Origin of the sequence: Nostoc sp. LEGE 12447, from assembly GCF_015206985.1 — a bacterium.
Taxonomy (GTDB): Bacteria; Cyanobacteriota; Cyanobacteriia; order Cyanobacteriales; family Nostocaceae; genus Nostoc.
The window spans coordinates 173,015-230,685 of the sequence record NZ_JADEXT010000005.1; the positions used below are offsets into that span (position 1 = coordinate 173,015).

The 57,671-nt window shown below is 40.9% G+C and carries 46 protein-coding genes, 2 pseudogenes and 1 riboswitch (1 of these 49 cut by a window edge); of the genes and pseudogenes, 29 read left to right on the plus strand and 19 right to left on the minus strand.

Going from position 1 to position 57,671, the window contains the following annotated elements:
* The 16 genes from scyC to IQ274_RS09075 form a co-directional block, all read left to right on the plus strand.
* Positions 1-602 carry the 3' portion of a scytonemin biosynthesis cyclase/decarboxylase ScyC gene (gene scyC, locus IQ274_RS09000; RefSeq protein WP_194142034.1) on the plus strand. The gene continues 370 nt to the left of window position 1, outside the view, so the window shows 602 of its 972 coding nt (coding positions 371-972); its start codon lies beyond the left edge, outside the window; its stop codon occupies positions 600-602.
* 49 nt (positions 603-651) lie between these two features.
* On the plus strand, positions 652-1,902 hold the full coding sequence (locus IQ274_RS09005; RefSeq protein ID WP_194142077.1) for a ScyD/ScyE family protein: 1,251 nt from the start codon (positions 652-654) through the stop codon (positions 1,900-1,902).
* A gap of 133 nt (positions 1,903-2,035) precedes the next feature.
* Complete coding sequence (locus IQ274_RS09010) at positions 2,036-3,421, plus strand: ScyD/ScyE family protein (RefSeq protein WP_194142035.1); 1,386 nt, start codon at positions 2,036-2,038, stop codon at positions 3,419-3,421.
* Between the two features lie 178 nt (positions 3,422-3,599).
* Positions 3,600-4,799 (plus strand): scytonemin biosynthesis PEP-CTERM protein ScyF, encoded by a 1,200-nt coding sequence (gene scyF / locus IQ274_RS09015; RefSeq protein ID WP_194142036.1) that lies wholly within the window; start codon positions 3,600-3,602, stop codon positions 4,797-4,799.
* Between the two features lie 416 nt (positions 4,800-5,215).
* Positions 5,216-6,502: a glycosyltransferase family 4 protein gene (locus tag IQ274_RS09020; RefSeq protein WP_194142037.1), complete on the plus strand. Its 1,287-nt coding sequence runs from the start codon at positions 5,216-5,218 to the stop codon at positions 6,500-6,502.
* A gap of 18 nt (positions 6,503-6,520) precedes the next feature.
* Entirely contained in the window at positions 6,521-7,588 is a 1,068-nt protein-coding gene (gene tyrA, locus IQ274_RS09025; RefSeq protein WP_194142038.1) for a bifunctional chorismate mutase/prephenate dehydrogenase, read from the plus strand.
* Between the two features lie 132 nt (positions 7,589-7,720).
* Entirely contained in the window at positions 7,721-8,365 is a 645-nt protein-coding gene (locus tag IQ274_RS09030) for a DsbA family oxidoreductase (protein WP_163931898.1), read from the plus strand.
* Positions 8,362-9,546, plus strand: a complete 1,185-nt coding sequence (locus IQ274_RS09035) for a 3-dehydroquinate synthase (RefSeq protein WP_163931895.1) — start codon at positions 8,362-8,364, stop codon at positions 9,544-9,546. The genes IQ274_RS09030 and IQ274_RS09035 overlap by 4 nt, the downstream gene beginning before the upstream one ends.
* 508 nt (positions 9,547-10,054) lie before the next feature.
* A complete protein-coding gene (locus tag IQ274_RS09040) occupies positions 10,055-12,259 on the plus strand; it encodes an anthranilate synthase (protein WP_194142039.1) in 2,205 nt (734 codons plus the stop codon).
* 71 nt (positions 12,260-12,330) lie between these two features.
* Complete coding sequence (gene trpC / locus IQ274_RS09045; protein WP_194142040.1) at positions 12,331-13,158, plus strand: indole-3-glycerol phosphate synthase TrpC; 828 nt, start codon at positions 12,331-12,333, stop codon at positions 13,156-13,158.
* An 81-nt stretch (positions 13,159-13,239) separates the two neighbouring features.
* Positions 13,240-13,587, plus strand: a complete 348-nt coding sequence (locus tag IQ274_RS09050) for a hypothetical protein (protein WP_194142041.1) — start codon at positions 13,240-13,242, stop codon at positions 13,585-13,587.
* A 48-nt stretch (positions 13,588-13,635) separates the two neighbouring features.
* Positions 13,636-14,451, plus strand: a complete 816-nt coding sequence (gene trpA, locus IQ274_RS09055; protein ID WP_194142042.1) for a tryptophan synthase subunit alpha — start codon at positions 13,636-13,638, stop codon at positions 14,449-14,451.
* Positions 14,452-14,616: 165 nt separating this feature from the next.
* The gene (trpB, locus tag IQ274_RS09060; protein ID WP_194142043.1) at positions 14,617-15,846 is read left to right on the plus strand and encodes a tryptophan synthase subunit beta; all 1,230 of its coding nucleotides are present in this window, start codon (positions 14,617-14,619) and stop codon (positions 15,844-15,846) included.
* 220 nt (positions 15,847-16,066) lie between these two features.
* Positions 16,067-17,158, plus strand: a complete 1,092-nt coding sequence (gene trpD, locus IQ274_RS09065; protein WP_194142044.1) for an anthranilate phosphoribosyltransferase — start codon at positions 16,067-16,069, stop codon at positions 17,156-17,158.
* 402 nt (positions 17,159-17,560) lie between these two features.
* Positions 17,561-18,661: a 3-deoxy-7-phosphoheptulonate synthase gene (gene aroF / locus IQ274_RS09070; protein ID WP_194142045.1), complete on the plus strand. Its 1,101-nt coding sequence runs from the start codon at positions 17,561-17,563 to the stop codon at positions 18,659-18,661.
* 265 nt (positions 18,662-18,926) lie between these two features.
* Positions 18,927-19,889 (plus strand): general stress protein, encoded by a 963-nt coding sequence (locus IQ274_RS09075; protein ID WP_194142046.1) that lies wholly within the window; start codon positions 18,927-18,929, stop codon positions 19,887-19,889.
* Between the two features lie 252 nt (positions 19,890-20,141).
* Here the strand turns inward: IQ274_RS09075 and IQ274_RS09080 are convergent, their stop codons facing one another.
* Both IQ274_RS09080 and IQ274_RS09085 read right to left on the minus strand, forming a co-directional pair.
* Complete coding sequence (locus IQ274_RS09080) at positions 20,142-20,342, minus strand: heavy-metal-associated domain-containing protein (protein WP_194142047.1); 201 nt, start codon at positions 20,340-20,342, stop codon at positions 20,142-20,144.
* Between the two features lie 246 nt (positions 20,343-20,588).
* Positions 20,589-21,401, minus strand: a complete 813-nt coding sequence (locus IQ274_RS09085; protein ID WP_163931868.1) for an SDR family NAD(P)-dependent oxidoreductase — start codon at positions 21,399-21,401, stop codon at positions 20,589-20,591.
* A 207-nt stretch (positions 21,402-21,608) separates the two neighbouring features.
* On the opposite strand from IQ274_RS09085, the gene IQ274_RS09090 reads away from it, so the two are divergent.
* Positions 21,609-22,577, plus strand: a complete 969-nt coding sequence (locus IQ274_RS09090) for a threo-3-hydroxy-L-aspartate ammonia-lyase (protein ID WP_194142078.1) — start codon at positions 21,609-21,611, stop codon at positions 22,575-22,577.
* Between the two features lie 59 nt (positions 22,578-22,636).
* On the opposite strand, the gene IQ274_RS09095 is transcribed toward IQ274_RS09090, so the two are convergent.
* A complete protein-coding gene (locus IQ274_RS09095; RefSeq protein WP_163931863.1) occupies positions 22,637-23,008 on the minus strand; it encodes a DMT family transporter in 372 nt (123 codons plus the stop codon).
* Between the two features lie 577 nt (positions 23,009-23,585).
* Here IQ274_RS09095 and IQ274_RS09100 point away from each other — a divergent pair.
* Positions 23,586-24,356 (plus strand): GNAT family N-acetyltransferase, encoded by a 771-nt coding sequence (locus IQ274_RS09100; RefSeq protein WP_163939522.1) that lies wholly within the window; start codon positions 23,586-23,588, stop codon positions 24,354-24,356.
* A gap of 336 nt (positions 24,357-24,692) precedes the next feature.
* On the opposite strand, the gene IQ274_RS09105 is transcribed toward IQ274_RS09100, so the two are convergent.
* Both IQ274_RS09105 and IQ274_RS09110 read right to left on the minus strand, forming a co-directional pair.
* Entirely contained in the window at positions 24,693-26,834 is a 2,142-nt protein-coding gene (locus IQ274_RS09105; RefSeq protein WP_194142048.1) for a serine/threonine-protein kinase, read from the minus strand.
* A 99-nt stretch (positions 26,835-26,933) separates the two neighbouring features.
* The gene (locus tag IQ274_RS09110; RefSeq protein WP_194142049.1) at positions 26,934-28,628 is read right to left on the minus strand and encodes a serine/threonine-protein kinase; all 1,695 of its coding nucleotides are present in this window, start codon (positions 28,626-28,628) and stop codon (positions 26,934-26,936) included.
* Positions 28,629-28,839: 211 nt separating this feature from the next.
* On the opposite strand from IQ274_RS09110, the pseudogene IQ274_RS09115 reads away from it, so the two are divergent.
* Positions 28,840-30,353 (plus strand): annotated as a pseudogene (locus IQ274_RS09115) (phenylacetate--CoA ligase family protein).
* A gap of 68 nt (positions 30,354-30,421) precedes the next feature.
* Here the strand turns inward: IQ274_RS09115 and IQ274_RS09120 are convergent.
* A complete protein-coding gene (locus IQ274_RS09120) occupies positions 30,422-32,146 on the minus strand; it encodes a chloride channel protein (protein WP_194142050.1) in 1,725 nt (574 codons plus the stop codon).
* Positions 32,147-32,215: 69 nt separating this feature from the next.
* Positions 32,216-32,755, minus strand: coding sequence for a hypothetical protein (locus tag IQ274_RS09125; protein ID WP_194142051.1), 540 nt, complete (start codon positions 32,753-32,755; stop codon positions 32,216-32,218).
* Positions 32,756-32,826: 71 nt separating this feature from the next.
* Positions 32,827-32,902, minus strand: a riboswitch (Fluoride riboswitch).
* Positions 32,903-33,111: 209 nt separating this feature from the next.
* Between IQ274_RS09125 and IQ274_RS09130 the strand changes: the two genes are divergently transcribed.
* The 3 genes from IQ274_RS09130 to IQ274_RS09140 all read left to right on the plus strand — a co-directional run bounded on the left by IQ274_RS09130 (position 33,112) and on the right by IQ274_RS09140 (position 34,687).
* Positions 33,112-33,342 (plus strand): hypothetical protein, encoded by a 231-nt coding sequence (locus IQ274_RS09130; protein ID WP_194142079.1) that lies wholly within the window; start codon positions 33,112-33,114, stop codon positions 33,340-33,342.
* Between the two features lie 367 nt (positions 33,343-33,709).
* Positions 33,710-34,084 carry a group I truncated hemoglobin gene (locus tag IQ274_RS09135; RefSeq protein ID WP_194142052.1) on the plus strand — a complete coding sequence of 125 codons (375 nt, stop codon included), beginning with the start codon at positions 33,710-33,712 and terminating at the stop codon, positions 34,082-34,084.
* A 222-nt stretch (positions 34,085-34,306) separates the two neighbouring features.
* Positions 34,307-34,687, plus strand: coding sequence for a DUF6632 domain-containing protein (locus IQ274_RS09140; protein ID WP_163929054.1), 381 nt, complete (start codon positions 34,307-34,309; stop codon positions 34,685-34,687).
* A gap of 54 nt (positions 34,688-34,741) precedes the next feature.
* On the opposite strand, the pseudogene IQ274_RS09145 reads toward IQ274_RS09140, so the two are convergent.
* Positions 34,742-35,329 (minus strand): annotated as a pseudogene (locus IQ274_RS09145) (Uma2 family endonuclease).
* Positions 35,330-35,482: 153 nt separating this feature from the next.
* Here IQ274_RS09145 and fni point away from each other — a divergent pair.
* Together fni and sppA are read left to right on the plus strand one after the other, a co-directional pair.
* Complete coding sequence (fni, locus tag IQ274_RS09150; protein WP_194142053.1) at positions 35,483-36,532, plus strand: type 2 isopentenyl-diphosphate Delta-isomerase; 1,050 nt, start codon at positions 35,483-35,485, stop codon at positions 36,530-36,532.
* 55 nt (positions 36,533-36,587) lie between these two features.
* The gene (gene sppA, locus IQ274_RS09155) at positions 36,588-38,423 is read left to right on the plus strand and encodes a signal peptide peptidase SppA (RefSeq protein ID WP_194142054.1); all 1,836 of its coding nucleotides are present in this window, start codon (positions 36,588-36,590) and stop codon (positions 38,421-38,423) included.
* A gap of 83 nt (positions 38,424-38,506) precedes the next feature.
* On the opposite strand, the gene IQ274_RS09160 is transcribed toward sppA, so the two are convergent.
* The gene (locus IQ274_RS09160) at positions 38,507-39,610 is read right to left on the minus strand and encodes an aromatic ring-hydroxylating oxygenase subunit alpha (protein WP_163929050.1); all 1,104 of its coding nucleotides are present in this window, start codon (positions 39,608-39,610) and stop codon (positions 38,507-38,509) included.
* A 19-nt stretch (positions 39,611-39,629) separates the two neighbouring features.
* A complete protein-coding gene (locus IQ274_RS09165; protein ID WP_194142055.1) occupies positions 39,630-40,361 on the minus strand; it encodes a DUF3865 domain-containing protein in 732 nt (243 codons plus the stop codon).
* A gap of 460 nt (positions 40,362-40,821) precedes the next feature.
* On the opposite strand from IQ274_RS09165, the gene IQ274_RS09170 reads away from it, so the two are divergent.
* Positions 40,822-43,044, plus strand: a complete 2,223-nt coding sequence (locus IQ274_RS09170; protein ID WP_194142056.1) for a sensor histidine kinase — start codon at positions 40,822-40,824, stop codon at positions 43,042-43,044.
* A gap of 81 nt (positions 43,045-43,125) precedes the next feature.
* On the opposite strand, the gene IQ274_RS09175 is transcribed toward IQ274_RS09170, so the two are convergent.
* Positions 43,126-43,683, minus strand: a complete 558-nt coding sequence (locus IQ274_RS09175) for an HPP family protein (protein ID WP_194142057.1) — start codon at positions 43,681-43,683, stop codon at positions 43,126-43,128.
* 553 nt (positions 43,684-44,236) lie between these two features.
* Between IQ274_RS09175 and IQ274_RS09180 the strand changes: the two genes are divergently transcribed.
* The gene (locus IQ274_RS09180) at positions 44,237-46,678 is read left to right on the plus strand and encodes a dynamin-like GTPase family protein (RefSeq protein WP_194142058.1); all 2,442 of its coding nucleotides are present in this window, start codon (positions 44,237-44,239) and stop codon (positions 46,676-46,678) included.
* Between the two features lie 404 nt (positions 46,679-47,082).
* Here the strand turns inward: IQ274_RS09180 and IQ274_RS09185 are convergent, their stop codons facing one another.
* From IQ274_RS09185 to IQ274_RS09205, 5 genes are all read right to left on the minus strand, one after another.
* Complete coding sequence (locus IQ274_RS09185; RefSeq protein ID WP_163929045.1) at positions 47,083-47,895, minus strand: alpha/beta fold hydrolase; 813 nt, start codon at positions 47,893-47,895, stop codon at positions 47,083-47,085.
* A gap of 54 nt (positions 47,896-47,949) precedes the next feature.
* Positions 47,950-48,342 (minus strand): carboxymuconolactone decarboxylase family protein, encoded by a 393-nt coding sequence (locus IQ274_RS09190; protein WP_012412753.1) that lies wholly within the window; start codon positions 48,340-48,342, stop codon positions 47,950-47,952.
* 25 nt (positions 48,343-48,367) lie between these two features.
* Positions 48,368-48,916, minus strand: a complete 549-nt coding sequence (locus tag IQ274_RS09195; RefSeq protein ID WP_243458417.1) for a retropepsin-like aspartic protease family protein — start codon at positions 48,914-48,916, stop codon at positions 48,368-48,370.
* A gap of 268 nt (positions 48,917-49,184) precedes the next feature.
* The gene (locus tag IQ274_RS09200) at positions 49,185-49,967 is read right to left on the minus strand and encodes a nucleoside phosphorylase (RefSeq protein ID WP_194142059.1); all 783 of its coding nucleotides are present in this window, start codon (positions 49,965-49,967) and stop codon (positions 49,185-49,187) included.
* A 261-nt stretch (positions 49,968-50,228) separates the two neighbouring features.
* On the minus strand, positions 50,229-51,644 hold the full coding sequence (locus tag IQ274_RS09205) for a hypothetical protein (protein WP_163929042.1): 1,416 nt from the start codon (positions 51,642-51,644) through the stop codon (positions 50,229-50,231).
* 759 nt (positions 51,645-52,403) lie between these two features.
* On the opposite strand from IQ274_RS09205, the gene IQ274_RS09210 reads away from it, so the two are divergent.
* The 3 genes from IQ274_RS09210 (at position 52,404) to IQ274_RS09220 (ending at position 55,105) form a co-directional block, all read left to right on the plus strand.
* On the plus strand, positions 52,404-53,276 hold the full coding sequence (locus IQ274_RS09210; RefSeq protein ID WP_194142060.1) for a GNAT family N-acetyltransferase: 873 nt from the start codon (positions 52,404-52,406) through the stop codon (positions 53,274-53,276).
* Positions 53,277-53,396: 120 nt separating this feature from the next.
* Positions 53,397-54,272 carry a GNAT family N-acetyltransferase gene (locus IQ274_RS09215; RefSeq protein WP_163929041.1) on the plus strand — a complete coding sequence of 292 codons (876 nt, stop codon included), beginning with the start codon at positions 53,397-53,399 and terminating at the stop codon, positions 54,270-54,272.
* Between the two features lie 62 nt (positions 54,273-54,334).
* Entirely contained in the window at positions 54,335-55,105 is a 771-nt protein-coding gene (locus IQ274_RS09220) for a Uma2 family endonuclease (RefSeq protein WP_190933519.1), read from the plus strand.
* Here IQ274_RS09220 and IQ274_RS09225 read toward each other — a convergent pair.
* From IQ274_RS09225 to IQ274_RS09235, 3 genes are all read right to left on the minus strand, one after another.
* Positions 55,102-55,635, minus strand: coding sequence for a hypothetical protein (locus tag IQ274_RS09225; protein WP_194142061.1), 534 nt, complete (start codon positions 55,633-55,635; stop codon positions 55,102-55,104). The genes IQ274_RS09220 and IQ274_RS09225 overlap by 4 nt on opposite strands.
* 65 nt (positions 55,636-55,700) lie before the next feature.
* The gene (locus IQ274_RS09230) at positions 55,701-55,904 is read right to left on the minus strand and encodes a ChaB family protein (RefSeq protein ID WP_163929039.1); all 204 of its coding nucleotides are present in this window, start codon (positions 55,902-55,904) and stop codon (positions 55,701-55,703) included.
* Between the two features lie 300 nt (positions 55,905-56,204).
* A complete protein-coding gene (locus IQ274_RS09235) occupies positions 56,205-56,648 on the minus strand; it encodes a pyridoxamine 5'-phosphate oxidase family protein (protein ID WP_163929038.1) in 444 nt (147 codons plus the stop codon).
* Positions 56,649-57,671 lie beyond the last annotated feature (1,023 nt).

A 57,671-nucleotide genomic window follows, 5' to 3' on the forward strand; every position in this document is an offset into this window, starting at 1 on the left:
TTATGCAGGGGATTCATACAGTCCATACTTCTGAATGTCGTTCTCTCAAAGGTAATTTGGAACGAAAAGCTGGTCTGACCTCAGCAGCTAAAGGAAGCCACTTTATCGATACTGACACCATTTATGTTGATGCTCCAATTGAAATCGGTGTTGAATACTTAAAAGACTTACAAAATATAGATGAGTGGGCACATCTGTTACGGCCAAATGGTGATATTACTTCTGAATCAGGTGAATTTAAAGATGAATATGACCAAAAGGTAAAAGTTTCGGTGCGAGTTCATTCTTTGAGTAAATACTACTTACTTGAACAAGAATACTTTTATCCAGAATACGAATATTATCAGCGTTCTGTCGCGTTACTTATTCCAACCGCTTATGCTTTCGCTGACCCCGAAGCTTCTGGTTTCATCCTGCATCGAATCACATTTTGGAAAACAGATGGAACTGTTAGCCACGGCAAACTTCAAATTGAAGACTTTGGCGCTGAGAGCATGAACATCAAACGTTTACTCGAAGCAAAGGCTGGCAACCTCAAATCATTTGATCGAGGAATGAGCTATCTGCCAAAAATTCAAGAGGATTTAGTCATCAGTCATTAGTCATTGGTCAAATAACAAATGACTAATGACTAATGACAAAGAACAAAATATGAACCTGAAGCTATTCACTATTACTATCCTCACTTTTTGTGTTGCCGCTTTTTCTGGAATGAAAGCTGCGTCAGCCGCATCCTTTTCAGTAATCGCCGACGGTTTATATAATGCCGGCGGACTGAGCTTTAGTCCTGATGGTAATCTCTATGTTACAGAGGCGGGAATAGGGGGAAGTGGCGCTTGCGTTCCACCAGCAAGTGGTCAAGGCGATTCTCTATGCTATGGCACAAGTGGAGCAGTTACCAAAATTGAGAATGGTAAGACCGAACGCATACTTACAGGACTTCCTTCCTTAGCATTACCAGATGGCACTGGAGCCGCAGGCCCTCGTGATATTAAATTTGATGCTACAGGTAAACCTTATGTTCTGATTGGATATGCGGCTAATCCGGCTTTTCGCGATCGCAATTTAGGTTACACTGACCTCGGCAAAATCATCACTCCCGACTTTAAAACCAATTCGTGGACGAGTGTTGCCGATTTAGCTAACTATGAACTCGCCAACAATCCTGATGGTGGTGAGGTTGGTAGCAATCCCTTGGGTTTTGTCATAGATGGCAATAAGTTAGTTGCAGTTGATGCAGGTGCAAACGACGTACTCAGTGTTAACACTGATGGCAGTAATTTGCAGGCGATAGTTGCGTTTCCCCAAGACATATTAACGAATCCAGTCTTTCCACCCTCTGGTACACCATCCAATGAACCTGCACAGGTGCCATCTCAAGGTGAAGAGGTGCGACCATCGCAGTTTGCAACCCAAGCAGTACCTTCAAGCGTCGCAAAAGGCCCCGATGGTGCTTATTACGTCAGCCAATTTACTGGTTTTCCCTTCCCTGAAGGTGGGGCAAAAATCTATCGAGTTGGTGCTGATGGTTTACCAACAGTCTTCGCCGATGGTTTTACCCAACTCACCGACTTGGAATTTGATACTGAAGGCAATTTATATGCTTTGCAGTACGCCAATCAGTCAGCTTGGAAGGGTGATTTTGATGGTTCTGTCATCAAAATAGCTGCCGATGGTACTCGCACAACTCTGCTAAGTGGCAATGGATTAGAGTCACCTAGCGCCTTGACTATTGGTTCAGATGGTGCGGTATACGTTACAAACCGAGGCGATCGCCCTGGATTTGGACAAGTTCTCAAAATTGAGAATACCAAATCTATTCCTGAACCTGATTCTATTTTAGGCGTATTAGCGATCGGTGCTTTGGGCATTGCTTGGTTGCACAAAAAGAGAAACTACTAAACCTCCCATAAATGGAGTTGTGGCGCTCAAGTAAAGAGTTTCAAACCAATCCTACGTTCCTCAAAGACTGGGATTAGTCATCTTTTAATAACCATAAAGTTTTCCACTTATTTAATTCTCAATCTCCAAAGGTATGAAACTCAAATCATTTGCTCTTACATCTTTGACATTTTGTTTTGCTGCTATTTGTGGAACGCCATCTGTACAAGCTGCAACGCTAACGACAATTGTTAATGGAATCAGTAATGCACGGGCTGTTAGCTTTGGCCCTGACAGCAGTCTCTACGTAGCAGAGCCAGGTATCGGAGGAAACGGAAATTGCCAACCATCTCCGAGTACCTTGTTTCAGCCTATCTGTGCTGGTAATAGTGGTTCGCTGGTCAAAGTTGCATCAGACGGCACCACACAGCGTCTATTCAATAACTTTGAATCTATAGCAGAACAACCCAGTGGCAACCAAGGCGCTGGTATTCAAGACGTACAATTCGACTCTCAGGGGAATGCTTATCTTCTAACTGGGTTTGCCGGTTATCCAGGAAATCGTGATCTAGAATCACTTAACCTTGGTGCTAATTTCCCGATCCCAGAGCAGCAACTTGTTACTTTCCCGCCATCCACACCCGATAAAGTACTGAATACCCCGCTTTTAGCACAACTTTTCAAAGCTGACTTGAATACCGGAAAGCTGGAAAGTATTTTCGACTTCGGCAAGTATGAAATCACTAATAACCCAGACGGTGGGGATGTAGTTACCAATCCCTTTGATTTGACCGTTAGTGGTGATACTGCTTATGTCATTGACGGGGGTGGAAATACCGCTTATAAAATCAAACTTGATGGAAGTGAGTCTGAGGCAATTGCAATTCCCAAGAAAGTCCTTAGTGCCTCGACATTACCACCTTTACCACCAGGACAAGAACTGCCTCCAGGGTTAGTAGAGGTACTTCCAGGAGGAAATATCGCAATTCAATCAGTACCTACAGGTGGCACGATTGGCCCCGATGGAGCCTTGTACGTTGCCGAATATTCAGGTTTTCCATATCCAGAAAATGAATCGCGGATCTTCCGCATCGGCGACGATGGGAACCCAGAGGTTTTTCTGGATGGGTTTACGCAAATCACAGACTTAACCTTTGATGAGCAAGGCAATTTGCTGGTGTTACAGTTCGGCGACGAATCCCAGTTGCAGGGTGACTTGCGGTTCCTTCCCGGTTCTCTGATTAAAGTTGCTCCAGATTTAACTCGGACAACGTTGGTTGCTGCCGGTGAAGGGTTGGAATCATCTGCTGGAATCGATATTGGCCCTGACGGGAAGATATACATCACCAAGCGCGGTGTTGGCCCCGAACTAGGTTCGGTGGTTCGAGTGGATAATGTCGTTACAGAAAGAGTTCCCGAACCTACCTCAATCTTGGGCTTATTAGCACTTGCTAGTGTAGGCGCAACTGGTGCGATCGCCAAGCGCAAACGCCAAAACAAGTTGAGTGAAGAGTTGCTAGCCAAAGCAGAGATAGTCTAATTCCTCATTACCAGCCTATTTTGTCAGATATAGCTTACAGAATAGGCTGCCGCCTCATACAGAAAGTTGCATTTCAAACAAGAGGCAGCAGCCTGAATTTTAGGGTTCCCAAACTAGGACTGGGAACGAAATTAGTCTAGGAAAGAGTATACACTCATACAACCAGGACTTCAAACTCATGGGATTAGTCAAAAATTTGTCACTTGCTATTCTCGGTACCGGATTCACCGTGTTAGCAACAGCAGCCCAAGCCAATGCTGTAACATTAACTTACGACAGAAGTATTGGTAGCCCTGGCTTCGGACCTGGAGAACTGTTTGTTCCTCAAGGGATAGCGGTGGATAGCCAAGGGAATACCCTCATAGCTAACGGACGCGGTATTAACCCAGCGGATGGTACTCCTAACTTCAACCTCGGTAACAAAATTGAAAAATTTAGTCCAACCGGTGAGTATATTGGATCAATTGGCTCCGGCGGCACAGGGCCCGGACAATTTGACGAGCCAACAACTGTAGACTTTAATCCAGTAACAGGGGATTTGTATGCAGGTGATGTTTATAACAACCGCATCAATCAATTCGATTCTCAGGGTAACTTTATTAGATCCTTTGCAAATGGAGCATTTACCCCTCTGGTAGAGGATAGATTGTTCTTTGGGCCATCTGGTGTGACATTTGACAAGGATGGCAACTTCTACGTAGGTGATTTTAACGGCGAAAGGATTCTTAAATATACATCAGACGGACAGCAACTTGGTGTCATTGGTGGTACCAGAGGCACTGCACCTGGGGAATTCCAAGGTGTAGCAGGTGTAAGAATTTCCCCAGTTAGTGGAAATATCTTTGTAGCTGACCAATATAACAACCGCGTTCAAGTACTCGATCCAACTGGTAATCCTCTGTTAGCATTTGGTTCAGCAGGTAGCGGCCCTGGACAGCTTCTTCAGCCAATTGGCATCGAAGTGGACGACCAAGAGAATGTTTATGTAGCTGATTCTATCAATAGCCGCGTCCAGGTGTTTGATAAAAACGGTAACTTCTTGACTTCCTTTGGTGAAAATGCCCGCGATGCATCAGGTAATCCGGTACCGCCTCCAGCATTAACTGGCCCTCCTTTTGGCAATCCCCTTGACCTCACTCCCGGCAGATTTAACTGGACGGGTGGCACAAGCTACAAAGATGGCAAGCTTTATGTGGGCGATTTCTTCCAAGGTCGCGTCCAAGTGCTAAACGTAGAAGACAGAAAGCAAGTACCTGAACCTGGTTCAGCATTGGGTTTAGCATTACTTGGACTTGGGGCTGCTACCGTCACATTGCGGAAGCGTGGACAACAAAAACCAGTCTTCAGTTTAGATAAAGAACTGCAAAAACAATACTGAGTTCCGATGCTTGCTTGAATAGCATTCACTCATAAGCTAGTTCGTAGCAAGGACTTTAGTCGAATGGCACTAAGAAAAGCTGAAACCTCCTTGCTGGCAGGGTGTGGGAGGTGTGGGAGGTGTGGGAGGACGGAGAAGAAGTCTTACCCCCCACACTCCCCACACTCAAAAAGCAAGTTATATCAGGGCTTTGCGATTAACAAGCGTGCCATTCGACTTTAGTCTTTATTATCTAAGGACTAAAGTGCTTACTACAAAGATCGCTTGATAGAGTACTAGTTAATGAAGAGAAATTTACAGTTTAATCCAAACTAACTTTGACAGCACTAGGTGGGCAACGCTCACCTTACGAACAAGGGAAAAACGAACACAACAAAGCCAACATTATCAAGGTGCTTCCAGGAAATTAATAGTTTATGCAAATTCTGATTTATTCATACAACTATCATCCAGAACCAATTGGTATTGCACCTTTGATGACTGAACTAGCAGAAGGGCTGGTGAAGCGAGGGCATCAAGTGCGGGTAATTACAGGTATGCCTAACTATCCTCAGCGCCAGATTTACGACGGGTATCGAGGTAAGTTATATGTTACTGAACACAAAAACGGTGTCAAAATTCAGCGTAGTTACCTGCGGATTAAGTCTAAACCTAACCTTGTAGATCGACTACTGCTAGAGTTGAGCTTTGTTTTTACAAGTTTGCCACAAGCACTCAAGGGCGAGCGACCTGATGTAATTCTCTTAACAGTACCACCGCTACTAGTTTGTTTACCTGCAACTTTGATAGGTTGGCTATACAACTGTCCAGTAGTACTGAATGTGCAAGATATCCTCCCGGAAGCTGGTGTGCGTGTTGGGCTAATTAAGAATAAGTTGATGATTAAAGCTCTAGAAGCTTTAGAAAAATTCGCTTATCGAACTGCACATACTATTAGTGTGATAGCCGATGGCTTTGTAGATAATTTAAAAAATAAAGGTGTACCTGCTAATAAAATTGCTTGCATTCCCAATTGGGTGAATTTAAATTTTATCCGCCCGTTACCGAGGGAAAATAACTCTTGGAGAGCTACTCATCAACTCGATGGTAAATTTGTAGTGCTTTATTCAGGTAATATCGCTCTTACACAAGGTTTGGAGACAGTAATAGAAGCAGCAGCCCGTTTACGTCATCTAAAAGAAATTATCTTTGTCGTAGCAGGCGAATCTCAAGCCCTCGAAAGGTTGCAAAAACATTGTCTTGCTTGTGGTGCAGATAACGTTTTACTTTTACCATTGGAAGTGCGAGAAAAACTACCGCAAATGTTAGCTGCCGCAGATGTGGGGTTGATTGTGCAAAAGCGGAATGTGATTTCCTTCAATATGCCTTCTAAAATACCACTGTTGTTAGCCAGTGGTCGCCCTATTGTGGGTTCGGTTCCCGCCCTTGGGACTGCTGCGAAAGCTATCAGACAAAGTGGTGGTGTTATCGTTGAGCCTGAGTCAGCAGATGCTTTGGCTGCGGCGGTGCTAGATTTATATCATCAGCCGGAATTAGCAGCGCAATTAGGACGTAAGGGAAGAAAGTTTGCGGTAGAAAACTATTCCTTTGAGCAAGCGCTAGACCGATATGAAGAGTTATTTGCTGATGCGATCGCCAAAAGAGCAACAAACTTGGATATTTTGCCAGAAATGAGTTCTAAAGAATCACTTGTTGATATTTGAAAATTGGGGACGGGAAAAATGCCTCTGAAATCCTCTTATTCAGATGAGCTTAAGAAAACTGACCAGAGCTTAATCGCCTTACTTAGCGATCGCATATTATTATTAGCATCAGAACAGCCTTCTTTAGATGAACAACTGGCTGATGTCGCTCCCCTACTCGCTCAAGCTGGTATTCCTGAGTCTGTTTGGGCGGATTTAGTAAAGAGTTGTCATGCCAGTCTTACCCCTAAATCTGCCACAAATTATGTCATTCCCCGACAAGTTACCATCGTCGGTGGACACGGCAGGATGGGAAGATTATTTAAAGAGCAACTTTCTTTAGTAGGTCACAATGTTAGCGTTCTCGAATATGATGATTGGGAATACGCAGATAAACTGTTAACTCAGGCAGAATTAGTATTAGTAAGCGTTCCTATTGAATATACGGTTGATGTTATCAAGCGAGCAGCAAAATATCTTGCTCCAACTACAGCTTTGTGTGACATCACAAGTATTAAAACACAGCCTACTCAAGCAATGCTCGAATACCATTGCGGCCCCGTTATGGGTTTACATCCAATGTTTGGGCCAAATATCAAATCGTTTTTGGGACAAAAAGTGGTAGTGTGTCGAGGTCGAAATGATGATTCATTTCAATGGTTATTAGATTTTCTGAAAGGTAAAGGTGGTGAATTAATTGTTTGCACGCCTGAAGAACACGATCAAATGATGGTGATTATTCAAGCAACGCAGCATTTCTGTAGATTTAGCCTTGGTGTTTTCTTAGCACAATCAAGAGTGGAGATAGAGCATAGTTTAACAATGTCAACTCCTAACTATCGTCAAGAAATCGATATTGTGAAACGTTTGTTTTCTCAAAATCCCAATTTATGTGTTGATATTATGCTAGCTACTGAAGAAAGGTGTAATGCTATTAGCTTTTTAGCTAAAACTTACAGCCGATTGGCTAGACTAGTGGCTAGAAAGGATAGAGAGGCATTAATTAAAGAGTTTGAAAATACTCAAAGTTTTTTGGAAGGGAAAATTAACAGTTTTCTCCAACCTTTAAATACAACGGCTCAGATGCACACAAATATTAGCATTTGAGGAATAATTCTATTTGAGGGACGAACCGCAAAGGACGCATAGACACGAAGTTGCTTCCCGAAGGGTAGGACGCAAAGGAAGAAAGAAAATTTTGCACATACTCACAAAGAAATGAGATAAAGAAGAAAAACTATGCTGATAGATATCTTTCATGATATCGTTTGCCCTTGGTGCAGAATTGGGAAAAAACATCTGTTTGATGCAGTGGCACAATGGCAAGAACAAGAAGTAAATATCCGATGGCATCCCTTTCTTCTGGATAATACTGTTCCTGCTGAGGGGTACGAATTTCGAAACTTTATGCAAGATAGAAAGGGCATTAAAGTGGAAGAACTGCAACATCTGTTTGATTATACGCAACGCGCAGGTGAGGCGGCTGGAGTTAAGCTAGATTTTGAAAAAATCCGTTTGGCTGTAAATACTAAGCTTTCTCATCAACTAATTGCATTAGCGCCCGCAAACGTAAAAAATGATGTCGTCGAAGCTATTTATAGAGCTTACTTTGAAGAGGGTTTGAATATTGGAGATATTAACGTTATTGTTGCCATCGGTACAGCATACCAGATGAATGCTACCGAATTAAAGTTGCAATTAAACGATCGTAATGTGGTTGATGCCGTTGTTGCTGAATCGGCATTTGCTCGATTAAATGGCATCAACAGCGTGCCGTTTTTCATCATGAATAATCAAGTCAAGGTAAATGGTTCTCACTCGGTAGAGGCATTCCTTGAAGCTTTGAATAGTACTGCACTTTTAGATATACCTGCAAAAATATGATAGTTGACATCAAGCAAAAAAGTAGATTAATTCATCAACGTGTTTCGGTTACTTTTAACTATGAGGTTTACTTCACCCAAAATTTATTTGAGTTGAAAAACCCCACCTTAGCGCAAGTGGTTACAGCAGATGAGGAGACAAAGCCGAAGAAAATAGTTGCGGTGATAGACGCAGGAATATTAAAGTATCAACCGGAATTGGTGAAGCAATTAGTTGCGTATACCAAGTTTTATGGAGAAGTACTAGCGATCGCAGCCGAACCCATGATAATTTCGGGAGGAGAAGCTGCCAAAAACGATCGCGCTTTAGTAGAGCAAATCCAGCAACTCATTGAAACAGCCGGATTATGTCGCCATTCTTATGTGTTAGCGATCGGGGGCGGGGCGATATTGGATTTGGTAGGATATGCTGCTGCAACTGCTCACCGGGGAATTCGCCTGATTCGAGTTCCGACAACGGTGTTAGCACAAAATGATTCTGGGGTTGGGGTAAAAAACGGCATCAATGCCTTTGGTAAAAAGAACTTCCTTGGCACATTTGCGCCACCTTATGCAGTTATAAATGACTCTGCGTTCTTGACAACATTAGACGATCGCGATTGGCGTTCTGGGATTGCAGAAGCCGTCAAAGTGGCGCTGATTAAGGATGCTAACTTTTTTGATTTTATCCACTCTCACAGCAAAGCCCTTGGGTGGCGAGACATGGATGCTATGCAACAGGTTATCTATCGTTGCGCCCAGTTGCACCTAGAACATATTGCCAATAGCGGCGATCCTTTTGAAATGGGTTCGTCTCGTCCCCTAGATTTTGGACATTGGGCGGCTCATAAACTGGAGCATTTGACAAATTATCGTTTGCGTCATGGCGAAGCCGTTGCGATCGGTATTGCTTTGGATAGCACTTATTCTTATTTAGCAGGATTACTTGATTGTTCAGAATGGCAACGAATATTAAATACTTTATCGGCGTTGGGTTTCACGCTGTATGTGCCAGAACTAGCCCAGAAGTTATCACAACTAGAACATCCTGATTGTTTGTTTCGAGGTTTAACTGAATTCCGCGAACACTTGGGTGGAGAATTGACTTTAACGTTGCTACAAGGGATTGGAAAAGCAATTGAAGTTCATGAGGTAAATTTGTTGTTGTATAGGCAAGCAATATCATTATTGCGGGAATTTTAAGATTGTAGAATTAACCCTTTCAAAGTGGGTAAAAATTATCGTTCTCTTTACTCTGTGTCCTCTGCGCCTCTGTGGTTCGATAAATGAATTTTAAACCGCAGAGGCACAGATAACGCTGAGAAATAACAAGATATTTTACAAGTTATGCTGAAGGGATAGATTGAATTTTAAAAGCATAGATATAATACTAAATTTTAAGACAATATCTTACTTTTGATAGAGGCGGATAAACTCAACCAATATTATTAAAAATAACAATAAATAATTAGTACAAAAAGCGAATAAATTGACACCCAATCTAAAAATTATTCAATGTATTATCTGCTTGATATCTAGTACTCTTAAATAAGAAGCAAAAAGTTTTTAATTACATTTTCCCAAATAATCCGCAGATTGAAATAGCTTGATTTGGATTGATATTGAATCATCTAATTTTTTATCTGCCTATAAATAACTACTAATAATCATTAATAGCTTTTGACTAATCACTCTTACAGAGAAATTACCGATGATTTTTAATTCCCGTTCCTATAAAACCCTTGGCGGCGTAATTGTTTCTCGCTCGATCACCGAAGTGAAGATGGACACTGCCCTCGAAGATATTCTGTTTCATTTAAATTCTCAGCGTGGCGGTTTGCTAAGAAGCAGCTACGAATATCCAGGCAGATATAAAAGATGGGCGATCGGATTTGTCAATCCACCATTGGAATTAACTACACAGGAAAATGCTTTCAATTTGATAGCGTTGAATGAACGCGGTCAAGTACTTCTACCATTGCTATTAGAGTGTTTATCCAACTCAATCCAACTTGAGAAAGTTACCCTAGACAATAACAATATTGTCGGCTTTGTTAAATCTAGTAAGAGATTATTCACTGAAGAAGAACGCAGTAAACAACCTTCAGCATTTACAGTTGTCCGCGAAATTCTACATACTTTCTCTAGCCCAGAAGATGAGCATTTAGGATTGTATGGGGCTTTTGGTTATGACTTAGTTTTTCAGTTTGAACCAATTACCCAACGTCTAGAACGTCCTACAGATCAGCGTGATTTGGTGCTTTATCTCCCTGATGAATTGATAGTTGTTGATTACTATCAACAACGCGCATTTCGTCTACAATATGAGTTTGAAACAGCGCACGGCAATACAAAAAATCTGCCTCGAACAGGTGAGTCTCTTGATTATCGCGGAAAACATCTTACCCCTAATCAAACTGCTGACCATAAAGTAGGCGAATATGCCAAAAAAGTTGAGTCTGCACTCGATTATTTCCGCCGAGGCGATTTATTTGAAGTTGTTCCTAGCCAAAATTTTTTTGAAGGCTATGAAGATGAACCCAGCAAACTATTTGAAACTTTAAAGGATATAAATCCTAGTCCTTATGGGTTTATTTTTAACTTAGGTGGAGAATATTTAATTGGCGCATCTCCAGAAATGTTTGTGCGAGTTGAAGGGAAGCGGGTAGAAACTTGTCCCATTAGTGGCACTATTAGCCGGGGACTAGATGCTCTTGACGATGCAGTGCAAATTCGTCATTTACTCAACTCGCATAAAGATGAAGCTGAGTTGACCATGTGTACTGATGTCGATCGCAATGACAAATCTCGAATCTGTGAACCTGGTTCAGTACAAGTGATTGGTCGTCGCCAAATTGAATTATACAGCCATTTAATTCATACAGTAGATCATGTTGAAGGGACACTGCGATCGCAATTTGATGCTTTAGATGCCTTTCTTTCCCACACTTGGGCGGTTACAGTCACCGGCGCACCCAAAAAAGCCGCAATAGATTTTATTGAACAGCACGAACGTAGCGCCCGACGTTGGTATGGTGGAGCAGTCGGTTATTTAAATTTCAATGGGAATTTGAATACTGGCTTAATTCTGCGGACAATCCGATTAAAAGACTGCATCGCCGAAGTCCGAGTTGGTGCGACTGTCCTTTATGACTCCATACCCCAAGCAGAAGAACAAGAAACAATCACCAAAGCTGCTGCTTTATTTGAAACAATTCGCCGTGTTAAGCAAAGCAGTTACAAAATTGATGAATCCAGTTCTCGAAAATCAGCTAAAATCCTCCCTTGTGCGGCAACTGGCAAACGCATCTTACTAATAGATTATGAAGACTCTTTTGTTCATACATTAGCTAATTACATTCGCCAAACTGGTGCAAGCGTCACCACATTACGTCATGGTTTCTCAGAATCGCTATTCGATACAGAACGCCCTGACTTAGTTGTTTTATCTCCTGGGCCTGGTAGACCAAGTGATTTTCGGGTTCCCCAGACTGTCGGGGCGCTTCTTCATCGCAAAATTCCCATTTTTGGAGTTTGTCTAGGGCTACAAAGCATTGTTGAAGCTTTTGATGGACAATTGGGAGTTCTCAACTATCCTCAACATGGGAAATCTTCACGGATTTTCGTTACTGATTCCGATTCCGTTACCTTCAAGAATTTACCAGAATCCTTTACCGTGGGTAGATATCACTCATTATTTGCTCTCCCGCAGTATTTACCGAAAGAACTGAAAGTGACAGCGATTTCTGATGACAACGTAATTATGGGCATTGAACATCAGACACTTCCCATCGCCGCCGTTCAGTTTCATCCAGAATCAATCATGACTTTAGCGGGAGAAGTTGGTCTGGAAATCATTAAAAATGTGGTGCGTGCATATACGCACATCGAAGAGTCATTAGTCATTGGTCATTAGTCATTTGTCATTTGTCATTTGTCATTTGACATTTGTCATTCTCCCTGCCCTCTGCTCCCTGTTAACAGATTATGACTAACCAAGTTACCGCTTCTCGCCATATTCTTGAAGAGATTGTGTTGCATAAAAGGCAAGAAGTTGCACAAATGCAACAGGAATTTCCTTTAGCTTCTTTGCAACAGCAGTTAATTACGGCTCCAAGTGTCCGAAATTTCTTAGCTGCTTTACAACAAAATCCCAACCAACCTAGCTTAATTGCTGAGGTAAAAAAGGCATCACCCAGCCGTGGGATTATTCGGGCTGATTTTGACCCAGTAGCGATCGCTCAAGCTTATGAACGAGGTGGTGCAGCTTGTCTATCAGTCCTCACCGATCATAAGTTTTTTCAGGGCAGTTTTGACAATCTGCGTAATGTGCGATCGCACGTTGCATTACCCCTACTGTGCAAAGAATTCATCATTGACCCCTATCAAATCTATCTAGCACGGACAGCAGGCGCAGATGCAGTTTTGTTGATTGCTGCTATTTTATCAAACCAAGAACTGCAAAACTTTTTGCAAGTAATTCATGATTTGGGCATGAATGCACTGGTAGAAGTCCATACATTGGCTGAACTGGATAGAGTTCTTAAGCTTGATGACTTACATTTAGTAGGAATCAACAATCGCAATCTAGAAGATTTTACGGTTGATTTAGGAATAACCCAGCAACTTTTAGCACAGCGTCAGCAATATTTGCAAAGCTTGGATATCACTGTCGTCAGTGAATCTGGACTGTATACACCTGCTGATTTATCTCTTGTCGCTGAAGCTGGTGTGCGTGCGGTTCTGGTTGGAGAATCTTTAGTTAAACAAAGCGATGTAGAAAAAGCTACGCGGAGTCTTTTAAGGCTTTCTTAGAATACAAACCTAACCCCCAGCCCCTTAAGAGCTAGCGTTGGGGAGTAAGATTCAAAGCCTCTCTCCTAAAAGGAGAGAGGTTTGGAGAGAGGTCAAAATGTATTGCATCCAAGCGAGAAGCGCTATATTAATACTTCAAAAAATGAAGCTCTAATACTCGACAACGGAGCTAAAAGACTCGCCGACGGAGATAAAAGACTCGTTCACGAGTATCAAAGACTCGCTGACGGAGATAAAAGACTCGTTAACGGAGATAAAAGACTCGTTCACGAGTATCAAAGACTCGCTGACGGAGATAAAAGGCTCATTCACGAGTATCAAAGACTCGCTGACGGAGATAAAAGACTCATTCACGAGTATCAAAGACTCGTTAACGGAGCTAAAAGACTCAACAACAACAAATATAGCGTGGGTATCACTAATTCCTAAATGTTGATTTTTCCAGAATTATTAACTAATCATCAACTATTTTTCAAAATGACTTCTATCTCTGATTCCTTTCAAACTTTACGCGCTCGCCAACAGTGTGCTTTAATCCCCTTTATCACAGCAGGCGATCCTAACTTAGAAACCACTGCCCAAGCTTTACGTATCTTAGATCGCAACGGCGCTGACTTCATCGAGTTGGGCATTCCCTACTCCGATCCTCTTGCAGATGGGCCTGTAATTCAAGCAGCAGCAACTCGCGCTTTGCAAAAAGGCACGAAATTAGAACAAGTATTAGAGATGTTGGAAGCTGTAACTCCCACCCTGAAAGCACCGATAATTCTATTTACTTACTACAATCCTATTTTGCACCGGGGTATTAAGACATTTTTGGCCCAAATTGCTGCTGTTGGGGTGCAAGGCTTAGTAGTGCCAGACTTACCCTTAGAAGAAGCAGAAGAATTAATCCAGACTGCTGCATCTTTTGGGATTGAAGTAATTTTACTCGTAGCTCCTACCAGTTCTAAAGATAGAATTTTAGCGATCGCTCGTCAATCTCAAGGTTTTATCTACCTGGTAAGTGTTACAGGCGTTACAGGTATCCGCGCTCAAATCCAAGACCGCGTAAAAGATTTAATTACCGACTTGCGAAGCGTCACCGATAAACCCATCGGCGTTGGTTTTGGTATTTCCGGGCCAGAACAAGCGCATCAAGTAAGGGAATGGGGAGCAGATGCGGTGATTGTTGGTAGTGCCTTTGTCAAACGGTTAGCCGAAGGTAGCCCAACCGAAAGATTACAAGCTGTAGAAAAGCTTTGTCGGGAACTGAAAGCAGCAATTACTCCAGTATCCCTGCAAAAACGCTAAGTAAAAAAGCTTTCTCTTCTCTCTGCGTCCTTGGCGTCTTGGCGGTTCGATGGAAGAATAACGAACCGCCAAGACGCCAAGGACGCCAAGAAGGAAATACAAAGCGAATCTTGACTGTAGTGCAAGTTTTCAAAAATATATTTGAACGTAAAAGGATTTTAACCAGTGGTAAGCATACAAGACATCAAGACTGCAACTGTCCAACCAGATTCTTTGGGCAGATTTGGAAGATTTGGCGGTAAATACGTCCCCGAAACCTTAATGCCTGCATTAAGTGAGTTAGAAGCAGCATTTCAAAAATATCGCAACGAGCCGAGTTTCCAAGCAGAACTGCAAAACCTACTGCGCGATTACGTCGGACGACCCAGCCCATTATATTTTGCTGAACGCCTGACAACAAACTACGCTAGACCAGATGGCACGGGGCCACAAATTTATTTAAAGCGTGAGGATTTAAATCATACAGGCGCTCACAAAATTAATAATGCTTTAGCTCAAGTTTTGCTAGCTAAACGCATGGGTAAGCAACGGATTATTGCCGAGACAGGCGCAGGACAACACGGTGTAGCCACTGCAACTGTATGTGCTAGGTTTGGTTTGAAATGCGTGATTTACATGGGCATCCACGATATGGAACGCCAATCGCTGAATGTGTTCCGCATGAAATTAATGGGTGCAGAAGTTCGTCCAGTAGAGGCGGGTACGGGAACTCTCAAAGATGCAACTTCCGAAGCAATTCGGGATTGGGTGACAAATGTAGAAACAACCCATTACATCCTTGGTTCTGTTGCCGGGCCTCATCCTTACCCGATGATTGTCCGTGACTTCCACGCGGTAATTGGTGTAGAAACTCGCGCTCAATCCCAGGAGAAATGGGGAGGATTACCAGATATTTTACTGGCTTGTGTGGGTGGAGGTTCCAATGCGATCGGCTTATTCAATGAATTTGTCCATGAATCTTCGGTACGTCTAATTGGAGTGGAAGCGGCGGGTGAAGGTGTAGATACAGAAAAACACGCTGCTACCTTGACAAAGGGAAGAATAGGTGTATTGCATGGTGCAATGAGTTATTTACTGCAAGATGATGATGGTCAAGTCATCGAAGCTCATTCCATAAGTGCCGGATTAGATTATCCCGGCGTTGGCCCAGAGCATAGTTATTTAAAGGATCTTGGTCGCGCTGAATATTACAGTGTGACTGATAAACAGGCGTTAGAAGCATTTCAAAGACTTTCGCAACTAGAGGGAATTATCCCAGCTTTGGAAACTGCTCATGCGATCGCATATCTCGAAACCCTTTGTCCTCAATTAAAAGGCAATCCCCGCATCGTCATCAATTGCTCTGGTAGAGGTGACAAAGATGTACAAACCGTCGCCAAAGTTCTGATTCCTTAATTTGTCATTTGTCATTTGTCCTTCGTAAATGACCAATGACCCATGCCCCATGCAATACGGTTCGGATAAGATCCCCCCGCCTGTGGCGACCCCCTTAAAAAGGGGGTAAACGAGGAAATTAGCCCCCCTTTTTAAGGGGGGTTGGGGGGATCTTCGCAGGGTAAACAAGCTAACCGAACCGTATTGATACCCCATGCCCAATGCCCAATGCCCAATAAATATGATAGCTGTAACTAAAACCTCACTTGACAACATCCCCGTCACTTCTGAGTTCTACAACTGGCCAGCTTTATTACAACAGTTGTTAAATCGGCAATCGTTGACGGTTTCCCAAGCTAAAGATTTGATGCAAGGTTGGCTCACAGATGCCATTCCCCATGTCCTATCAGGAGCGATTTTAAGCGCCATTCAAGCTAAAGGCGTATCAGCACAAGAATTAGTAGGCATGGCCAGTGTCTTACAATCCCAATCCCCAGTACCCACTACCCAGTACCCAGACCCCCTAATTGATACCTGCGGAACTGGTGGAGATGGTGCTTCTACCTTTAATATTTCCACTGCTGTCGCCTTTGTTGCTGCCGCCGCCGGGGTAAAAGTTGCTAAACATGGAAATCGTTCGGCATCTAGCAAGACTGGTTCAGCTGATGTCCTGGAAGCTTTGGGGATAAATCTCAACGCCACTCCTGAGAAAGTGCAAGCCGCAGTGGGTGACGTGGGAATTACCTTTTTGTTTGCTCCGGGTTGGCATCCTGCACTCAAAGCGATCGCTAATTTGCGAAAAACTTTGAAAGTGCGGACTGTTTTTAACTTACTCGGCCCGCTAGTAAATCCCATGCGACCAACGGGGCAGATTATTGGTGTGAACGATCCGCTTCTACTAGAGGAGATTGTGCAAGCTTTATCGCAATTGGGATGTCAACAAGCGATCGCACTTCACGGACGCGAACGTTTAGATGAAGCTGGTTTAGCAGATGTCACCGATTTAGCTGTACTCCAAGATAAAAAGGTGCGTTCTCTAACGCTGAACCCTCAAGAACTTGGTTTGAATTTTGCCCCAACTGCTGCATTGCACGGTGGAGATGTCCAAGAAAATGCCGAAATCTTGAAGGCAGTTCTCCAAGGTAAAGGCACGCAAGCGCAACAGGATGTTGTCGCTTTAAATACAGCCCTGGCACTCCAAGTTGGTGAAGCCATTCATGGGGAAACGGATATTTTAGCCGGTTGCGTCAAAGGTATTGCCCTTGCGAAGGAAATTCTGCAAAGCGGCGCGGCTTGGACAAAACTAGAACAACTTGCTGAATTTTTGCACTAGACGAACCTCTCTCCGTTTCCGGTGTACACACAAGTCGAATTACCCCCCTTAATCCCCCCTTATAAAGGGGGGAAAAAAGAAATCTAGTTCCCTCCCCTTTATAAGGCTACGGTGTACACACAAGTCTTCTAAAGTTGCACCACAAGCTTTTGATCCCCCCAACCCCCCTTTTAAGGGGGGCAAAAAGCTCTCAAAGTCCCCCTTTTTAAGGGGGATTTAGGGGGATCTACGACGATTTTGGTTTTCTAGAAAGATGTGTGTACACCGTAGCCTTTATAAGGGGAGGGTTAGGGTGGGGTAAAACCCTAGTTAATCTAGCTATTTCAGACTTGTGTTTACACCGTAGCCGAAACGGAGAGGGGTCAATATATTACACCCAATAACTTACACAAGGAAAAACAGATGATTATTATACTTAAAAATGGTACACCTACTGAGGAAATTACCCGCATCAGCGAAGAACTGAGTGAAACTTGGAAAGTCACCGTAGAAAAAAGTGTTGGAACTCATAAAGTTGTACTAGGGCTAATTGGTGATACCACTAGCATCGATAAATTACAGGTTCAAGAGTACAGCCCTTGGATTGAGCAAGTATTACGAGTGCAACAACCTTTCAAACGGGTAAGCCGAGAATTCCGACATGGAGAAGCCAGCGAGGTTGTCGTACCTACACCCAACGGTGATGTCTATTTTGGCGAACATCATCCGATTGTGGTGGTAGCTGGGCCTTGTTCCGTTGAGAACGAAGCGATGATTGTCGAAACCGCAAAGCGCGTAAAGGCAGCAGGAGCGCAATTTCTCCGTGGCGGAGCCTACAAACCCCGCACTTCACCTTATGCCTTTCAAGGTTATGGTGAAAGCGCTTTAGATTTATTAGCAGCAGCACGGGAAGCTACTGGTTTGGGTATCGTCACAGAATTGATGGATGCTGCGGATTTATCAGCAGTGGCGAGAGTCGCTGACATAATCCAAATCGGAGCGCGGAATATGCACAACTTTTCGCTGCTGAAAAAGGTAGGCGCTCAAGATAAACCAGTGCTGCTCAAGCGCGGGATGTCTGCCACAATTGACGAGTGGCTGATGGCAGCAGAATATATTTTGGCATCAGGCAATCCAAATGTAATTCTTTGTGAGCGGGGAATCAGAACTTTTGATGGTAAATATGCCCGGAATACTTTAGATTTATCTGTGCTTCCGGTATTGCGATCGCTGACCCATTTACCGATTATGATCGATCCTAGTCATGGTACTGGTAGGTCAGAATATGTGCCATCGATGGCAATGGCTGCGATCGCAGCTGGTACAGATGCCTTGATGATTGAAGTTCACCCCAATCCCGCAAAAGCTTTATCTGACGGGCCGCAATCTCTCACCCCTGATAAATTTGACCGCTTAGTTCAAGAAATGTCAATTATTGGCAAAGTAGTTGATCGCTGGTCTACACCCGCATTTAATAGCATTAAGGACAACCGTATTCTCTTCGCGCCAAAAGTATCAAACTAGACAGAGTGTAATCTCAGCTAATTTTTTGTGAATGGCTAAACCCGATCAACAGATTTTTTAAAAAAAAGAATCCGTTGGTCGGGTTTTCATCAGCACGAAAGACTGATTATTGTAGAGACGGCGATTCATCGCGTCTCTTGCCTTAACCATAATGATTTTTATTACTTAGGATAGTTCCGAGTTAAATCAAATTGTATTTAAAATTACAGGTAATGAAAAACTAGATTTATGGGAAATTAATTTCCCCTGCTACCAAGGAGTAATAATGATTTTAAGTCAATATCAACGTGTTGTAGGCGTATTTACTCATCGTCGAGATGCAGAACAGGCGCTACATGAGTTGAGAGATTCTGGCTTGGCGATGGAAAAAGTATCGGTAATTGTCCAGAATGCAGACCGCAATCATCAGATTACCGATGATGAAATTAAAGAGCGCACTGGTGATAAAGCCGACGAAGGTGCAACAGTAGGAGGGCTTTCAGGGGGCGCTGTTGGTGGGTTGACCGGTTTATTAGTAGGTCTTGGTACTTTAGCAATCCCTGGAGTTGGGCCAATAATGCTGGCTGGCGCAGCTGCAACTGCTTTGGTTACAACCCTTGTTGGTGCAAGTATTGGTGCTGCTACTGGCACTTTTGCTGGTGCGCTAGTTGGCTGGGGAATATCAGAAGAACAAGCTAGATCATATAACGAGCGAGTAGAGCATGGACACTATTTCATAATCGTGGATTGTACATCTTTTGAAATTGCTAAAGTAGAGGCAATTCTACACCGTTGGGGTATTGAAGAGTTTGGCATTTACGAGCCTCTAAGTAGTGAAAAATTACCTACAAATTATCTGACCACAACAAATTCCGCTACTACCATTCCTAATAAAAGTGGGATTTTGAGCAAATATGCTATTAGTTGTTTTGATAATATAGATAATGCTAAAGCCGCAATTGACGATATGTATTTTGCAGGATTTTCAGCAAATCAGATTTCCTTAGTTTGCAAAGATTTCTCTCAATTGATTGGCTCAACTGATATTAATTTAAGTGAGCGCTTTGACGCGATGAGGCTAGGAATAGCAGATGATTGGGCACGCTTTTACAACGAGCAAATTGAGCAAGGAAATTATATACTCATTATTAGCGGTACAGACAATGAACTTGAACAGGCTAGCTTTATTGTAGGCAATTATGGAATTCAGGAATTTCAGATTTATGACCCAATGTTAATCCGTTCTTGACAACTAGCACTGGAAATTTTAATAATTTTGTTAGAACAAACAAATATATAGCAATACTTTCAAAATTCTCCAGTCTTGAGCTGTATCTGTTGCAGCTTATAACTTTAGTCGAGAACCAAGTATTTCAAGCGTGTCACAAGAGAAAATACTCTTTATTAATATTCAGCCCGGAAACCGGGCGAATATGTAACAAAGCAATTGTGCAAACTAAATTAATTCATCTAAATTTCTGAAGAGATTTAGATAAAGTAATTAATAGCCTTCTATCGTATAACCAGCAGATTGAACGATCTGTTTAATCGACTCTTCAGAAGCCGCAGCATCTACAGTTACAGTTTTATCATCAACATTCACATCTACTTTGGCATCAGATTCCATCGTCAAAATAGATTTAGTTATTTTCTTGGCGCACTCATCACCTTTAATATCTGGAACTTTCAATTTAATTGCCATTACTTACCTCAGTTCATCAACTTTTATTTCTATTTCATCAAAATAATAACGGTTGAGACAAGGAATAAACATCTTACTAGAGTCAGGGAATTGAGCATCCCTAGGATAGTAATAAATAATAGCTAGACTTAAATTATTAGTTGTTGGATGGCTAATCCATCTGGTTTTTGGTAGATGCCCTTGTCCAATTTGTTGTGTGAAGAAAGTAACTCTGGCAATTTAGTTGAAAAAGGATAAGATATCGAGCTACCTATTTTTTTTGAGTTCGTGCATACTTCTCACAACCTTTGTTACTAGATTTCTGGGTGTAAATCTGACGCTTTCGGTCAATATTTTATTTCTCATCCCAGGAACAACAACAGTTTTATTTTTCATTAAACCCCGATAACCAATCTTAGCAACGGTTTCCGTGTCCATCATTCTGTTAACATTAGCAATTTTAGAATCTTCCATTGCAGCAGTTTGTTGGAATTCTGATGCTGTTGGGCCAGGACAAAGAACAGTCACGCTAACACCAGTACCCTCTAATTCATTAGCGATCGCTTCTGAAAATGATAAGACATAGGCTTTAGTAGCAAAATAAACTGCCATTAGAGGCCCCGGTTGAAAAGCTGCTGCTGAGGCCACATTTAATATTTTTCCATAGTCTTGCTCGACCATATCCTTGAGAAATAACTTTGTTAAATGAGTCAATGTCACCATATTGACCTGGAGCATTTGCAGTTCAATACTGAGGTCTGTTTCGCTAAATGCTCCATAAGTACCAAAGCCAGCATTGTTAACCAGCACATCAATTTTGATCGATTCTTGCTGGAGTTCTCTAAAAATTTCTTCTGGGGATGTTGGGATAGATAAGTCCTTAGCCAAAATTTTCACAAAAATATCAAACTTTTGCGGAAATTCATTTATGATTTCTGTAAGTTTTTGTTCATTCTTATCCACTAATACCAGATTATAACCATGACGGGCAAAAATTTGGGTTAATTGATAGCCTATCCCACTAGCCGCTCCTGTAATTAGAGCAGTTTTTTTTTGCCGACTTTCAGATGTTTTATTCATGCTAGAAAAATGGCGAATGTGAGTTAATTAATTTAAGTTCTATAAAAATAGCTACAACAATATATAATGTTTGCTGTAGCTATTTTTATGCAGACAATAAATGATGCTATCTACCTGAAACGAGTATGCTTCAATCAAGCATAATAGACACAAATATAAAAATCTGTATCTATATAAACAAGAGCAAAAATATTTAATATGTCATTAATGTCACAACCTAATTCCGTTACTATAACTGATGTGCAAGCAGCACAAGAGCGAATTTTGGGAATTGCCCATCGCACGCCAGTGCTAACTTCTAGAATGGTTAACGATCGCACCAATAGCCAAGTATTATTTAAATGCGAAAACTTTCAACGCACCGGGGCATTTAAATTTAGAGGGGCGTACAATGCCTTAGCGCAACTATCGGTAGCCCAAAAACAAACAGGCGTTATCACCTATTCATCAGGAAATCATGCTCAAGCGATCGCTCTAGCTGGAAAACTCCTCAATATTCCCACCACTATTGTCATGCCTGATGATGCACCCATTGTCAAACAAACTGCTACCCGTGGCTATGGTGCAGAGATAATTTTATACAATCGCCAAGAAACAAACCGAGAAGAATTAGCCCAAAATTTAGCAGATGAGCGCTCTTTGACACTGATTCCCCCTTACGATCATCCCCATGTAGTCGCTGGACAAGGAACAACTGCTTTAGAACTGATCCAAGAAGTTGGTGAATTGGACTTGCTATTAGTTTGTTGTGGCGGTGGCGGATTACTTTCAGGATGTGCGATCGCAGCTAAAGCACTTTTACCCAATTGTAAAGTAATCGGGGTAGAACCAGCACTTGCCGACGATGCTACCCGCTCTTTTCACACCAAAACCCTGCAAACTGTCAAGAATCCTGATACCATCGCCGATGGTGCGCGGACTCCTAGCCTTGGTAAAATTACTTTCCCCTTAGTGCTGCATTACGTCGATGATATGGTGACGGTATCTGAAGAAGCAATTCTTCGCACCATGTTTTTCTTATGGGAACGTCTGAAAATTGTAGTTGAACCCACCGGAGTACTTGCAGCCGCAGCCTTACTTGAAGGTGTGGTGACAGCAGCAGAGTCGAGGATTGGTGTCATCATCAGTGGTGGAAATGTCGATTTGGCGCAAGTTGGTAAATTGTTTTCTGGTTGATTTTGACACTCCCACCCTTTGAAGGAATGGGATTGTCAGGGTGGTAGTTTAATACTGAATTATTGATAGGCTATGACAACAATCCCAGCAAAGATCAAACTTACTGCAATAACTTGGTTGAATGTCAAAGTTTCTTTAAATAGCCAATAGGAAATAAAAGTAACTAAAATAAATCCAATTCCTTGAGATGTTGGTACTACTATAGAAATTGGAAGTTTATCTAGTGCCTTGGCGAATAAAAGTAACCCTATACAGTAAGCAATCAAACCAGCAATAAACCAAGGAGAAGTGATGGTTACAATAAAACTACTAGAATTATTACTTGCTAAACGTGACTGCTTTATTAGAATATTGCCAAGACAATTGCAGAAAGCAGATATAGTAACAATTAACCAAGGTAATTGTGAAAAATGAAGCATTATTAATTTCATAGTTTCAAGAAAATTTTATAACCCAGACACAAAAAATAACCTCTGTTATTCTCTTCAGTAAATTAGTTGCAATTTTAACCATCAATTTTTATAAAAAATATTAATGTTTTTATAAGTAGTAATCCTAAAGATTTAATTCAAAAAAAACTACATTAATGCAACTTCTAACTCAAAAAAAAAAGACATAATCGCTAGAATTACGTCTTTTTTACTCAATAAAAATACTTGATTTTTTATATAAAAACAGCTAAAAATTTAAATATTAGCATCATCCATTGAGAAATATGGTCACATTAAGTGTGGTTTATTTACTCTGAGATTTTTAGTTTCTACTGCTTAGTTATAGTAGTTGAAAACGATTTAATTGGGTAAACCCCATTTCTGACAGACAGATTTAACAATATTAAATAGCATCTCAGGTATTAGTTTTGTAGAGATTTTTCATAGCATAGCTAGTAGAAATCGAATGTCTATTCAACATCAGAATATTCACTAATCTAAGATTTGTCAGGCATTATTTCTAAGTATTTGCGCTTTCACTGACACAATATTGAATATCTACACTTATCGAAATCCAATGATAAACATTAGTTCTGCATCCGAACTTACTTCTTCATCTGATTACTTCAAATATTTACCCGAAATCGAAACTGAAAACTATATCCTAAAGCTTGCTTCAAACAAAGACGAATTAGAATCAATTTTCAGGTTGCGCTTTCAAGTTTTTAATATTGAACTAGGGGTAGGATACTCTATTTCTCACTTGACTCAGATGGATCAAGACGACTTTGATGCAGTTTTTGATCATTTAATCATTATTTGCAAACAAACCAATCAAATAGTTGGAAGTTGTCGACTACAAACTTATAATATAGCATCTAAAAACTTAGGTTTTTACTCTGCTAAGTACTTTAATATTAATGTAATTACCGATTCAGTGCTTCAATTAAGTGTGGAACTTGGACGTGTATGCATAGTAAAGAAATATCGTAGTCTTAAAACATTTGTATTGCTTTGGCAAGGAGTTAATAATTATTTATCTTTTACCAAAAGTAAATATCTTCTTGGTTGTGTATCATTACCAACACAAGATCCTTTAGTAGCTTGCTGTGCTTACAATTATTTTCAACAAAATGCACTTATGCATCCAAATATTTTGGTTTATCCCAATTCACAATCTTTCTTAGAAGTTTCTGAATCACATCTAGATCCATCTAACCTTGAGATTCCTAATATTCTAAAAATATATTTAGCTAGTGGTGCTAAAGTATGTAGTCTTCCAGCTATTAATAAGCAGTTTGGCATTGATTTCTTAGTCATATTTGATAGCGTACAATTTGGGGTTTAGCCGCACTACGCGCAAAAAAACCAAAAATCTGATCTATAAGAATCCGCTTTGATTTTTGTTCGCACAGCGTAGCGTAGCCATATTTACTTGCGTGGGAAGGCAAGAGGCAAGAGGCAAGCAATACTTTTCGTTTAAACCCAATAATTTCTCTTTTGGTCTGGGGAAAGGTTAAAGGGCAATGGGGAAAGGGAAATTCAAACCCTTTCTCTTTCCCCTTTCCCCCTCAACCGAAAAGTATTGAATAGGCAATAGGCAATAGGAAAGAAGCGCAATCAAATATAAGTCTTATAGCAGAATAGTGTTAATTGTCACCTTACTTGGGTTTCCTCGATATTTTTAATTCTTCTGGGGAGTCACCTCAGCACTAGGCGTAGGTGTCGGTTCAGGTGTGGGGGTTTCTGTGGGAGTTGGTGTTGGTGTTGGTTCAGGCGTGGATGTTTCCGTGGGTGTAGAGGTTGGTGTAGGTGTTGGCGATGGGGGAGGAGTGGGATTTTCTGCTGTAACGGTGAGTTCATAGTCTACTGGTTTCGATGCTGTGGAAACCACGACAAACTCGTAAAATCCGTTTTCTGGTAATTTAGTTGATAAACTACGCTTGGTAGAATCTTCTAAGAATTGGATTTTGCCAGAGGGTGAATAGACTGATAACAAAACTTGGGAATTTGCTTGTAGTTTCAATTCCAGAGATTGATTTTTAGCAAGTCCAGCAATAAATACTTTGCCACTACCAGGTTGAAGATTACCACTGACTGTTTTGCCAGTAGCACCTGGATCAAAGACAAGTTTCTGGAAAGCGCTACCGGATAGGATCGCACTGAGTTTATCGCTAACAAAACCGTACCAAACTTGTCCAATGGGCTGATCTCGGAAATCTTTACCACGTTGTTCAGAGAATACGCTTAAAAATGCAGCGTCTCCCAAATCATACAAAGAACGACTACCAACGTTGATTTTGTTGACTTCCACTTTCCAGCGATCGCGTTCAGCGCTTGTATAAGTTCCCAGTTGTCGGCGGGTATTGGAACTCAGGGGTGCTAGTTTTTCCAGTAATTCTGACGCTGTTTTATCCCATTCTGCGCGCAAACCTTCATCTTCAGTCCCATCGCTGAGAGTGCGCCCTTTTACACTGGGGTTTCTGTCCCAAAAAACTTGATTCACCAAGTTCACATAGAAGTTAGAGTTAATCCCCAACTGTTGACGGCGATCGTTTAATTTTTCTTTACGCTGCCGTTCTGCTGGTGAATATTGCGCTAAAGGATCAGTTGGTTGGTTACTGGTTGGAGTCGGGCTGGCTGTGGGAGTTGGTTGAACTTCCCCGATATCGTTGCGGCTGCTATTCACTCCCCACCAAATTAATCCAACACTACCAGCTACCGCCGCCGCTACTAAGAAAGTTTTTGTTGGTGTCCACCAAGAGGGAGAGGGGGGAGGTGAGAAGGATGGGGGAGGCGGGGAGACGGCGACAGTGGCGGATGTGGGTTGTGGTGGAGTGGGATATTGAGTTGGGGGAAAGTTAGCTGGGGGCGGGTTGAGGGCTTCGATTACTTGACGAACTGATTGATAGCGATCGCTTGGTCTGGCAGATAGCATTTTATCTAATACCTGTGCCAAAATCGGACTCACGTTTACTTCTCGTCGCCACTGCCAGGTAAGATTATAGGTATCAATTAATTCTTGTGGCTGTTTCCCTGTCAGTAAAACCAACATTGTTGCAGCCAAAGCATATAAGTCGCTGTGGGGAGATACTAACCCAGTTTGCATCTGTTCTGGGGGTGCAAATCCTACCTTACCTAATAGGGTTGGTGATGGGGAAGATGCAACCATACCGGGTTGGTAATATTCGGAAGCTACGGTTGCTACTACTTGTTTGACACCGCCAAAATCAATTAAAACTGGCAGTTTGTCAACAGTACGAAGCATTAAGTTATCTGGAGAAATATCTCGATGAATTACTCCCAGTGAGTGGATGTATTCCAACACTGGCAAAATTTGCTGCAACAATTGGCGTACTTCTGCCTCTGTAAAGCGCAAACCCTGCTGTAACCGCGCATTTAACAAAGAATTGTAAGTTTCCCCTTCTACATAATCTTGTACCAAAAACAGATATTCTTTGCCCCCTAAGTTTAGCCGCAGCAGTTCCCGGAAGCGGGGAATTTGCGGATGTTGCAGTTTATAGAGAACACTCGCTTCTCTCTCAAACAGTTCTTCTGCTTTTTGAACAACGTAAGCGGTTTGAACTTGAGGGGAAAATTCTTTTAAAACACAAAGTTCGCGGAAACGGTTGACATCTTCGGCTAAATAAGTGCGTCCAAAGCCACCTTGGCCAATTTGACGCACAATTACATAGCGATCGCCTAAAGTTAGTCCCGGTTGGATACTATAACTCATGGGCGCACCCGACAATTTTTCACCACACTGGAGACAAAAGCGACTACCTGGGGAATTTTCATGTCCTTTATAACAATATATTTTGGTCATTTGTCATTTGTCATTTGTCATTTGTCATTGGTCATTTGTCATTAGTTATTTGTGACTCTTCCCCAGTCACCAGTCCCCAGTCCCCAGTCACCAGTCCCCTTACTTGCCAGATTGTAGTTTACTGACTTGATCGGCAGCGATCGCATACCAAATTTGACCGAAGGTCTTTTGATTCAGTTTCCCACGCTCCTGACCAGGAAACAACCGATCAAATTTTTCATTTGTGTCTTTGTTCAGTTGCTCAAGTGTATAGTTCCCCAATTGGCCGGATCGCACTTGTCGTCTCCATGTATCGTAATCTTTTTGACTATATTTACCTAATTTTTGACGAGCTTCTGTACTGAGCTTTGCCTGTTCTATTTTATTCAATAAATCGTCAGCGATACCAGACCATTCATCTCGTAAACCAGCGTCTTCAGGTTTAGATGTCAGGCTACGTCCCTTTAATTCTGGTTTTTTTGTATAAAATAAATCATCTACGAAGGGAATAAAAAATCCTTCAGTAATTTCTAGCTGTTGGCGACGACTGATAATTTCTTGGAGATTAGGATTTTTTCCTTTTTCGCCACCTGGTTTACCGCTTGGGAACTGGGGAATTTGCGGTAATGAAATTGATGGGATGGTAATTGAAGATACGCTCCGAATGACTGCATTTACTACCCCCCAAGCACCTGCGCCGGTTAAGACAACTAAAGCTGTTCCCCCTAAACTCATCATAAAAGGACGAATCCAAAGAGGGAAGGATATCGGTTTAGCGATTGCTTGCGTTCTGTTCTGGAATCTACTCACAATAGCGCTGGCGCGTTGTCTTCCCGGAGCAACTACCATCGTCTTAATCTTGGTGGTAATCGAATTGCCAGTTGATTTAATCGCACTTGACGATGGTAAATCTTTGAGGATTTGCTCGGCTCGTTGATAGCGATCGCTAGGTTTATAAGCTACCATCTTTTTTAACACCGCTTCCAGTTTGGGACTAACTCGGATTTGTTTTCCCCAACCCCAAATTCCCTGGTAGCTGTCGTATAATTTTTGCGGTTCTTGCCCTGTAAGCAACACCAATGACGTAACCGCCAAAGAGTATAAATCACTACTAAAAAATGCTTTCCCTTGCCGTAGCTGCTCTTCTGGAGCGTAGCCTTTTTTACCCAGCAAAGTATTATTCCCAACCAACTTAGTCTGCCAAAAACCTTGAGAAGCAGGCAATTGCTTGACACCACCAAAATCAATCAGCACGGGTAGATTATCAGAACGCCGCCAAATTAAATTATCAGGAGAGATATCACGGTGAACAACATCTTGTGAGTGGATGTAGGCTAATACAGGTAAAATCTGTTGCATTAGGGTGATTACTTCCTCTTCACTGAAAGTTTTGCCTTGGCTCTCGCGTTGTTCTAATAATTGGTAGTAATTGTCACCATCCACATAATCTTGTACTAGAAAGAAAAAATCTTTAGTGCCTATTTTCACTTGTAGCGAGGCGTGAAAACGCGGAATCTGTGGATGCTGGAGTTTTTTCAGAACATTGGCTTCTCGCTCAAATAACTCTTTAGCTTTTTGTAAATCTTGATGTTCTTGTACTTGGGGTGCAAATTCCTTCAGCACACAGGTTCGATGGGATTGATTTATATCCTCGGCCAAATAGGTGCGTCCAAAGCCGCCCTGCCCTAAATGACGGATAATTTGATAGCGATTATCCACAACCTGTCCCACAGCAAGAGGTAATGGTTCACCACAATGGGTACAAAAGCGGTTACTACCATTATTTGTGTGTTGTCTACTGCAATAGAGTTGCATGGTGCTGAAGGATAAATTAATGTTTTATTGGATGACTACAACGGGCATACCCTCATTTTCGGATATCCTACCAAAAATTAGGAGATGGGTGTTCCTATAGTAAATCTATGTTGGTGAGAATCACTGGAGTTTTGCGGGTATCAGATAACGGCTAGAATACTCACAGCAAATAATAGTGTTGGTTCTATTTTCAGGATAAACAACAAGCGTCATGAACTGCAAACCACGACAGCAGCAAGTAATTAAAGCATTTGAAGATTTTTTGTCTACTCCCCTAGAAACGATACTGCAACGGCATCTCAACACCCAAACTTCGGCAGCTTTAACTTTATTTCATGATGTGGCGGCTAATGTACCTGCCTACAAAGCTTTTTTAGCTGAAAGGGAAATTAATCCCGCGAGTATTCAAACCTTGGAGGAGTTTCAAAAACTCCCAGCGATCGCTAAACAAAATTATATACTGAGTTATCCCTTAGCTGACTTGTGCCGCAACGGACAACTAGAAGGGTGCGATATGATCGCCGCTTCATCGGGTTCTAGTGGTAAACCGACATTTTGGCCTCGTTTTTTCACAGATGAACTCCAAATCGCCACACGTTTTGAACAAATTTTTCACGATAGTTTTCATTCAGACACTAGACGTACCCTAGCAGTGATTTGTTTCACTTTAGGCACTTGGGTAGGTGGGATGTTTACCACTAATTGCTGTCGTTATCTTGCTAGCAAAGGTTATCTCATCACCGTAATTACTCCTGGTAACAACAAAGATGAAATCTTGCGAGTTGTCCAAGAACTAGGTTTAGCATTTGAACAAGTGGTGCTGTTGGGATACCCGCCATTTTTGAAAGATGTGATTGATACTGGTATCGATCGTTGTGTGGAGTGGCAGCAATATCAGATTAAATTAGTCATGGCGGGAGAAGTATTTAGTGAAGAATGGCGGAGTTTAGTTGGCGAAAGAGTTGGTTCACAAAATCCTTGCTATGATTTTGCATCACTTTACGGCACTGCGGATGCGGGAGTTTTGGGTAATGAAACCCCGTTAAGTATCTGCATTCGCCGTTTTTTGGCAGAAAATCCCGATGCAGCTAGAGCTTTATTTGGCGAATCGCGTTTACCCACACTAGTACAATACGATCCTTTCACTCGCTTTTTTGAAGTTCACGATGGCGGATTGTTATTTTCGGGAGATAACGGTATTCCCTTAGTGCTTATGACATTTTAGATACTGGCGGAATAATTAGTTATGATGCCATGCTGCAATTTTTAGCAGAATGGGGATTTAACCCGCTTGAAAATCTGCGTTCTGACACTCAAGAATTACCTAGAGGTATTCATCAGCTACCTTTCGTTTATGTTTTCGGTCGTTCTAACTTTACAGTTTCTTACTTTGGTGCAAATATCTATCCTGAAAATGTGACGGTGGGATTAGAGCAACCAGGAATTCAAGAATGGGTGACTGGTAAATTTGTTTTGCAGGTGAAGGAAGATGCAGATAAAAATCGATTTTTATCTGTGGTTGTGGAGTTAGCACCAGGGGTAGAGGGTAGTGAAGAGCGAAGACTTGCGATCGCATCTTCTATTCTTTCACAACTGCTCCGCCTCAATAGCGAGTTTGCTAATTATGTTCCCGCAGAATATCAAACACCACAGGTTACATTAGCGCCAATGGGGGATGCGGAATATTTCCCTATTGGAGTGAAACATCGTTATACGCGTCAATAGTACTAGAGAGGCAGTCCAGTAAAAATAGTTGACAAAAAAATAATATTTTTATTCTTACTAACTGTACCTCATAACAGGAGGAAGCGCTGTAATTCCTCACATCGTAATAAAACAACTCTTACTTCTTTGAGTTCATCGATATGTTCATCTAGAAAACGCCGCAGCTTATCCTCTTGATCAACTAATTCCAGGCATTGGGGGAGTTTATGATGAGGAAATTCATGATGGTCATGGTGCAAATGATCTCCTTTTAAAAATCCCACCGAAACTGGGTGTACTACAACTTGCTCAATGCCAAAAGCTTTGGCACGGGAGGCTAAATAATAAGTGAGAGTGGGGGCTGTTAATTTTTGCCAAAATGTTTTTTGGGGTACGCGAACTCCAGAGTGAAAATACAAACGCAAAACTGTCAAATTGTGCATTTCAATTTCTTCTCCTTGGTGTACAAATCCCCAAAAATGCAGATCATTGAATAAATGAATTTGTTTTCCAATCTTTTTTTCCACAGTCCGAGCAGGTTCTAGGGATTGAGTAGCCAAACTCAGTCCTTCTTGCACAGGCATAAAATGGTACTTGCCTGAGCCAAGGCGCTGTGCATTATAGATACCAGCATGACCAGAAAAAATATAGCTCGCCACACAAGCGATACCAATAAAGACTCCCGACTCTAAACCAAAGAGTTCAATTCCCATGAAAGTTGAGGCTATTGGTGTATTTGCTGCTCCACCAAAGACAGCTACAAATCCCATGCCTGCAAGTAAAGGTGCAGGTAGCGCCAATATTAAGGACAAAGCATTGCCTAATGTTGCACCAATATAAAATAGAGGGGTTACTTCCCCTCCTTTAAAACCTGCTCCCAAAGTTAGAGCGGTGAAAGCTATTTTCTCAGCAAAATCCCACGGTGGTAATTGGGTATTAAAAGCATCAACAATCGTAGGAATACCCAGTCCAATGTATTTTGTAGTTCCGACTGCCCAAACAGCCAATGCCACAATTAAGCCGCCGATGGCAGGGCGTAAAGGAGGGTAGGAGATTTTTTCTTTAAAAATGTGGTTGATTCGGTGAGTCAGCTTGGCAAAAATCATCGCGACAATTCCAAAGATTGCGCCAGCGATAATTGCTGAAATCAGCCCCATGACTGTGACTGTGGGGACAACGGGGGCGTGACGATATGCTGTATGGTGCAAACCCAACATTAAGGTAACGCGATCGCCTACGACTGCTGCAATTAAACAGGGAAAAAGTGCATCGTGTTGGATTTTGCCAATAGCTAAAACTTCTAAACCAAAGATGGTTCCAGCTAAGGGAGTCCCGAAAACTGAAGCAAATCCTCCACTTAAACCAGCCATTAATAAAATTCGCCGATCTGCGTGTTTGAAGTGGAATATCTTTGTCAACCGATCTGCGAGTGAAGCTGCTATTTGTAAAGCTGTACCTTCACGACCAGCTGAACCCCCAAATAAATGAGTTAGGTCTGTACCTAGCAAAACTAAAGGAGCCATCCGCAAGGGAATAATATCTTTGGGGTTATGAATTTCTTCAAGTAAAAGATTATTTCCTGCCTCTACTCGTTTGCCAAACCGATGATAAATCCAACCGCTTAAGAAGCCACCCAGTGGTAATAATGCAATTATCCAAAGATGAGATTCTCGCCAATTTGTTGACCATTCCAATGATGCCAAAAGCGCAGCAGAACCTATTCCGGAAAGAATACCAACTACAAAGGAGATGATTAACCATTTACTGAGTTGAGGTAAGGCAATTAACTGCTCTAACTGGCGTAATTTATTCATATTTAAATTACCTTAATTTTTGTAAGTTTAGCTTTATCTCTTTATGAGCCGAAGTAGATATCCCAAAAATCAGCTAATAAAATTTGCTGATTGATATAGTCTAGAACGAGCTAAAATTTTATCAATCAATTGACGATTTTTTAAAACTAAATAAATCTTCCTAATAACGTTAAAAACAGATAAATTATTTGCTGGTTTTATGCTGGTTATACCAATTCTCCAAAAGATGGCTACGGATAATGACGCTCTTACACGCAGACGCGGAGATTGATCTGTTGCGAGATTATAGAGAATTGGTATTACAAATATGTATTTCTGATTTACAAGATTCAATACTAACTGACTCTCTGAGCTTTTAAGCAACGATTTCTGTGCAAGAGAGTTCTCTAGTAATTCTGCTAGTTTGAATGTGACAATATTGAAGTGTTTTTTGATATTCGCTTGAAAGTAACTCAGTAAAATTTTATTGTTAAAGCAGCAATCCTTGATTACCTTAATTATTAGAGATACTCCATCAGCCTGATTTAAAGCTGCTCTGGGTCTTTCTAAAAATAGACTCTTGAGAGTTTCTAGCCTTATTTTGATAACTCTAAAAAAAATTTTACCCACCTTACTTACCTCATCTTGGCTGATAATTCTTAGCTCTAATTACCTATCTTTTGACAGAAGGTTAATGTAGCGTTGAACTAGAAACTATCAGCCGTGAGGGCGGTTCTCTGGTTTTTCCAGAAGGCGAGTTTCATCACCACTTTCTTTGTAATACCAAAGTCTTCACTAATTTGTCAAGGAATTAGAGCAGTCAACTCTTTAACTTCTGTCTTCATTTGCTCCAGCCGTCAAAAATACCATCCATTTACAGGCTCCCAAGAACAACCAGAGGTAATTGAACACTCACTTTAGTACCTATCACGGTGTCAGATTCAATGGATAATTCTTCACCATGAGCATTGACAATACGTTTGGTAATGACAAGTTTCAGCCCTGTACACCAAATTTCGCATAGATGCAGCGATAAGACCATTCGGGAAACCTCAGAGCGCTTAGTCAGTGGTGTAGTGTTGAAGTATGGCAAAGACAGCCGGGAATACGAAATGACTGGTAGAGTACGCAAGAGCGATGCCTGCGTGGGCGTAGCCTGCCGCAGGCATTGCATCCTTGAAGATGGTGATTATCATAAAAAAGAATATAGCGTCTAATCCAGTAAATATAAGTTTTTTCTGTTTTCTAAGAATGGTGGTTAAGACGGGTAACATCTTGTACTTGTTTGAGCAGCTTTTTTGGACACTGTTGCATAGGGTGTTATGCTAAAACTTTATGTATATATATATGACAGAAAGGGGCTGTAATCCTCTATTTGTCGTCATTAAGAAAAAGATTATATGGAACCTTTCCGTATAATTAATAGTTAGGCATCGCCCTCGTTCTAATGAAGTGAGCTATCAAAGCAGATAAATTGCTGATTTGTTTATGCTCCAATCTTTTAAATAATTTGAAATTTCAGATTCTCCCATCTGCCTCATATCAAATTTGAAGTCAATGCAATTGTGGAGTAATTAATTTTCAATGAGTACACTGTATGACAAGCTTGGTGGCGCAGCAGCAGTTGATATAGCTGTAGAAAAGTTTTATGAAAAGGTTTTAGCGGATAAGCGGGTTCAAAACTTTTTTGCTCATACAAATATGCAGCAACAGAAGCAGCATCAAAAAGACTTTATGATCTATGCTTTTGGTGGTGCCCAGCACTGGAATGGTCGTACTATGAGAGAAGCGCATAAAGAATTAGTGGCTGAGATGGGCTTAACCGATAGCCATTTTAATGCGATCGCAGAAGATTTAGTTGCGACACTGGTTGATATGGAAGTTCCCCAAACCTTAATTGACGAGGTAGTGCAAATTGTAGGCTCTACTGCTCATCGGAACGACGTCTTAAATCGGTAAGCTTGTCAGAACTGAGACTGTAATGAGCAACAAATAGGCATTATTCACGGTGAATGATGCCCATTGCTTTGCAGACGATTCGGTGTTGAATCAGCTTTAAACCACAAAAAACATCAAGATTCATAACACTCCTAAGTTGAAGTGTCACTAGTGAGAATACTATTAAAAGTAGGTATTCCATTAGTAGAAACTATCCTGGAAAAATAGTGTGAGGTTGAAGTAATGGATGAGCAGCATCGGTATTTGCAAATCGCCCTTGTTGTTGTTGGAATTGCTTTTCTCCTGATCTATCCGTTGATGAATATCTGGCCATCGGGCTGGTCATGGCAACCAGGTCAACACGAATACGAACAGATGATCGTCGGCATTTATGGGACGCTCGGTGTATTTTTACTACGGGCTTCTCGAAAACCAGAAGCGCATCTCAGTTTAATCTGGTTCACCGTCTGGTCGAGTTTTGTTCACGCATTGATCATGGCTGTACAGGCAGTGATTGACCCTGCGGAACATGGACACCTTGTTGGCGACATTCCAGCATTGATCTTGGTGGCAATTGTCCTTGGTTTCTTAGCGTCACGCGAAGTAGTGTCAGTGCATGAATGAGCGCGGTATAACAAATCATTTGAATTTTCCCCCTTTCCAATGCGAGAAGGGGCTTTATTCCTCAATCAACTCAAAATTAACTCGCTCGTAAATATCACGCAAGGTAATTTGAAATTCGATAGAATCTAATACTAAAACTGCATCTTCACCTTCATACTCTTTAAAAATCCATTGCCCTTCTGCTTGCTTTGCAAATTGTTCCACAGCAAAACTATACTGGTCAATCATAATATATTCCTGAAAACCAGGAATTGAACGATAATATTTAAACTTATCTGTTTTGTCATAATTTTTAGTTGAATTTGATAAGACTTCAACAATTAATAAGGGATTCGTAATAATTGTTGTACTTGTTCCCTCATAAATAGGCTTACCTTTGATGACTATAATATCAGGATAAGTATAAAGGCGATGACGAGGTATTGATCATTTCACATCCCCTATGTAAATCTCATAATCTTGTCCTTGCACTGTCGTGGGAAACTTTTTATAAAAATTACCTGCAATCTGATTATGGTTGGTTGTTCCCCCTGTCATCTGTATAATTTCTCCATCCCTGTATTCATTTTTATATTCAGCCTTCTCTTCTAATTCCAAATATTCTTCTGGGGTGTAGTAGCGCTTTTCTGTTTGTAAAACCATATTAATTAACTCATAAAATGAGGGAATGGATATGTTATCAATAGCGTAACGTACCCTAAAGATAGGGAAAATAAATATTTTTGTTATAAAAATACGGTTGCAGACAATGCAACAATAGCGATCGCAAGCAAATACTTTTAGCCATATCCACCAGTGAACGCCCCTACCAACATCTCTGCACAAACTCAGAATCGCAAAGCCGATCACATTCGGATCTGTTTAGAGGAAGATGTTCAGTCTCATCAAATCACCAATGGACTGGAACGTTATCGTTTCACCCATTCTTGCTTACCCGAACTGAACCATGACGATATTGATATCAGTACAGCTTTCTTGGGGAAACACCTTGGCGCACCTTTGTTAATTTCTTCCATGACTGGTGGAACAGAACAAGCCGCAATTCTTAATCAACGTTTGGCCCAAGTCGCGCAACATTACAAAATTGCAATGGGTGTCGGTTCCCAGCGAGTAGCGGTAGAAAAACCCCAGGTGGCTGATACTTTTGCTGTCCGCAAGTATGCGCCCGATGTTCTGCTATTTGCGAATCTGGGGGCTGTACAACTTAACTACAAGTACGGCTTAGATGAATGTCTGCGGGTAGTTGATATCCTAGAGGCTGATGCCCTAATTTTACACATTAACCCTCTACAAGAGTGCATTCAACCCAAAGGTGATACTAATTTCCGGGGTTTGCTTGACAAAATATCTACATTGTGTTCGAAATTGCCAGTGCCAGTGATTGCAAAGGAAGTTGGTAACGGCATTTCAGCAGCGATCGCACAAAAACTTCTCGCCTCTGGAGTAGCAGCAATTGATGTCGCTGGTGCAGGGGGTACTTCGTGGGCAAAGGTAGAAAGTGAACGGGCAGAAAATCCCTTACAACGTCGCTTAGGGAAGACTTTTGCCGATTGGGGTTTACCGACGGCAGAGTGCATTACAACTATTAGAGCGATCGCTCCAAATGTACCCCTAATTGCTTCAGGAGGTTTGCGTCATGGATTGGATGTTGCAGCCGCGATCGCCTTGGGAGCAGATATAGCTGGTTTAGCAATGCCTTTTTTGCAAGCAGCTGCAATATCAGAGACAGCAGTTGCGGAACTTGCTGAAGTATTAATCGCTGAAATCACCACAGCCTTATTCTGCACTGGCAACACCACCTTGTATAACTTAAAGCACTCTGGCAGTTTACAGCGCATAGAATAAATTAAGTAGGTCATTTGTCCTTTGTCAATGCCCAATTCCCAATAACTAATAACTAATGCGTAATTTTATCAAACAAACTTTTGCTAGTTTAGTTGGCACATTATTAGGACTAATTATTTTTGGTGGTCTAGGAACCACTGGACTATTGTTGCTAATATTCGCTGCTAGCTCGTCTAAAGATACAGGGCCAAATGTAAAAAATAAGTCAGTGTTGGTTTTTGACTTGTCAATGAAAATTACTGATAGCGAACCTAGTTCTGATGAACTGTTTCAAAACACAATATCAGGTGTGGATGATGAAAGGATGGCACTCCGCAAAGTTGTAGAAACTTTGGAAAAAGCGCGACGCGATCCGCGAATTGTTGGGATCTACCTCGATTCAACTAGCGCTAGCCAAGCTGGTAACGTCGGCTATGCCTCCCTTAAAGAAATTCGAAAAGCGCTGGAGGAGTTTCGCGCTTCTGGGAAAAAGATTGTGGCTTATGGCAGTGATTGGAGTGAAAAAGAATATTACCTTAGTTCAGTGGCAGATTCCATTGTGCTTAATCCTTTGGGAATGATGGAAGTCAACGGTTTGAGTTCACAACCGATGTTCTTAGCGGGTGCATTACAGAAGTATGGTATTGGTGTGCAAGTCGTGCGGGTGGGTAAATTCAAAGGTGCTGTAGAACCGTTTATCCTCACAAAATTGAGTCCAGAAAACCGCGAACAAACTCAGAAATTGTTAGATGATGTTTGGGGAGAATGGCGCACTACTGTAGGTGCAAGTCGGAAAATTGAACCTAACCAGTTGCAAGCGATCGCAGATAGTCAGGCAGTACTGGAAGCCACACAAGCTAAAACTAGCGGTTTAGTCGATCGAGTAGCATACCCTGATGAAGTGGTGAGTGACCTCAAAAAGTTGACAAATAGCGATAAAGACGACAAAACATTCCGACAAATTAACCTGAATAGCTACGCAGAAGTTTCTGGCAAATCTTTGGGTGTAGAACGTAGCTCAAAAAATCAAATTGCCGTTGTTTATGCTGAGGGTGAAATTGTCGATGGTAAAGGTGATGGTGGACAAGTAGGAGGCGATCGCTTTGCCAAAATCTTCAGCAAACTCCGACAAGATAAGGATGTGAAGGCTGTTGTATTGCGGATTAATAGTCCTGGTGGTAGTGCTACCGCAGCCGAAGTTATGCAGCGAGAAGTGAAATTAACCCGTGAAGCCAAACCGGTTGTAGTGTCAATGGGTGATGTAGCCGCCTCTGGGGGTTATTGGATTGCTAGCGACTCTAATCGCATTTTCGCTGAACCAAATACCATTACAGGTTCCATAGGTGTATTTGGGTTGCTATTTAATGGTGAAAAGCTGGCCAATGATAACGGCATCACCTGGGATTCGGTGAAAACTGGAACTTATGCTGATAGTCAAACAGTTTCGCGTCCGAAATCGCCTCAAGAGTTGGCACTTTATCAACGTAGTGTTAACCGCATTTATAATATGTTTCTGAATAAAGTTTCTCAAGGTCGGAAACTCCCGGAACAAAAAGTTGCAGAAATTGCCCAAGGAAGGGTTTGGTCTGGTGTGGCGGCGAAGGAAATTGGTTTAGTGGATGAAATTGGTGGTTTGAATAGTGCGATCGCTTACGCTGTCAAAGAGGCGAAACTAGGAGAAGACTGGGAAGTGCAAGAATATCCTCGCACTAGCAGTTTCGGAGAACGCTTTTTTGGACGTGCAACTGAAGAGGCGCGGACTGCTTTAGGAATTGAGGCGGCACAACTCAAACCATCCAATCCCTTGACTACTGAATTTCAGAAACTGCAACAGGAAGTAGAGATTCTACAAAAAATGAACGATCCACAGGGGGTTTATGCCCGTTTGCCTTTCAACTTGAAGATTGATTGACATCTCCACTGAAGACGCAGAGGGGCAGGGAGCGGGGCGCGAAATCCCTGCTCCCCTGCTTCTTTTGACGCTCTTTCTGTGTATTAGGGTTGGTAGTACTTCAACAAAACTTGATGGAAGTGAGAAATTCCATATTCAATGTCTGCAAGCTGAAGTACACCATAAGCTTTGGAACGAACACTTGCTTGTAGCGATCGCACTACCCCAAAGTCTTCATTTAACACCCGCTCAAATTCAGGTCGAAATTCATCCTGCTTATAAGGAAATGCTTCAATCTGTGCTTTTGTTTGATAAATAAAAACCTCAAACTTAGTTCTTGTGGGAGATAAAGGAGTCAGCCGAAAAACTGAAACTTTGTCTCTTGCAGTATTAATCATCATATTGGGAAAGATGAAGCCCTGGTAAGATTGTCCCCTTGGTTCTCCTGAAAAAGCCGGGTGATCTTTCACGAATTCATCATCTGTAAAAGGAACAAATATCTGATAGTGTCGCCCAGTTGGAGTGTAAATAATATTCTTCGGATCGAAACACTTTAAACTTTGGGTATGAACAACTGACAAGTGATAACACTCTAGATAATTCTCAATGGGAAATTTCCAATTGGCTGGCTCTTCATAAAACCAGTGGTCAACCTGCTGAAGTTCCTGCCAACGGTGCTGATACTGCTCTAAGTAAGCTGAAAATCCAGCCAAATAACTTACTAGAGATTCCCCTTCTGCTTCTGAATGAACAAAGATAAAGCCGCCCCATGCCTCCACTCGTCCTTTAGCTAGATAGACAGCCGACTTATCTAAATTGGGAAAACACTCAGCGCGAGGTAAACCTTTAAGATTGCCTTCATAATTGAAGTTCCAACCATGATATGGACAACGCACCCGTTGACAATGACCCTGCCCTTGCAACATCTGCGCTCCGCGATGCGGACAAACATTGTGCATCCCTCGCAATATGCCATTATGATCTCGAATGACGAACATGGGTTGATCGCCAACTTGGCAAGTTAAATAATCCCCAGTATTAGGTAGATCGGATTCACGCCCTACAAATTGCCAGGTGTTACGCCAGATAGTTTGCTGCTCATAAGCAAAAATTTGCTCGCTAAAGTAGTAATCACCAGGTAGTCCAAATTTTGGTTTATTAGTATTAGGAGTTTCATCCACAAATGATGGATGGGTGAAGATATTCATAGTATTAAGTTCTATTTAATCAATGGTGTTGAGCGATCGCTGTACTCAGAACAATCTCAGATGAGATTGCCTCTTGCGCTAATTCCTGCCACCAGACCTGCATTGCATCGATCATTGCTCGGAACCCTGCTGCAAACTCTCCAAATTCTTCGGGTTGTATATATGCTGCCATAGATGTTCTTAAGCCCGCTTCATGTTCAATTTCCCATTCATCTAAATGTTTGCTAAAGAAATATTGCAAATCCTTGGGCATTGCTCCTTCGTGCAGCCAGTTTACAAGTTTCACAATCAAAGTCAACTCAGGAATTGAGGTTGCCTCGATCGCATAGGTTGCCCCAAGCACATAGTCTACTTGGCGGTCGAATAGCGATAGCACAGTTCTTAGCAGTTTGGATGTAGCAACTGACGGCATTGTATTCTTCACAGCAACACCCAGCCCTTCTTCCAGCCCATCAGCTAAAAGCGTGTAATGAGAGATGCCTTGAGTTGTGTTACCCATTTCTTCATCTATGTTTTCTTGAAGTTCTTGAGCTACACCGCTCCATCCTGCATCTAGGGCTTTCCGTCTTGCTAACTCTGTGAAACCCACCAACTCCTTTGGAAAAATCGAATATTGCTGCATGACATAAGCAATCTGAGCAAGGCTTGCTTGACTCAGCATTTGTACAACAGGATTTTCTGTAATGCTAAATGCCACATAATCCTGAGCGAGCAGTTGATTAAGCTGCTTTGTTAAGTGATTAAATTCCATTAAAATTTTAGTCCTCTGTTATAGATTTTCTGAATGCCAATCTAGCTTTAAAAGTTGCCAGCAATTAACATGTAATTGACATCTTATATGGACAGAATAGCTTCCTTAAATTGATAAATCTTGAGTAAGGGCACTGGAAATAACTAAATAATTAAGTTGATTAAAATTAGTATTTTTACCCGAAAATATGTTAAATCAGAACTATTTAAAAACTGGAATCTTGGAAATATACTATATTACAGAATTAAATTTATTAAAAATATTTGAATAATGAAATTGTTGTAAAAATACTATGTTGTGAGATTAAGCCCAATAGTAATCATTTGACGAGTTGTAAATAGAGATATTGCCTATTATTTACTCGTTTCTTAATTAAACACAACATTATTTTGATAGTCCGAAGTTGCTCATGGGTAATCTAGGTTAAGCAAAGACCTGCGCGAACCAAGATTTACCACTCATGAAGATACATCCATCTGGCAAAGTCCGTGCATTTTCATTACAGCTTGTTCTGATCCTTCCTTTCGTATTGCAACTTTTTAGCATCGTGGGGCTGGTCGGGTATCTGTCGTTTAAAAATGGCGAGAAAGCAGTGAACGATCTAGCGGATCAGTTGATGGAACGAACCAGTGGTGAGGTAAATCAACATTTAGATGCTTACCTGTCGATTCCTCATAAAGTTATCCAGTTAAATGCGGATGCAATTCGCATGGGATTGCTGAATGTGCGCGATCGCCTCAAGGTTGGCAAGTACTTCTGGCACCAAATGCAAGCCTATGACCTAACCTTTATCAGCTTGAACCTAGCAACTGGAGAAGGAACTGGAGCCGGCCGTTACGATGGCAAAACGGTGACAATCGATGATAATGCGATCAAAACGCCAAGCCTGCCGAAAAATACGAAAACTTACTTAACAGATAATGATGGCAACCCGACCCAAGTGATGACGACCAGTACTTGGGATACCGTCAATGAACTTGCCTACACTGAACCTGTGAAAGCGGGGAAACCTGTCTGGGTTCGCATTTATACTTACTACGATCCTGCTTATCCCCCTTATATTGTGGCATCGGCAGGTCGTCCGATTTATGATGCCAGCAAAAAACTGATTGGTGTTGTGGGGGCTGAAATTCACCTGTTGAAACTCAGTGAATTTTTACAAAAATTAAATGTCAGCAGCTTCGGACAAGTTTTTATTATGGAGCGTGATGGTATGTTGGTTGCCAATTCTGCTCAAGAAAAGCCTTTTACCGTAGTCAATAACGAAATTAAACGTCTTAAAGCGATCGACAGCCCCAATCCGGTGCTACAAAGCATTGCCAAGCAGCTTCAGCAGCGCATTCCAGATTTCCAGTCCATTACCAATACCCAAAAACTGAAAGTTAATGTTCAAGGAGAAAATTTCTACGTGCATGTTGTACCTTGGCGTGACCAACATGGTTTGGACTGGTTAGTGGTAGTTGGTACTCCGGAAAAAACTTATATGTCGCAAATCCATGCCAACACCCAAATTAGCATCCTGCTGTGTTTTGGGGCACTGATAGTAGCAACGACGATTGGCATATTTACCTCGCGTCGGATTGCAGATCCTATCTTGCGTTTAAATCAGACCACCAAAGCAATAGCATTTGGTGATTTAGAACAGACACTCCCAGAGGGGAATATCCATGAACTCAACACTCTTGCTCACTCTTTTAATCACATGGCAGGGCAATTGCGGGAATCCTTTATTGCTTTAGAAAATAGTAATGCCGAACTAGAAGCGCGAGTCGAACAACGGACTGTTGAACTTAAAACAGCGATGGGTGAATTGCAGCGTACCCAAGCACAAGTAGTTCAAAGTGAAAAAATGTCTAGTCTGGGTCAACTAGTAGCAGGTATTGCCCATGAAATCAATAACCCAGTCAACTTTATTCACGGCAATATTACTCACTTGGATGAATATACTCAAAACTTGTTACAGATGATTTATCTCTACCAAGAACGCTATTCTAATCATGACCCAGAAATTCAAGCATTAGCAGAGGAAATCGATCTAGAATTTCTCATTGAAGATTTACAAAAGATACTGCCTTCAATGAAAATGGGAACAGAGAGGATTCGTAATATTGTGCGATCGCTGCGGAATTTTTCGCGTATGGATGAAGCAGAATTTAAGGCAGTTGATATTCATGAAGGCATCGAAAGTACGCTTTTAATTCTGCAACATCGCCTCAAAGATAAACCAGATTGTCCAGCAATTGAAGTTGTTAAAAATTATGGCAACTTGCCGCAAGTGGAATGCTATCCTGGTCAACTCAACCAAGTATTAATGAATGTTCTGGTAAATGCAATGGATGCCCTTGATGAGTTGGATATCAAGCGTACCTCTCAACAAATAAAGGAAAATCCCAGTCAAATTACTATTCGCACTTCAGTAGTTGATTCACAATCAATAGAAATTGCGATCGCTGATAACGCACAAGGAATGCCAGAATCGGTTCAAAATCGGATCTTCGATCCATTTTTCACTACCAAACCTGTAGGCAAAGGAACAGGTATGGGTATGGCAATCAGCTACCAAATCATTACGGAAAAACATGGTGGGAAATTGCTATGTTTTTCTAGCCTTGGGCAAGGCACTAATTTCATAATTCAAGTGCCTATCCGCCAAAAAGCTCCTGAACCCGTCCTCAAAGTATAGAGCGATCGCATCATTTATTCGAATTGTTAAACCAACGACTGGAGTGATATTCAATAAAAGTGAGATGCTCCCGAGACAATGCTATAACCAGTGTTTCGGATACGTCCTTTCCTCCGCTAAATTATTGAAGATCACAGCGCATAGCACTAGAATCATCGATCCCTCAAAGGCAGGTGTTAGCAGAAATTGCCAGTCCGGTTTTGTCATCATGACAACTAATGCAACAGCACCTGAAGGTGGATGTACAGTTCCGGTAAACTGCATAATTGCGATCGCACTAGAAACAGCCATTCCCATTGCCAAGGGAGAAGCACCGAGAAAATGCAGAATTATCAGACTCACCATAGCAGCTAAAAGATTACCCCCAATAACATTGCGGGGTTGAGCTAAAGGACTGTCAGGGACACCAAATATCAAGACACTTGTAGCACCAAAAGGAGCCATCAGCAAAGGAGAATTAGTTTTAACAGCAAGGTAAGACGTTGCTGTGATGGCTAAAAAACTACCGATCCAACTCCAAAAAACATGCCGATGATGAGGTCTGTCTATTGGACAGGTTAGCGGACAAGAGCGCCATCTACCAAAGGTTTTAAACCAATAATTTTGTAATCTCAACCGAACTTTTTTACCATCGATCATGAATGAACCACTCGATAATCATGACTCCCTGAATTGACTGAGCAAGGCTTTGCTAAAGTTACAATAACATGACATTTGCCAAAAAATTCCTAAAAAGTATTCAAATATACAGATTTTTTTGATTTTATTGAAATTCAGGCTAAACAGCTCAATTTAAGTTGCATAAAAGTCAATACACTTGTAGAAACGGCGATTTATCGCGTCTCAAAAACCCAAAATTTTTGCCAGTAGCCCTTATGAACCGTATTGCCATAACAGTAGGGCGCGAAGCATCACCATAAAGTAGCCTTTACTACAAGCTAATCATTCGGGAAAAATGCTTGACGATTAGCTTAGTTAAAATTGACTACAGCGAGGCGGATGAGTTAGCCTCGCCAACGTCGTAATCACAATTCTCTTCACGTCAGCCTAATAAGTTTTTAACCAGACACAATCTTTGTGCGTTAGGTGATACCCAGTCACTAAATCGCATCAAATATCTCAGAAATACTACTGAACCATCAAGACAACAAATGTAACTAACATATACATAAATATTGTCAGGATGCTGAATATGTCAGATTTACCACTTCAGTGCAAAAATTTGAAAGAGCAAGTTGAGTCGATATTACAACTTTTACAGCAAGAATCAACGCTACATTCTCAAGATATTACACCTGTACAAACTTCCTTAACTAAAGCGATTTCTCCCAAGTTTGAGATTGTCTTTGCAGGTGCATTTAGTGCTGGGAAATCAATGCTAATCAATGCCCTATTGGAGAGAGAATTACTCTACAGTGCAGAGGGACACGCTACAGGTACAGAATGCAAAATAGAGTATGCAGAATTAGATAAAGAACGTGTTGTTTTGACGTTTTTAAGTGAAGCAGAAATTCGGGAACAAGTAGCTTATTTGTGTCAGCAGCTAGAATTTAAGACACTACCTAATATTAACCAAGAAACTGATTTAATTGACTTGCTCTTGCGAAGTGATAAAGTTATTCAGCAGGAAGGTGGTGAGAGTAAATCAGAACGTGCAAAACAGGCGAAGGCGTTAATATTGTTGCTAGAGGGATATATAGCAAACCGCGATCGCATCAACACGGTTAATAATGCTACATACTCAATGGAGCAATTTAACTTTTCTAATCTCAAGGAAGCGGCTGGATATGCCCGTCGTGGTAGCAATAGTGCAGTATTGAAGCGAATAGAATATTACTGTAATCATCCTCTGCTACAAGACGGCAACGTAATTATTGACACACCTGGTATAGATGCACCAGTAGAGAAAGATGCACAACTAACTTATGCCAAAATTCAACATCCTGATACTTCGGCGGTAGTGTGTGTGCTAAAATCTGCTTCGGCGGGTGACATGACAAAAGAAGAAACAGAACTTTTGGAATTAATGCGGCAAAATGGGGGAGTACGCGATCGCGTTTTTTATGTCTTCAACCGCATCGATGAGACTTGGTACAATACCCAACTACGACAACGATTAGACGATTTAATTAGCGGGCAATTTGGTAATTCAAACAAAGTCTATAAAACCAGTGGATTATTAGGATTTTACGGTAGTCAGATTAAACAGACAAATCAACTAGATAGATTTGGTTTAGATTCTGTTTTTGCAGAAAGCATTAAAGGTTTAGATGGTAAAGAAGAAACACCACAATTTGTCTATGCGTTTAACAACTACTGCGTCAATTCAGGAAAGTTATCTACCACTAAATTCCGTGTCTCTGTTAACGGCTATGAAACTCCAAATCAAAATTATGTGCGGATTTTGGGAGATTGGGGAAATGAACTGATAGAAAAGCTAATTCAAGATAGTGGTACTGAAGAATTTCGTACAGCTATTACTCGCTATCTTACCGAAGAGAAGCGTCCCCAACTATTTAAGAATCTTGCTGATGATTTGGAATATATTTGTATTAAACTGACAAAACATTATCAGAGTGTACAACGTAATTTAGATAGTCAACCCCAAGAAATTGAGAGTATGAAGCAGCAAGAGTTGCAACGCCTAAATCAGCAACTCCAGCAAATCGGCAGAGAATTTAGTGAGCATATCACAAAAGAAGTTAACCAAATAATTAATAATTCTTGTGATGCTTTTGAAGCAGATTTTAGACAATTGCAATCACGAATGATTCGCCGTTTAGATGAATTGCTAGATACTTTTTCTGTAGCTTCTGCTTATCAACGTGCAACAATTAGCCATCCTCGAAATGCTACCGCACCTTTAATTGCTATTTTAGTAGAGGCATTTTATTACTTAGCAAATCAGTTAGAAGATATTTTGATTGAGTCATCTCAGCAAGTTGTTGCGAATTATTTTCAGCGATTAATTGAAAAAATTCGCAAGTCAGAATATTATCGCCAGTTGTATCGTTTATTAGATAATGATGGCGGCATTGAACAAGAGATCAGAACTATAGAAAAGCAGGTTACTCAAGCATTAGTGAGTGCAGCTAGTGTAGAGTGCGATCGCTTCGTGCGAGAAAGTCCGAGATTTTATGATGAAGGCACTTTTTCTATATATCAATTTCGCCAAACTTTATTACAAACTTCTCAAAGCTACGATGCTGAAAGTATCGTAGAAGCAGAACCAGCAATTAGGCAATTATTGAAGTTAGATTTTGAGCCAAAAGTTTCGCAAACTATTCGTAAATCTTTCCGTCAAACTATTAACCAAACGCTCAAAACTCAGTTGTTACCAATGGCAGATCAGCAAGCAGATGAAATTTTGCAGCAATATCCACAGGCGCGTGCTTATTTAGAGAAAACACTGCAACAAGAAGCTGAAGAGAAAATCGCTAATAATCGCCGATTATTGAGTGTTGTTGAAGAAAATATTGCAGTATACAATTTAGCAGCTTCTAGTATCAATAGTTGTTTACAGTCAATGAAACTATATGATCACTTCTTGCCTGTAATTGGTGAGTATTTTGATACTGATGATAAGTTCGCTAATAATGGATTTGTGGTTTCAGACGCGGTACGAGAGGTTTAATTTTAATCCCAAATATTGAGATAACTGTAGCTTAGGGAGTGCTAAATAACTCACTAATCTACAGCTTTTTTTTGTAAAGTAGAAATATTTAAAGAAGTGAGACTGATATGGCAATACGGTTCAGTTAATGCTAAAACCTTTTGTCAAAGTTATTTTTTAACGAACCGCGTTCGTGCAGCGTTTCGTTAGAGAAGGACACGTTCGCGTAGCGTCTCGTAGAGAAGGACACGAAGGAAGAGAAAAAACAGAAGGAAGAAATGCTTAACTGAACTGTATTGACTGATATGGAAGATGGATTCAAGATAATAGAGTGTAAAGATGGTGATGTTGAGGAATTAACTAAAAAAGCGATCGCGATTCCCTACCCTTAAATTTTTTGTTGTCGTGACAATTTTTCGGGAGTGTTAAATAGTGTAGGCTGGCTTCAATTTCCGCAGGAAGTTAAGCATAGCTGAAATCACAGTATCCGGCGACTCAATTAAGAAGCCATGACCACCACCTTCGAGAACTACAAGTTCAGCGTCGGGAATGCCTTGAGCAAGTTGCTGGGAAAACTTGAGGGGGGTGAGAATGTCTTGTTTGCCAACTAGAACTAGGGTAGGACAATGAATTTTTTGAAGTCGATCTATTGTGTCAAAGTCAAGCATGGCTTGGCTGTGATGATGGAGTGAATGAGTCGCTGGCGGGAAAGGATATCTGATTGCAAATTCGATCAGACTTTCGATCATACCAGGAATCGAGTAGAAGGTATCTGTAAATATCCAGGGTAATACGACTTTTTCATAAAGTTTCAGGTCTACATTAGCGCAGAGTTCGCCCCAAGTCTCAATGATGCTGTTGAATAATTCATCACCCTTTGCCAGTGACGAAAGCAGCATTAGACTTTGCACTTTTTCAGGATGTGCTAACACTAATTCTTGAGCTATCTGACCACCCATTGAATGACCAACTAGATGCACCTTATCGATCGCAAGATGATTGAGCAATGCTGCTACATCATTAGCCATCTGCTTCAGACTATAGGGGGTTTCGGGAGCGGAACTTCGCCCCATACCTCGGTTATCTAAGCGAATAACTTGATACTGCGAAATCAGCGATGGCATAATCAACGACCAATAGGCATGATCGCAAAGGAAGCCAGCTATTAATAGCAAAGGCTCACCCGTTCCCTTAATGTCGTAGAACAAATCAATCCCGTTAACCTGAAGCTTTGGCATAGTCAATAATTCTGCTAAACCCGATCTGAAGCAGGAATCGACAACGCTACATTCCTACGTCTTAAATCTCTCGTCCACCGGAATTTGATAGCCGTTAGCGAGGCGATTGGTCATGTTGGCAGTAGCTGCGATCGCCATGAGTTCCCCGAACATGGTATCATTCATTCCCTTGGCCCGCGCTCCTGCTGTGTGCGAGGCAATACAATACTCACAGCCATTTGTCGCACTCACGGCGATATAAATTAGTTCTCGCATCAGTGGATCAATTTCACCAGGGCTAGTCATCACTTCTTTCACCGCTTGCCAAGTTCGTTGCAAGGTAGGGGGATGATTAGCTATGGCTTTCCAAAAGTTATTGATATAGTCATTCTGGCGGGTGACGCGGATGTCGTCATATACTGCCCGGATTTCATCGCTGGCTTCTTCGTATTCAATCAGCTTAGTCATGTTTCTATGTTTTTACTTCCAACCATTAGCGGTGATGAAATTCGACCTCTCTCTCCAGAATCTTAATATCATAGTTGCCGAAGAAATCGTGGCCCAGTAAGCCGATGCTGGCTTTGGGTGCGATCGCTACCTGAAGATTATTGGCTGTAACTCCACCTGCTGCAATAGATTTTACCTTACTGGTTGGAAATTCTACTTCGCTACCATCGGCAATTTGGGCTTGCATTGTACCTGTAGTCTGGAGTTTAAGTGTATTCGCCATACTTTGAGTAATAATAGTCCCGCTAGCACCAGTATCTACAATCATTTCAAAGGTTTTTTTGTCATTGAAGGTAACGTCAATCACAGGAGTTCTACCAAAGCGGCGTTTAATTGAAACTCGAAAAACTTTGTCGTCTGAAGGTGCGGCTATATTGCCACAAAGCCTTTCTAATCCAACTGTTTTACCAGAGGACGTTACCATGTAACATGCTCCTGGATCGTCTGCTGTTGCTCGATGAGAGAATGCTAAAAATATCAGCGTTGGGATTAGTACGTAGGCGTAGCTCGTCGTAGACATCACAGTTGAAGTCATGGTTTTAATCCCATACCTAAAAATGTTATTCATATTAGCTTTCACTCCATTTTTTAAATATTTATTAAAATCTAAATTACTTACAATATTTACTTTTAATAGCTTAAATAAGTGTTTATTTTTAGGATAGTTATGGTGATTTTTTATCTTTTTTTAGAATATGAGATTACTGTTATGTAAGCTATATTAGCTATAATTACTGAGTGAAAAATTAAAGATTGGGTGAAGACATGATGAAACTACTGAGAGTTAACTTATCAAGTAAATATTAATTGTCTGACTCAAAGGTTGCTGCTGCATTTACAGCAATTGCGATCGCATTTCTCACAGCAATATCACTTTGTTCTAAGATGATATTTTCACTCACAGTACGCCCAGCAACTACACCGCAAACAGCAGCAGCAGCAAAATTATACACACCTGCCATTTTGAATAGTGTGCCGGATTCCATCTCATAATTCAAGATATTTAAGCGCCGATATTCTTCTGTGATGCCATGTAGCGATCGCATTAAATTTTGATTTGCTGAATCAGTGCGTTCTTGTCCTTCGTAAAAAGTATCAACTGATGCTGTGATTCCTATGTAATGTTCAACTTTTAATTCTCGCGCAGCTTTAACCAAAGCTACTGTCAAAAAAGGATCGGCTGCGGCTGGATACTCCACAGGTGCAATGTCATTTGCTGCACCCTGACGACATAATGCTGCACTACTAATAACAACGCTACCGACTGGTATATAAGGTTGAATTGCTCCACAAGTTCCAATGCGAATAATTTGCCGAATTCCTACTTGTACTAATTCATTCACCACAATACTTAATGAAGGCGCACCCATACCACTAGTAGCTGATAAGATGCTGCGGCCATTTGCTAAGTATCCTACGTAGCTATTTAGACCGCGATTTTCTGATAATAAGCGGACGTTTTGGAAATAAGTTTGGGCAATTAGATGCGATCGCTCTGGATCGCCAGATAATAAAGCAATGCTGGGAGGTGATGAACCTAAATCATCTTGTCCAAAGCCAACGTGATAGAAGCGTTTATTTGCCATTCAATTTTGGATTTTAAATTTTAGATTTGGGATTATCTTACTTACGAACCGTCTTTACCTCTCCATGTAAGATGCCATTGGTCATATAAATTAAATGGTAGAATAATTTTTTGGCGAATTTCTGCCATTTCTTCGAAGCGATTAATACTTTGCATCAAATAACCACTCTCAAAGATAAGTTCATGAACTTCCTCATACTTATAAGCATAGATTGGATTGAGGAACGAAACCCAACACCAAGAATCCTTGATTTTGTTGAGATTAGCGATCGCCTTTGCTAAGGTCTAAATCATCTGCACCATTTAGCGAATCACTACTATCTACTTGCTGCGGTAGTGTATTTATAGCTGATTTCTTTTCTGGCATATTTAAACTATCTACATCAATTGATAATTCATTAGTAACTGGTTTATATTCAGGATTTTCTCGGTTTCCACTTGCTATTTCTTCTGCTTTACCGATAAAATCTTTTGCAAGTCGTTCACTAAAACCAACAACAAATGCTATTACAAAAATCAAAGACCTTTGTTGGTCTTGAGATGATTCTTGATTCGTAGTTGGATTTAGCTTGAAGATGCTGGGATTAATAAACATTGATATTAGCCCAGAGTTAATTAAGGCTAAAAATAAAACAGCAAAAGCTCCTCCAATCATTGGTTTAAAAGCACCAACAAGAAATGGAGTTAGTGGCTCGGAATATTTCTTTTTTTGAAATTCTTCAATTCTAATTAAAATACTGATAATACTACCTAATGTTCCTGCCGAAATGGCTAAACTGAGTTGGAGAAGAAATTCATTATACTTCTGATTTACAGATTGCCTTTTGCTATATTGTGCATTTAATTCGGCAAGGTTACTATTTAGAATTGTCAATTCTGTACTCTTGAACTCTGCATTTTTTTGTGATATTGTATTTAACTCTTTAATTTCTTCTTTGGTTGTTTTTAATTTACTAACATCATCTGCCGATGCAGAATTTGTGTTGTCAGATTTATTTTTCGTTTCAGCTTGATTTTGAATTTCTTCTACTCGGTTATCTGTATATTTTTGAATTTCTTTGATTTCGCTTTGTAAAGAATTCTTGTTGATATTATAATTATTGTTATTATAATAATTAATCATTTCTGAAAACATCCAAAGTCCTGCGATAGAAGAAGAAGTAATTCCTCCATATATAAACACAGCACTTATAAGTCCAAAAATTACTTTAGTCGTCGTTGATGGTGAACGATGAACTGATAGAAATGGATTGATGATAAATCCTGTTATAGGATGTTCATATTTGCAAACAATTTGTTCAACATCAAATCTAATTGCCTGGGCAATATTTATATTCGATGAAGATTCACGTAAAGCTTCTATGGCAAATATTAAAGCTTTCGAGAGTTCAGTCAGTTCTCTTTGAATTGTATTCCTATTATCAGGTATCAATATTCTCGGTATTTCGTCCCACCAAATTTTTTGTGGTGCGTTTCTATTGATGAGTTTTTGAAGTCTATTAAACAAGATAATTATTTGGGATATTTCTTTACCTGCTGAAACTAATTCTTCTTGTTTAGTTGGATCTGCAAAATTATTTAAATTATTTTTATAGAAATCTTTTATAAGTGCCTGTATCAGTGTCCTACTCTCATCGAAATTCCAATCGTTATCAGTTGTTTTTTGATTAAAAACCATTTTATCTCCAATTTTTTTCTAATGTTTATAGCTGTTGAATAGGAGTAGTGAATATCTATGAATTACTTTGAGGAAATTTGCCAAGATACTCAACCTCGTACCTGTATTTATCATTCACTTTTTAGCATGGAATATACGATTGTGCAGCAAATAGTACACTCAATAGTACTTTTTGTCATCAGATATCGCTGCGGTTAGAACTTAGGGGGATCTTTTCTGCGTACTATATACAACGTATTTCAGGTAAATGAAGTACATGGGTAGGGGCAATTCATGAACATTGGTGTCAACTTAACGTGAAAGCCGAGTCTGATAAGCATTTCAAAAATTTTCGATGTACCACCTAGATTTTTGATCCCCCCTAACCCCCCTTAAAAAGGTGGGAACTAGAGTTTTTTGCCCCCTTTTTAAGGGGGTTGGGGGATCTAAAACTCCGGTAAATTGAGTGTTTGAGCTTAAGTTGACACCAATGATTCATGAATTGCCCCTACGATTATCTGTGCCTCACCAAGCTACAATCTGCTGTATAACTAGAACCTGGTTTTTTACAGTATCTAGAAAACCTCTCTCTAAATCTCTCTCCTAAAAGGAGAGAGACTTTGAATTTTCCCCTTTCTGTGTTGGGAAGGGGGTTAGATTTTTCGTAAACTTTTAGAGATGACCTGAATTGTCAGAGTTAGAACAAACTTCACAAGGGCATTACTACTATTGCCGAAACCGCTTATTCTGTAAACTGAATTGGATACTCAGGAGTTTTTTGTGCCTACTTTGAAAACCCTGCAATCTGGAGATGAAGTATCGCTAGAAGCATTTCTCTTGCAACACGCTGATACTTCTATGTTTTTGCGCTCTAATTGGCGAACTGCGGGACTGCTTGATGAAGGTGCAAGATTTCAAGGAACTTACGTAGCAGCCTACTTAGATGAAAGTATAGTGGCAGTTGCAGCCCATTTTTGGAATGGGATGATAATAGTCCAAGCACCTGTATATTTGTCAGAGGTGGTGCAAGCAGTTGTGGCACAATCTGGACGTGCTATTTCTGGAATTAGTGGCCCAGCAGCACAAGTTGAAGCGACAAAAAGCATTTTGGGACTTAGCAACACACCAACTCAGCTTGATGAACATGAGATATTGTTTTCTCTAGCACTACAAGACTTACAAATACCTGAAGCTTTAGCATCGGCAAAGGTGCAGTGTCGTTTGCCACATCCAGAAGAATTGGAATTACTTAGCGAATGGTGCGTTACTTATAACGTGGAAGCTTTAGGAAAAACCGATACTCCAAGTTTAAGACTTGCTTGCGATCGCATAATTGAAGCACATCAAGATATGGGTATGCATTGGGTTTTGGTAGCAGGAGATACTCTAGTTTCTTACTCTGCTTTCAATGCCAGTCTACCTGATATTGTGCAAATTGGTGGAGTGTGGACACCGCCAGCGTTGCGGGGGAAAGGCTATGCCAAAAGTGTGGTAGCAGGCTCGTTGTTAGAAGCGCGATCGCTCTTAGTAAAACGTGCCATCCTATTTACAAGTCATAGTAACCAAGCAGCCCAAGCAGTTTATCAACAAATTGGCTTTTTGCCTACTGGCGAGAAGTATGGCTTAGTCTTATTTGAAGAGACTCAGGCTTAAGAAATATTGGGTTAAACCTTGGAGATATTACGCCCTTGCTATCCATTTATATTTCCCTTTTTCTGGATTTGCTGGAATTGATTTTGTAGTCTTTACCGAATTGATCGTAATACTTGAACTATGAGCCAGTATCGTTTCAAACAGTCATTCTCTGCTGAACCCAGCATTAGCGATAAGCTTTTTGACTTGATGGAAGTCACATTTCCTGGACTCACGAGTTTAGCAGAATGTGCAAGAAAACTAGGAGCATCCTGGGAAACAGCTTCAACTCCGTTTATTCGCTTTCATGATGATATAGCTATTACTCATGTGGGAGTGTTAGAAATTCCCATGCAAATTATGGGAGAAAAGCTCACTGTCGGAGGAGTTCATGGAGTAGCTACCCGTGCAGAATTTCGCCGGAGAGGGTATTACCGGGAAGTGATGGAGGAAGTGCTAGGATATTGCGATCGCATTTACGAAACTTTGGTACTAACAACACCACAGCCAGAATTTTACTTACCTTTTGGCTTTCGTGTAATCGAAGAACATATTTTCAAAGTTAAATGTGACTCTACAGCTAGCACTGATGGCTTCAGAACACTGGATTTTACAGATACCAAAGATTACACATTGCTACACAGACTTTTAGAAACACGCGCCCCTGTCTCTAACATAGTTGGCGTAGTCAAGGAAAAACCTGTGTTCTGTGTCAATGAAGGAAGTCGTACTTTATACTATGCAGAAGATTTAGATTTAATCGCCTGCATGGAGATAGAAGATACCCGACTTCATCTTTTTGATCTTGTAGCACCGCAGATATGCTCTTTGAAGAATATTCTTGCTAAGATATCTCAACCCATTGAAGAAGTAGTGATTTACTTTAGTCCAGAACTTTTAGATGTTAAAGATGTGGAATCATTCCCTCATACGTTTGACGAAACTGTGCTGATGGTTCGTGGTAAATTCGCAGCAGAAGGTGAGAAATTTATGCTGCCTCGTTCTGCAAGGTGTTAAGTTACTCAAAAACAATTGAATCATAATAGAACTGAGAGTTTCATCATTACGACTGCTTTATGATGTATCAAACTGACCCGCCGCGATCGCCAAAAGATGTATTGCCGACCATGTACGATCTTCCTAGTGAAGATCCAGAGGAGCCTGGTTTGCCCGATCAGTTTCATTTATTGCAACCTCGTCTGTTAGACGAAACCTTTCGTCCACAGAATTATCCTAGTGATGAGATATTTGTTGCTAGCGATCTGAATCTTTATTACGATCCGCGCCATCCACTGTGGCATAAGCGACCAGATTGGTTTGCTGTTTTAGGTGTTTCCCGTCTCTACGAACAACGAGATTTACGCTTAAGTTATGTTGTTTGGCAAGAGGGAGTTCATCCTTTTATTGTGGTTGAATTGCTATCTCCAGGTACTGAAAAGGAAGACTTGGGACAGACATTGCGGGATATCAAGCAACCACCAGGAAAATGGGAAGTATATGAACGGATTCTACGTGTTCCTTATTATGTAGTATTTGATCGGTACAAATATGAGTTTAGGGTATTTAAATTAGATGGAGGTCGTTATGCTGAGATAGCATTGTCGGATTCACGTTTTTGGATACCGGAATTAGAATTAGGCTTGGGCGTGTGGCGGGGATACTATCAAAATGTAGAACAGCCCTGGTTACGTTGGTATGATGGGACTCTCAACTGGGTATTGACTTCTACAGAACAAGAAAGCCAACGAGCTGAACAAGAGAGACAACGAGCTGAACAAGAAAGACAACGGGCTGAACGGTTGATTGCACAACTACGATCGCTCGGCGTTGAACCCGATGTTGATACTTAATTCCTCACAAGTTTGCTCTTTTGTGAATAGTCTGTATAGCCTTGAATATTCTCTGGTTCAAATTGACGCAGTACACGCGTAGCTTCGCGTGTTAAATCCTCATTTCCGGTAACTACAATTAGGTATTTACCAGCATTCAGACGGTTACGATAGGGTAAAGCATCGCCACTGCCAACTGTTATGCCAGTTCCTCGACCGATTAAACCAGCCCCCAAAGCACCGCCTATCGCTCCTAATATACCAGCAAGAAATTCATTGCCAAATCGAGCAAACTGGGGAAATATTTCAACTTCTGTGAGATAGTTAAAGGCATAACCTGCAACAAATCCAAAGATTACAAGCCCCCCAAAGAGCCGAGTTGATTGTTTGCGGGCTTGCTTATCGGGATCAATCATTCCAAATTCATCAGCACTTAGATAACCATCTCCCAAAATATTTACTTGTGAAGTTGGCAAGCCTGCTTTTTCCAGAGCAGAGTAAGCGGCTTCTACTTGTATTCGATCTGGTAAAACTGCAACAAGATAATTCATAAGGATTTCTTTTTTAACAAAGATTTTTTGTGCAAAATTAATAAAACTGCTGAACACGAATCGAGCTATTCTGGCTTTTTGTGCCATTGCCCATCACTGCCTTTTTCGTAATCGCGTTTCACAGCACTCCAAGCAACACGAAAGGCACGCTCCTCTTCATCATATTCTTCTTGAGCATTGTTAAATGCAGCCCGAAAAATTTCTTGGGCGTGCTTGGGTAAGTGAGTTTTGACTGAATCAGGTAAGTCTGCAATCTCTTGGTAAGGCATAAACTTCTTTTCCTTACTTGATGGAGTAATGTTAAATATAGCGGTTCTCCGCCCTTGTAAGGTACAAGAACCCAAACCCCCTAAGAGCAAGCTAGGAGGGGGCTATGATGTACCTTTTAAAAAATGCCGCCGCTTTACCTCTAAAGACATATGGTTTTGCACGGATTCATCATTATTTTTATCTGTCATTATATTTTTTGTAATTTAAAATATTTAGTCTTTGCCAATTTCGTCCAACAATTACACGACTTTAAATAATTCGTAATTATTAACTACAAATTATTTAAATTCGTGATGATGTTAAAAACTAATTGTTTGTGGCTTAAAACTCGATGTACTATCCCAATAATTGACCTGGTTAATATTCACCTTGAGTAAAGCAATATCGGGTTCGTCCAATCCTTTAGGAAACCAGGTTTGAAGTTCTGGCTTCCATAACTCTCGCATCTTATTGCGGTCTTTTACGAGTTGTGATGTACCTGAGATAGAAACGTATCGCTGCTGTTCGGGTGACGAGAAACTAACATTGACCTGCTCATGGTGTTCAATCTCAGTAACCTTATGGGAACCAGCATAAGTAAAGAACCAGAGTGTGGCTTCAGAGTTAATCTGACCACTTTTTGACATGGGGTAACTATGCAAACTTCCATCATCATCGACTGTGGTAAACATACCATAATCAATATTTTTGATTAGTTCATGCAGCTTTTGAATCTCTTGAGTGCGGTCTGTAGAAATTGCCATTGTTTGTACTATTTTCTCTATTTGCTTTTCCTAGACTGTAATTTTTGATTACAATCAGGTTTCGTGCTGGTAAAGTTACTTTCCAGTATTAACGTTTTTTGTTGAAATTGCGTGAGCCTACAGATGGAGTTATCCTAAAATTAGCTTTTTTAGTTATATCTTTAGAGAGATTGGTTGATAGTGATTATTATGTACATATATAGCTTTTGGAGATATAAATATGAATTGTGCGCTTATTTCTTTAGACATAAATCTTATAAATTTTGCATGAATTTTTAGCCCATAAAAAGGTACAAAGTCAACAGGCTAGTATCGCAAGTCGGAAGTCAAAAGTCAAAAGTCAAAAGTATTATGGAATCAGCTTTTTAGAGATTTTAAATAGTTTCTCTATTTGCGCCGTAGCGTACTAGGCTTCGCTTCACTTACTGGCGGCAGCAGATCAAGTAGCAGCATTAGGGACTTCTAACGAAGAAATTATCCAATCTTGTGGAGTGGATATCTTGTCTGCCTTTAGCTACGGGCGCTCGCGTCGCCCACCCCACCCCACAAGAAGTAGTTAAGTATTTTTTTTTGGAAGTCCCTTACTACTCTCTGGCTGGAAACGAGATTTGAAAAGGCTTTCACGTTAAGTTGACACCAATGACAGTTGTACGCTCTTACAGCCGATTCATTTAGTAGAAAAATTTTTGTAAATGGTATTACTTACTAGAAAGCAAGAGCTTCTTTTACTTGCGGAAAACACTAAAATGATTAAGCAAACTGGGGTTTGAGAAAGCAAAAGCTTCTTTTACTTGCGGAAAACACCAAAATGATTAAGCAAACTGGAGTTTGAGAAAGCAAAAGCTTCTTTTACTTGCGGAAAACACCAAAATGATTAAGCAAACTGGGGTTTGAGAAAGCAAAAGCTTCTTTTGAGAAAGCATTTAAGTATTTTGAGAAAGTAAACAAGCTTTTTGATAAAGCAATTAGCCTTTTTGATAAAGTAATTAGCAAATATACGTAAGGATTAAAAATTACGGTTGT

Excerpts from the sequence above, each read along its gene's own strand:
- IQ274_RS09005 (WP_194142077.1), top strand. The coding sequence starts at position 652 with ATGAACCTGAAGCTATTCACTATTACTATCCTCACTTTTTGTGTTGCC.
- IQ274_RS09010 (WP_194142035.1), top strand. The coding sequence starts at position 2,036 with ATGAAACTCAAATCATTTGCTCTTACATCTTTGACATTTTGTTTTGCT.
- scyF (WP_194142036.1), top strand. The coding sequence starts at position 3,600 with ATGGGATTAGTCAAAAATTTGTCACTTGCTATTCTCGGTACCGGATTC.
- IQ274_RS09020 (WP_194142037.1), top strand. The coding sequence starts at position 5,216 with ATGCAAATTCTGATTTATTCATACAACTATCATCCAGAACCAATTGGT.
- tyrA (WP_194142038.1), top strand. The coding sequence starts at position 6,521 with ATGCCTCTGAAATCCTCTTATTCAGATGAGCTTAAGAAAACTGACCAG.
- IQ274_RS09030 (WP_163931898.1), top strand. The coding sequence starts at position 7,721 with ATGCTGATAGATATCTTTCATGATATCGTTTGCCCTTGGTGCAGAATT.
- IQ274_RS09035 (WP_163931895.1), top strand. The coding sequence starts at position 8,362 with ATGATAGTTGACATCAAGCAAAAAAGTAGATTAATTCATCAACGTGTT.
- IQ274_RS09040 (WP_194142039.1), top strand. The coding sequence starts at position 10,055 with ATGATTTTTAATTCCCGTTCCTATAAAACCCTTGGCGGCGTAATTGTT.
- trpC (WP_194142040.1), top strand. The coding sequence starts at position 12,331 with ATGACTAACCAAGTTACCGCTTCTCGCCATATTCTTGAAGAGATTGTG.
- trpA (WP_194142042.1), top strand. The coding sequence starts at position 13,636 with ATGACTTCTATCTCTGATTCCTTTCAAACTTTACGCGCTCGCCAACAG.
- trpD (WP_194142044.1), top strand. The coding sequence starts at position 16,067 with ATGATAGCTGTAACTAAAACCTCACTTGACAACATCCCCGTCACTTCT.
- aroF (WP_194142045.1), top strand. The coding sequence starts at position 17,561 with ATGATTATTATACTTAAAAATGGTACACCTACTGAGGAAATTACCCGC.
- IQ274_RS09075 (WP_194142046.1), top strand. The coding sequence starts at position 18,927 with ATGATTTTAAGTCAATATCAACGTGTTGTAGGCGTATTTACTCATCGT.
- IQ274_RS09080 (WP_194142047.1), bottom strand. The coding sequence starts at position 20,342 with ATGGCAATTAAATTGAAAGTTCCAGATATTAAAGGTGATGAGTGCGCC.
- IQ274_RS09085 (WP_163931868.1), bottom strand. The coding sequence starts at position 21,401 with ATGAATAAAACATCTGAAAGTCGGCAAAAAAAAACTGCTCTAATTACA.
- IQ274_RS09090 (WP_194142078.1), top strand. The coding sequence starts at position 21,609 with ATGTCACAACCTAATTCCGTTACTATAACTGATGTGCAAGCAGCACAA.
- IQ274_RS09095 (WP_163931863.1), bottom strand. The coding sequence starts at position 23,008 with ATGAAATTAATAATGCTTCATTTTTCACAATTACCTTGGTTAATTGTT.
- IQ274_RS09100 (WP_163939522.1), top strand. The coding sequence starts at position 23,586 with ATGATAAACATTAGTTCTGCATCCGAACTTACTTCTTCATCTGATTAC.
- IQ274_RS09105 (WP_194142048.1), bottom strand. The coding sequence starts at position 26,834 with ATGACCAAAATATATTGTTATAAAGGACATGAAAATTCCCCAGGTAGT.
- IQ274_RS09110 (WP_194142049.1), bottom strand. The coding sequence starts at position 28,628 with ATGCAACTCTATTGCAGTAGACAACACACAAATAATGGTAGTAACCGC.
- IQ274_RS09120 (WP_194142050.1), bottom strand. The coding sequence starts at position 32,146 with ATGAATAAATTACGCCAGTTAGAGCAGTTAATTGCCTTACCTCAACTC.
- IQ274_RS09130 (WP_194142079.1), top strand. The coding sequence starts at position 33,112 with ATGACAAGTTTCAGCCCTGTACACCAAATTTCGCATAGATGCAGCGAT.
- IQ274_RS09135 (WP_194142052.1), top strand. The coding sequence starts at position 33,710 with ATGAGTACACTGTATGACAAGCTTGGTGGCGCAGCAGCAGTTGATATA.
- IQ274_RS09140 (WP_163929054.1), top strand. The coding sequence starts at position 34,307 with ATGGATGAGCAGCATCGGTATTTGCAAATCGCCCTTGTTGTTGTTGGA.
- sppA (WP_194142054.1), top strand. The coding sequence starts at position 36,588 with ATGCGTAATTTTATCAAACAAACTTTTGCTAGTTTAGTTGGCACATTA.
- IQ274_RS09160 (WP_163929050.1), bottom strand. The coding sequence starts at position 39,610 with ATGAATATCTTCACCCATCCATCATTTGTGGATGAAACTCCTAATACT.
- IQ274_RS09165 (WP_194142055.1), bottom strand. The coding sequence starts at position 40,361 with ATGGAATTTAATCACTTAACAAAGCAGCTTAATCAACTGCTCGCTCAG.
- IQ274_RS09170 (WP_194142056.1), top strand. The coding sequence starts at position 40,822 with ATGAAGATACATCCATCTGGCAAAGTCCGTGCATTTTCATTACAGCTT.
- IQ274_RS09175 (WP_194142057.1), bottom strand. The coding sequence starts at position 43,683 with ATGATCGATGGTAAAAAAGTTCGGTTGAGATTACAAAATTATTGGTTT.
- IQ274_RS09180 (WP_194142058.1), top strand. The coding sequence starts at position 44,237 with ATGTCAGATTTACCACTTCAGTGCAAAAATTTGAAAGAGCAAGTTGAG.
- IQ274_RS09185 (WP_163929045.1), bottom strand. The coding sequence starts at position 47,895 with ATGCCAAAGCTTCAGGTTAACGGGATTGATTTGTTCTACGACATTAAG.
- IQ274_RS09190 (WP_012412753.1), bottom strand. The coding sequence starts at position 48,342 with ATGACTAAGCTGATTGAATACGAAGAAGCCAGCGATGAAATCCGGGCA.
- IQ274_RS09195 (WP_243458417.1), bottom strand. The coding sequence starts at position 48,916 with ATGACTTCAACTGTGATGTCTACGACGAGCTACGCCTACGTACTAATC.
- IQ274_RS09200 (WP_194142059.1), bottom strand. The coding sequence starts at position 49,967 with ATGGCAAATAAACGCTTCTATCACGTTGGCTTTGGACAAGATGATTTA.
- IQ274_RS09205 (WP_163929042.1), bottom strand. The coding sequence starts at position 51,644 with ATGGTTTTTAATCAAAAAACAACTGATAACGATTGGAATTTCGATGAG.
- IQ274_RS09215 (WP_163929041.1), top strand. The coding sequence starts at position 53,397 with ATGAGCCAGTATCGTTTCAAACAGTCATTCTCTGCTGAACCCAGCATT.
- IQ274_RS09220 (WP_190933519.1), top strand. The coding sequence starts at position 54,335 with ATGTATCAAACTGACCCGCCGCGATCGCCAAAAGATGTATTGCCGACC.
- IQ274_RS09225 (WP_194142061.1), bottom strand. The coding sequence starts at position 55,635 with ATGAATTATCTTGTTGCAGTTTTACCAGATCGAATACAAGTAGAAGCC.
- IQ274_RS09230 (WP_163929039.1), bottom strand. The coding sequence starts at position 55,904 with ATGCCTTACCAAGAGATTGCAGACTTACCTGATTCAGTCAAAACTCAC.
- IQ274_RS09235 (WP_163929038.1), bottom strand. The coding sequence starts at position 56,648 with ATGGCAATTTCTACAGACCGCACTCAAGAGATTCAAAAGCTGCATGAA.